The 57671-nt window shown below is 54.9% G+C and carries 52 protein-coding genes (2 of these 52 cut by a window edge); 19 read left to right on the top strand and 33 right to left on the bottom strand.

All coding sequences use genetic code 11. The annotated features are described in order from the left end of the window. From BN3277_RS06935 to BN3277_RS06860, 16 genes are all read right to left on the bottom strand, one after another. Positions 1-721: the 5' portion of an endo-1,4-beta-xylanase gene (locus tag BN3277_RS06935; RefSeq protein ID WP_059041538.1), read on the bottom strand. It extends 302 nt beyond the left edge of the window; the window shows 721 of its 1023 coding nt (coding positions 1-721); the start codon lies at positions 719-721; its stop codon lies beyond the left edge, outside the window. Between the two features lie 32 nt (positions 722-753). Beyond that, positions 754-2310 carry a glycoside hydrolase family 43 protein gene (locus tag BN3277_RS06930; protein WP_059041537.1) on the bottom strand — a complete coding sequence of 519 codons (1557 nt, stop codon included), beginning with the start codon at positions 2308-2310 and terminating at the stop codon, positions 754-756. After that, entirely contained in the window at positions 2310-3269 is a 960-nt protein-coding gene (locus tag BN3277_RS06925; RefSeq protein WP_082691353.1) for a carbohydrate ABC transporter permease, read from the bottom strand. Before BN3277_RS06925 ends, BN3277_RS06930 begins: the two co-directional genes overlap by 1 nt. 2 nt (positions 3270-3271) lie before the next feature. Beyond that, the gene (locus BN3277_RS06920; RefSeq protein WP_059041536.1) at positions 3272-4237 is read right to left on the bottom strand and encodes an ABC transporter permease; all 966 of its coding nucleotides are present in this window, start codon (positions 4235-4237) and stop codon (positions 3272-3274) included. A gap of 77 nt (positions 4238-4314) precedes the next feature. After that, on the bottom strand, positions 4315-6021 hold the full coding sequence (locus BN3277_RS06915; protein WP_059041535.1) for a type 2 periplasmic-binding domain-containing protein: 1707 nt from the start codon (positions 6019-6021) through the stop codon (positions 4315-4317). 130 nt (positions 6022-6151) lie between these two features. Then, positions 6152-7681 (bottom strand): response regulator, encoded by a 1530-nt coding sequence (locus tag BN3277_RS06910; protein ID WP_059041534.1) that lies wholly within the window; start codon positions 7679-7681, stop codon positions 6152-6154. A gap of 1 nt (position 7682) precedes the next feature. Next, complete coding sequence (locus BN3277_RS06905; protein ID WP_059041533.1) at positions 7683-9494, bottom strand: sensor histidine kinase; 1812 nt, start codon at positions 9492-9494, stop codon at positions 7683-7685. A gap of 45 nt (positions 9495-9539) precedes the next feature. Beyond that, the gene (locus BN3277_RS06900; protein WP_059041532.1) at positions 9540-11081 is read right to left on the bottom strand and encodes a response regulator transcription factor; all 1542 of its coding nucleotides are present in this window, start codon (positions 11079-11081) and stop codon (positions 9540-9542) included. A gap of 185 nt (positions 11082-11266) precedes the next feature. After that, entirely contained in the window at positions 11267-11896 is a 630-nt protein-coding gene (locus BN3277_RS06895) for an alpha/beta hydrolase (RefSeq protein WP_059041531.1), read from the bottom strand. Next, entirely contained in the window at positions 11893-12846 is a 954-nt protein-coding gene (locus tag BN3277_RS06890; protein WP_059041530.1) for a ring-cleaving dioxygenase, read from the bottom strand. Before BN3277_RS06890 ends, BN3277_RS06895 begins: the two co-directional genes overlap by 4 nt. 30 nt (positions 12847-12876) lie before the next feature. After that, entirely contained in the window at positions 12877-13515 is a 639-nt protein-coding gene (locus tag BN3277_RS06885; protein ID WP_059041529.1) for a nitroreductase family protein, read from the bottom strand. A gap of 53 nt (positions 13516-13568) precedes the next feature. Then, positions 13569-13967: a DoxX family protein gene (locus BN3277_RS06880; protein ID WP_059041528.1), complete on the bottom strand. Its 399-nt coding sequence runs from the start codon at positions 13965-13967 to the stop codon at positions 13569-13571. Positions 13968-14171: 204 nt separating this feature from the next. Beyond that, complete coding sequence (locus BN3277_RS06875; RefSeq protein WP_059041527.1) at positions 14172-14618, bottom strand: MarR family winged helix-turn-helix transcriptional regulator; 447 nt, start codon at positions 14616-14618, stop codon at positions 14172-14174. A gap of 193 nt (positions 14619-14811) precedes the next feature. Next, a complete protein-coding gene (locus tag BN3277_RS06870) occupies positions 14812-15201 on the bottom strand; it encodes a cytochrome-c oxidase (RefSeq protein ID WP_059041526.1) in 390 nt (129 codons plus the stop codon). An 85-nt stretch (positions 15202-15286) separates the two neighbouring features. Further along, positions 15287-17611 carry an ATP-dependent DNA helicase gene (locus BN3277_RS06865; protein WP_059041525.1) on the bottom strand — a complete coding sequence of 775 codons (2325 nt, stop codon included), beginning with the start codon at positions 17609-17611 and terminating at the stop codon, positions 15287-15289. Between the two features lie 108 nt (positions 17612-17719). After that, entirely contained in the window at positions 17720-18274 is a 555-nt protein-coding gene (locus BN3277_RS06860) for a GNAT family N-acetyltransferase (RefSeq protein WP_232436352.1), read from the bottom strand. Between the two features lie 164 nt (positions 18275-18438). Between BN3277_RS06860 and pdxR the strand changes: the two genes are divergently transcribed. After that, positions 18439-19914, top strand: coding sequence for a MocR-like pyridoxine biosynthesis transcription factor PdxR (pdxR, locus tag BN3277_RS06855; protein WP_059041523.1), 1476 nt, complete (start codon positions 18439-18441; stop codon positions 19912-19914). Between the two features lie 14 nt (positions 19915-19928). Here the strand turns inward: pdxR and BN3277_RS06850 are convergent, their stop codons facing one another. From BN3277_RS06850 to rlmN, 3 genes are all read right to left on the bottom strand, one after another. After that, on the bottom strand, positions 19929-21410 hold the full coding sequence (locus BN3277_RS06850; RefSeq protein ID WP_059041522.1) for an FAD-dependent oxidoreductase: 1482 nt from the start codon (positions 21408-21410) through the stop codon (positions 19929-19931). An 84-nt stretch (positions 21411-21494) separates the two neighbouring features. Next, positions 21495-22202: a copper homeostasis protein CutC gene (locus BN3277_RS06845; protein ID WP_059041521.1), complete on the bottom strand. Its 708-nt coding sequence runs from the start codon at positions 22200-22202 to the stop codon at positions 21495-21497. A gap of 456 nt (positions 22203-22658) precedes the next feature. Then, on the bottom strand, positions 22659-23714 hold the full coding sequence (gene rlmN, locus BN3277_RS06840) for a dual-specificity RNA methyltransferase RlmN (protein ID WP_059041520.1): 1056 nt from the start codon (positions 23712-23714) through the stop codon (positions 22659-22661). 371 nt (positions 23715-24085) lie between these two features. Here rlmN and BN3277_RS06835 point away from each other — a divergent pair, with 371 nt between their 5' ends. The 4 genes from BN3277_RS06835 to BN3277_RS06820 all read left to right on the top strand — a co-directional run bounded on the left by BN3277_RS06835 (position 24086) and on the right by BN3277_RS06820 (position 28038). Continuing rightward, positions 24086-25243 carry an MGDG synthase family glycosyltransferase gene (locus BN3277_RS06835; protein ID WP_059041519.1) on the top strand — a complete coding sequence of 386 codons (1158 nt, stop codon included), beginning with the start codon at positions 24086-24088 and terminating at the stop codon, positions 25241-25243. Between the two features lie 60 nt (positions 25244-25303). Continuing rightward, a complete protein-coding gene (locus tag BN3277_RS06830; protein ID WP_059041518.1) occupies positions 25304-26509 on the top strand; it encodes an MFS transporter in 1206 nt (401 codons plus the stop codon). 33 nt (positions 26510-26542) lie between these two features. Further along, entirely contained in the window at positions 26543-27079 is a 537-nt protein-coding gene (locus BN3277_RS06825) for a phosphatase PAP2 family protein (RefSeq protein ID WP_059041517.1), read from the top strand. A 365-nt stretch (positions 27080-27444) separates the two neighbouring features. Next, the gene (locus BN3277_RS06820) at positions 27445-28038 is read left to right on the top strand and encodes a YkoP family protein (RefSeq protein ID WP_059041516.1); all 594 of its coding nucleotides are present in this window, start codon (positions 27445-27447) and stop codon (positions 28036-28038) included. Positions 28039-28127: 89 nt separating this feature from the next. Here BN3277_RS06820 and BN3277_RS06815 read toward each other — a convergent pair whose 3' ends face one another. From BN3277_RS06815 to BN3277_RS06800, 4 genes are all read right to left on the bottom strand, one after another. Then, positions 28128-29816 (bottom strand): methyl-accepting chemotaxis protein, encoded by a 1689-nt coding sequence (locus BN3277_RS06815; RefSeq protein WP_059041515.1) that lies wholly within the window; start codon positions 29814-29816, stop codon positions 28128-28130. Between the two features lie 118 nt (positions 29817-29934). Next, complete coding sequence (locus BN3277_RS06810; protein ID WP_059041514.1) at positions 29935-30216, bottom strand: hypothetical protein; 282 nt, start codon at positions 30214-30216, stop codon at positions 29935-29937. 36 nt (positions 30217-30252) lie between these two features. Beyond that, a complete protein-coding gene (locus BN3277_RS06805) occupies positions 30253-30840 on the bottom strand; it encodes a class I SAM-dependent methyltransferase (RefSeq protein WP_059041513.1) in 588 nt (195 codons plus the stop codon). A 57-nt stretch (positions 30841-30897) separates the two neighbouring features. Next, positions 30898-32529, bottom strand: a complete 1632-nt coding sequence (locus BN3277_RS06800; protein WP_082691375.1) for a bifunctional metallophosphatase/5'-nucleotidase — start codon at positions 32527-32529, stop codon at positions 30898-30900. 180 nt (positions 32530-32709) lie between these two features. Between BN3277_RS06800 and BN3277_RS06795 the strand changes: the two genes are divergently transcribed. The 4 genes from BN3277_RS06795 (at position 32710) to phnE (BN3277_RS06780) (ending at position 36431) form a co-directional block, all read left to right on the top strand. Further along, positions 32710-33723, top strand: a complete 1014-nt coding sequence (locus BN3277_RS06795) for a phosphate/phosphite/phosphonate ABC transporter substrate-binding protein (protein ID WP_059041512.1) — start codon at positions 32710-32712, stop codon at positions 33721-33723. 112 nt (positions 33724-33835) lie between these two features. Next, positions 33836-34636, top strand: coding sequence for a phosphonate ABC transporter ATP-binding protein (gene phnC / locus BN3277_RS06790; RefSeq protein WP_059041511.1), 801 nt, complete (start codon positions 33836-33838; stop codon positions 34634-34636). After that, complete coding sequence (gene phnE / locus BN3277_RS06785) at positions 34636-35622, top strand: phosphonate ABC transporter, permease protein PhnE (RefSeq protein ID WP_232436351.1); 987 nt, start codon at positions 34636-34638, stop codon at positions 35620-35622. Before phnC ends, phnE (BN3277_RS06785) begins: the two co-directional genes overlap by 1 nt. Beyond that, a complete protein-coding gene (gene phnE / locus BN3277_RS06780; protein ID WP_059041510.1) occupies positions 35619-36431 on the top strand; it encodes a phosphonate ABC transporter, permease protein PhnE in 813 nt (270 codons plus the stop codon). Before phnE (BN3277_RS06785) ends, phnE (BN3277_RS06780) begins: the two co-directional genes overlap by 4 nt. Before the next feature lie 604 nt (positions 36432-37035). Here the strand turns inward: phnE (BN3277_RS06780) and BN3277_RS06770 are convergent. Together BN3277_RS06770 and BN3277_RS06765 are read right to left on the bottom strand one after the other, a co-directional pair. Further along, complete coding sequence (locus tag BN3277_RS06770) at positions 37036-37710, bottom strand: hypothetical protein (RefSeq protein WP_059041508.1); 675 nt, start codon at positions 37708-37710, stop codon at positions 37036-37038. 176 nt (positions 37711-37886) lie between these two features. Further along, the gene (locus tag BN3277_RS06765) at positions 37887-38375 is read right to left on the bottom strand and encodes a glutathione peroxidase (protein ID WP_059041507.1); all 489 of its coding nucleotides are present in this window, start codon (positions 38373-38375) and stop codon (positions 37887-37889) included. 189 nt (positions 38376-38564) lie between these two features. On the opposite strand from BN3277_RS06765, the gene BN3277_RS06760 reads away from it, so the two are divergent. Beyond that, the gene (locus tag BN3277_RS06760) at positions 38565-39026 is read left to right on the top strand and encodes a MarR family winged helix-turn-helix transcriptional regulator (protein WP_059041506.1); all 462 of its coding nucleotides are present in this window, start codon (positions 38565-38567) and stop codon (positions 39024-39026) included. 62 nt (positions 39027-39088) lie between these two features. Beyond that, positions 39089-39271 carry a hypothetical protein gene (locus tag BN3277_RS06755; protein ID WP_059041505.1) on the top strand — a complete coding sequence of 61 codons (183 nt, stop codon included), beginning with the start codon at positions 39089-39091 and terminating at the stop codon, positions 39269-39271. 63 nt (positions 39272-39334) lie between these two features. Here the strand turns inward: BN3277_RS06755 and BN3277_RS06750 are convergent, their stop codons facing one another. Beyond that, positions 39335-40039, bottom strand: a complete 705-nt coding sequence (locus BN3277_RS06750) for a hypothetical protein (protein ID WP_059041504.1) — start codon at positions 40037-40039, stop codon at positions 39335-39337. Positions 40040-40317: 278 nt separating this feature from the next. Between BN3277_RS06750 and BN3277_RS06745 the strand changes: the two genes are divergently transcribed. Continuing rightward, on the top strand, positions 40318-41517 hold the full coding sequence (locus tag BN3277_RS06745; protein ID WP_059041814.1) for an MFS transporter: 1200 nt from the start codon (positions 40318-40320) through the stop codon (positions 41515-41517). 171 nt (positions 41518-41688) lie between these two features. On the opposite strand, the gene BN3277_RS06740 is transcribed toward BN3277_RS06745, so the two are convergent. The 5 genes from BN3277_RS06740 to BN3277_RS06720 are packed head-to-tail and all read right to left on the bottom strand — an operon-like array spanning position 41689 to position 44914. Beyond that, complete coding sequence (locus BN3277_RS06740; protein ID WP_059041503.1) at positions 41689-42081, bottom strand: DUF350 domain-containing protein; 393 nt, start codon at positions 42079-42081, stop codon at positions 41689-41691. Next, positions 42078-42719 carry a hypothetical protein gene (locus BN3277_RS06735; protein WP_059041502.1) on the bottom strand — a complete coding sequence of 214 codons (642 nt, stop codon included), beginning with the start codon at positions 42717-42719 and terminating at the stop codon, positions 42078-42080. Before BN3277_RS06735 ends, BN3277_RS06740 begins: the two co-directional genes overlap by 4 nt. Then, positions 42720-43922 (bottom strand): glutathionylspermidine synthase family protein, encoded by a 1203-nt coding sequence (locus BN3277_RS06730; RefSeq protein WP_082691351.1) that lies wholly within the window; start codon positions 43920-43922, stop codon positions 42720-42722. After that, positions 43919-44680 (bottom strand): hypothetical protein, encoded by a 762-nt coding sequence (locus BN3277_RS06725; RefSeq protein WP_059041501.1) that lies wholly within the window; start codon positions 44678-44680, stop codon positions 43919-43921. The genes BN3277_RS06730 and BN3277_RS06725 overlap by 4 nt, the downstream gene beginning before the upstream one ends. A 30-nt stretch (positions 44681-44710) precedes the next feature. Then, positions 44711-44914, bottom strand: coding sequence for a hypothetical protein (locus BN3277_RS06720; RefSeq protein ID WP_059041812.1), 204 nt, complete (start codon positions 44912-44914; stop codon positions 44711-44713). A 330-nt stretch (positions 44915-45244) separates the two neighbouring features. Here BN3277_RS06720 and BN3277_RS06715 point away from each other — a divergent pair, with 330 nt between their 5' ends. Next, on the top strand, positions 45245-45919 hold the full coding sequence (locus BN3277_RS06715; protein WP_059041811.1) for a hypothetical protein: 675 nt from the start codon (positions 45245-45247) through the stop codon (positions 45917-45919). A 435-nt stretch (positions 45920-46354) separates the two neighbouring features. Here the strand turns inward: BN3277_RS06715 and BN3277_RS06710 are convergent, their stop codons facing one another. Beyond that, positions 46355-47773 carry a hypothetical protein gene (locus BN3277_RS06710; protein WP_059041810.1) on the bottom strand — a complete coding sequence of 473 codons (1419 nt, stop codon included), beginning with the start codon at positions 47771-47773 and terminating at the stop codon, positions 46355-46357. A 204-nt stretch (positions 47774-47977) separates the two neighbouring features. Here BN3277_RS06710 and BN3277_RS06705 point away from each other — a divergent pair, with 204 nt between their 5' ends. After that, positions 47978-48808, top strand: coding sequence for a hypothetical protein (locus BN3277_RS06705; RefSeq protein WP_148500992.1), 831 nt, complete (start codon positions 47978-47980; stop codon positions 48806-48808). A 454-nt stretch (positions 48809-49262) separates the two neighbouring features. Here BN3277_RS06705 and BN3277_RS06695 read toward each other — a convergent pair whose 3' ends face one another. Continuing rightward, the gene (locus BN3277_RS06695) at positions 49263-51110 is read right to left on the bottom strand and encodes a sigma-54 interaction domain-containing protein (RefSeq protein WP_059041498.1); all 1848 of its coding nucleotides are present in this window, start codon (positions 51108-51110) and stop codon (positions 49263-49265) included. Between the two features lie 229 nt (positions 51111-51339). Between BN3277_RS06695 and BN3277_RS06690 the strand changes: the two genes are divergently transcribed. From BN3277_RS06690 to BN3277_RS06670, 5 genes are all read left to right on the top strand, one after another. Continuing rightward, entirely contained in the window at positions 51340-52254 is a 915-nt protein-coding gene (locus tag BN3277_RS06690; protein WP_059041497.1) for a proline dehydrogenase family protein, read from the top strand. Between the two features lie 41 nt (positions 52255-52295). Then, entirely contained in the window at positions 52296-53864 is a 1569-nt protein-coding gene (gene pruA / locus BN3277_RS06685) for an L-glutamate gamma-semialdehyde dehydrogenase (RefSeq protein WP_059041496.1), read from the top strand. 765 nt (positions 53865-54629) lie between these two features. Then, positions 54630-55898, top strand: coding sequence for a Glu/Leu/Phe/Val family dehydrogenase (locus BN3277_RS06680; protein WP_082691350.1), 1269 nt, complete (start codon positions 54630-54632; stop codon positions 55896-55898). Between the two features lie 3 nt (positions 55899-55901). Further along, positions 55902-57305 (top strand): NAD-dependent malic enzyme, encoded by a 1404-nt coding sequence (locus BN3277_RS06675; protein WP_059041495.1) that lies wholly within the window; start codon positions 55902-55904, stop codon positions 57303-57305. Between the two features lie 202 nt (positions 57306-57507). After that, positions 57508-57671 carry the 5' portion of an S-layer homology domain-containing protein gene (locus BN3277_RS06670; RefSeq protein ID WP_059041494.1) on the top strand. It continues 1639 nt past the right edge of the window, so only the first 164 of its 1803 coding nucleotides appear in the window; it begins with the start codon at positions 57508-57510; the stop codon falls past the right edge of the window.

The raw sequence follows: 57671 nt of genomic DNA, 5'->3' as shown, positions 1-57671 counted from the left end.
GCAGTTGCAGCCCAAGCGACGCATACTTCTCGATCGCCGCCCGAATCTCGTCCAGCGACGGATCAAACAGGTTCCAGTGCGCCTGCAAGCCGATGCCATGAATCGGCACTCCTTGCTCCAGCAACGATTGGACAAGCGTATAAATCTTGTCGCGTTTCAGTGGATTTGACTCGTTGTAATCGTTATAAAACAAGAGCGCCTGCGGATCCGCCTCATGCGCGTATTCAAACGCTTTGGCGATGAAGTCGGGCCCTGCGATCTCCGTCCACTTGGAGGCCCGCAGCAGCGCGTCCCCTTCGTCCGCGATCACCTCGTTCACAACATCCCAGGCGTAGATGTCGTTCTTGTAGCGACCCACTACGGTATGGATGTGCTCCCGCATCCTTTCCAACAACAGCTCCTTGCTTACCCTCCCGCCTTGGCGGTCCTGGAACAGCCAATCTGATGTCTGGTTATGCCATACCAACGTATGTCCCCGCATAGCCATGCCGTGCTCTCGGGCGAAAGCGACCAAACGGTCCGCAGCCTCAAACGTATAGGCCTGTTCTTCCGGATGCACGCTGACGAACTTCATCTCGTTTTCGGCCGTAATACTGTTAAAGTGATAAGCCAGCAAAGACGCCTGCGAACGGATCGTCGCCGGATTCACCGCCGCCCCGATTTTGAAGTCCGCGGCAAATAGCTGCTTTAATGCCGGCACTGATCTGAACGTTGAATCCATGATGAATTTCCCCCTCACCGGTTCATACGGCTTTATAGAATTTCAAACCAATCGAAGCAAGCCGACGCCTCGCAGGCCGTCCCGTTGCCCGACGCATACAGTCCGACGACAACGCCGGTAAAGCACATCTTCCGGACGTAATCCTCCGGCGACAACGAACGTGCTGTTTCCGAAGCCAACTCGGTCCAGTGCCGGCCGTCCAAAGAGTAACACAGCGTATAGCGCTCTTCGTCCGAGCGGATTTTAAAATACACATGATCCGTATATACCGGCACGATCACCGCAATCCGCGTCTCCCCGCGAACCGTCAATCGGGCAACCACCTTGTTCTGGCCGTCCTCCCGTGTTAAAAACACTTCGTGATGCGCAGCCTCATCGCGGCGGGCACACAGACCGGCCTCTTCCCCGTCCCGGATGCCCTTAAACTGCAGCAACGTGCTCCATTCCGCCGTGGTCCGCTGCTGCCTTCTACCCACAAAAGCCACCGGAGCCACATCGTTTAACCCCGCCGCCTGCCCGCGCAAAGCCAACCAACCCGGACGTTCGCTCAGCGACCAGCTGTCCTCCGCCGGATTACGAAGGAACGTCCAAGCCAAGGAAAGCGTCCCCCCCTCAAACTCTTCCTTCTCAGCCAACGAAGGTTCTCCGGCGTGCTCCGCCGGACTCCCCACGGGACTCCCCGGCACCCGCGGCACGCTCATCTGCAGTTGCACAAGCCCTTCGTTATTGTCGATCATCGGCCAGCCGTCCTCGCTCCAGGCGACTGGCGCCAGGAACGTTTCCCGGCCCAGCACGCTATAGTCGGAACCCACCAGTCGCACGCCAAGAAATACAGCCCACCAATCCCCGTTTGGCGCTTCGATGAGGTCCGCATGGCCGAGATATTGAATCGGATGCTCCATGCTGCGGTGGGTTAGGATCGGCTCCGGATACAACTCAAATGGCCCGTACGGCGTGGGCCCGCGACCGATGATTTCCCGGTGCTCCTTAGCAGTGCCGCCCGAGGCGGTCATGATGTAATACATGCCGCGGATCTTGTACAAATGCGGCCCTTCCGTCCAAGGTCCGCCGTCCCCCCGCCAGATCACCGCCGGTTCGCTTAATGCCTGGCCGGTCGCGATGTCGATTTCGTATTGGATGGCGTGGGAATCGTAGTCGGCGCCCTGTTGTGCGGTCACGTAAACCTTGCCGTCGTCGTCGAAGAACAACGACGGATCGATGCCACCATACGGAATGCGGATCGGATCGGACCAAGGCCCCGCAGGATCGGTTGCCGTCACGTAAAAATTGCCGATGCCCCGCACATCAGTTGTGATCATATAGAACACGCCGTCATGATACCGGATCGTTGGCGCATAGATGCCGTCCGAGCTAAGTCGATCTCGAAGGTCCAGCTGGCTTGCACGGTCCAGGACATGTCCAATCTGTTCCCAATGGATCAAATCCCGGCTATGGAAGATCGGTACGCCCGGAAAATACTCAAACGAACTGTTCACCAAATAAAAATCATCCCCGGCCCGAGTGATGCTCGGGTCGGGGTAAAATCCGGGTAAAATCGGATTCGTGTAAGTGACTGGGGATTTTAACATTATTCTTTGACACTCCCTACGTTAAGACCTACAACGAAATACTTCTGCATAAACGGATACACCAGCAGGATCGGAACAGAGGCGACCACCGTTACCGCCGCCCGGATGGACAACGGAGTGACCATGGATGCGGCCGAATCCTGAGTCATGCCGGCGCCGTTCGCGACGGCCGGATTGCTGTTTGCGTTCATACTCGAGGACAGCAATTTCATGAGTTCATATTGCAAGGTACTGAGTTCCTGCCTCGAAGATGTATACAAGAACGCATCAAACCACGAGTTCCAAGCGCCTACGGCAACAAATAAAGCGATCGTCGCCAATACCGGCTTACATAGCGGAAAGATGATGGTCCAGAAAATTTTGAAGTCGCCTGCACCGTCAATTCTTGCCGATTCCACCAAGCTCTCGGGGATCGTGCCAATATACGTCCGGATGACGATCAGGTTAAATGCACTGATCATCGACGGAATGACGTAAACCCAAAAAGTGTTGATCAAATGCAAATCCTTCATCAAAAAATACCCTGGAATCAAACCGGCGTTAAAATACATCGTAAGCACAAAGATGAACGTAATCGACTTACGGAACACGTATTCCCGCCGGCTGAGCGTATAGGCGAGCATCGTCGTCAGGAAGAGGTTCAGGATCGTGGACAGTACCGTTCTCGCCACGGATACCAGGAAAGCATCGTAAATCGTGCCCGATACGAAGATCGCTTTGTAGTTCTGGAGCGTGAATTGTCTTGGCCATAGGTAGATCCCGCCTCGAATCGTATCGTTCCCCGCATTCAAGGACACCACAATCGTGTTTAGAAAAGGATACAACGTAACAACAACAAGAAATATCATGAACAGCGTATTCAGCGTATTGAAAATAACCGGCTCCAGCTTTCCTCTTCCGACCCGGCTTTGCAACGCAGCAGCAGATACTCGCTCCGGGGTGACCGATTGGTTTGCCATAGTTATAACAGCCTCTCTTCCCCTAGTCGTTTGGCTATCCAGTTCGCGAAGAGCAGCATGGTTACGCTAACGACCGTTTTGAATATACCGCCGGCAGTAGCTAGTGAATAGTTACCTTGGGCAATCCCATATTTCAACACGAAGATATCGATCGTTTCTGCCCAGTCCACAACCAACCCGTTACCAAGCAGGTATTGCACCTCGAAGCCAGCCTCCAGGATATGGCCGATGGACATGATCAGCAAAATGACAATCGTCGGCTTGATGCCGGGAAGCGTGACGTGGAACATCTTCCGATAGCGGCTGGCCCCATCGATATCCGCAGCTTCGTAAAGCGCCGGGTCTATGGCAGCCATGGCGGCCAAGTAGATGATCGTGTTCCAGCCAACCTCTTTCCACACATGCGAGGCCCCCACGACGCCCCAGAAGTACTTGCCTTCGCTGAGCCAAAGAATCGGCTCTTTGATGAAGTGCAGCCGCATCAGGATATCATTGACGATCCCATCTGAAGCGAGGGAAGTCGCAACGATCCCGGTTACAATGATCCAGGACAAAAAGTGCGGTAAATAGGAGATCGTTTGCACGGTTCTTTTCCAGAAAAGCTTCTTAATTTCATTCAGCAACAAAGCCAAAACGATAGCGGTTACAAATCCCAGTATCAGGTTGATGATACTCATGCCCAGCGTGTTGCGAAGCACACGCATAAAGCTGTCGTCCGTAAATAAAAACTTGAATTGCTTAAAACCAACCCATTCTTGTTGTCCAAAGCTTCTAGCAGGTTTATAGTTTTGGAACGCCATCGTCCAGCCCCACACCGGGACATAAGCGAATAAGATGATATATGCCAATAACGGGACCGACATGAAAATCAACTGTCTCTGATCTTTAATCATGGACCAGGTAATCCGCTGCCGTTTTTGCTTTTTTGCCTTTGGGACAATGGGTTCTTGCAATAAGGTCTCATCCATAATTGTTCTCCCCACAAATCCTATGATTTTTGAAGTGGAAGGCGGGACGCCTTCCACTTCGAGTGTTTTCGATTCTTTTATTTAACGGTCCAGCTATCAATACGCCATTTCAGCACTTCATTGATGCGGTCTTCATAGGCCTTGATATTGAGCTTGCCGATTTCTCCGACGTACTCATCCCAGACTTTGTTGAATTCGGACGGGCTAGCCAAAATCGCTTTTGGCAGATATTTTGTGGACAGGTCATTTTGCTTGGTGTTCACAATCTTCGCCTCAGAACCTTCTACCAAGTCAACGGACCATGCCGGGTAAGAAACTTCGTTTTCCGGTGCCGGCGTAAAGAAGTCAACGTAGCTGTTATAACCGTAGGCTGCCAGGAAGTTCTTATCGTACTCTTCCAACCCTGCTTGGTATTCTTCAGGTTGTGCTGCCGCATCGGTAGCATTGCCATCGCTGAAGTAACCTTCCATTTTCGGGCTGAATTTGTGCAGCGCATCCGCTTTATTCGCCAGCTTCCAAGTCGCATCCGTAAACGTGTCACGTTGCTCTTGAGTTTTCATGAAGCGGCCTTCTTCGTTAACGATGTAATCCTCGCCTTCAATCCCCCAGGACATGATCTTTTGCCAATCTTCCTGGATCAGGCGATCCCAGAACTTGAGAATCTTGATTGCTTTCTCCTCGCCTGCATTTACGCTGATCCCAAAGCCGTTATTCAGGTTCAATGCCGGACGGTCCAGATAGTGATCTGTAATGCTTGTATCGTAAACCAGTGGCAAGCCCACATAGGTTCTTTCATGCTTTTTCGCCGTGATCAGCACGTTCTCCGCATCTTGGAAGTTCCAGTGCTGGTCAAAAAACCCGAGTACGGTACCACTTGAAATTTTCGCAAGATATTGGTCATAGTTTTGCGTAAATGTCTCTTTGTCGATGAGACCTTGCGCATTCACTTCGTTCAACTTCTGATAATATTGCTTCGCAATATCCTTATCTGCAAAGATTTCGGCTTTGCCGTCTTTGACGATGACGCCGCCGTCGTTTGGATGTCCGATCAGATGCTGAGGAGCGTTAAACAATCCCCAGTTTCTCCAGTCATAGTTCAGAATTTCGAAACCGATCGTTGGACTGCCTTCGATGGTTGGGTTCTTTTCCTTGTACTTCGCGATCAGGTCAAAATACTCGTCAAGCGTCTTCACTTGCGGATAACCTGCATCCTCCAGAACAGCTTTTTGAATCCAGAAGGCCGGTCCCGAGTACCAGGTCGTGCTGACTTCCCCGTTATAAGCCCCGTAGTTCGGCAAGATATAGATATGGCCGTCGTTCGGGTCTTTCATCATGTTCCAGTACTTCTCATAGTGCTTCTTCAAATTCGGAGCATGTTCTTCGATGAGGTCTTCCAGAGGAATATAAGCACCCGCCGCCGTCAATTTCGTATTGCCTGTCATAATATCGGGATAATCAGAGCCCGCGATCATAACGCCTAGCTTTTGGTTGATGTCCCCAGCAAGGAATTCGAATTTGAAGGTTGCGCCAAGCTCATCCTTAATTTTCTTGTAAATCTTGTTGTCCGGTGTCGGCTGCTGACCGGCTTCGCCGATAAACGCCGTGATTTCGAACGGTTCAACCTTATCTCCGGCGTTGTTCTCAGTTGTTGCCGCCTGATTGCCGGTGTTGTTTTCGGCTTTGGTAGCGTTTTTGTTTCCGCCGCCGCATCCCGCCAGGATGACGCTAAGCGATAACAGCAGGATCACGCTGAGCCGGAGCATTGATTTTGTCTTGCCCCCCATGTAAAGCACCTCCGTCATGATTTGTTGATGCTCGGGTTAAATTGTAAGCCCTTTCATCAACTTATCTTTTATTCTAAAAGCGCTACCAAACCGCAACTAGTTCACAATTAAAGTTTTAACCTTCAAAATTTCAGTTCCTGTTTCTGTATTCGTTGGGCGACATTTGTAATCTTTTTTCGAATTGCTTAAGGAATTGGCCATAGTTTGCATAACCGACCCGTTCAGCTACCTCACCGTTGTTAAGGTCTCTGTCCCGAAGAAGCTTCACGGCTTCTTCAATACGAAAATTGTGGATCATCTCGTTAAAATGAATCCCGTTCTTCTTCTGCAGCAGCTGGCCTAAATAGACTGGATGGAGATAAAAGACCTCCGCCAACCTTTTAATCGTCAACGGCTCGCGGAAGTGCTCCCGGATATAAGTGTTAATGTTTTGGACAATGCCCTGGGAACGCAGTGTTTTATCTTCAAGGAGTAGATCGATGCACTCTGTACCGAAGGAACGGATGAGATCCATCAGCTCCCGCAAAGTACATACAGCTGTTGCATTCCCGGGGATATCGTATTTGCTCTGCAGCTCTGCGGCCTTGTCCGGGATCTCCTCCATATGCTCGACCATCAAGTACGACAAGTGGATCACAAATTTACGCACGATGTCCGGCGTCAGGTAATGCCCCCGGAAATTGTCCTCCGCCTTGGACAACCCCTCCTCTAAGCCGGCTTTATCCAGCAGCTGTAACGCTCCCACGATTTGATCCGCCAGCTCTGTTTGATCGTACTGGCAGTGAAACGCAAGCGCAGCCACATCCCGGTAAACCGTAATTCCGGCTGGGCCGTTCGTGTAAAAAAGATGCATCATCGCCGTTTGGGCCTGACGGTACACCTCCGCAATCCCTTGCAGACCCGCAGTTCCTTCTCCGACAGCTGCAAAGGCGCCGAGCTTGCGGCACCGGCTCTCCAAATCGCCGATCCGCGCAAGGCCGTCCGGTCCGTCTTGATCGGGGTCAAATCCGTACACCAGGGCAAGGTTTCCGAAATCCAGGTCGATAAGGTACATCGCTTCCCGCTCCTCAGCATAAGCGGAGGCCAGCTCCCGTACCTCTGCCGAACTGCTGCTCTTCGGATGAATGAGGCAGACGTTCCATGCTGCCTGGAGTCTCGACACCTCCGCGATCCGCTTCGCATCCTGGGGAAGACTCGGCGGTTGAATCAGCAATGCCTTGAGCAGACTGACCGCTTCTTCGTAAGTTGCGATCCGGTTGATGCGTTGACGCCCACGTTCCTCCAGCAACTCTTCGTAAATCGCCCCGATCTCTTCGGCGGCCATCTCCTCATCGATCGGCTTCAGCAAATAGCGGGTGATTCCGAAACGGAGCGCTTTTTGGGCATATTGAAACTCGCTGTAGCCGCTGACGATGGCAAAGCTGACCTGCCCGGCATTCTGCTTCTGCCAAGCCTCGATCATCTCCAGTCCGTCCATCACCGGCATCCGCACGTCCGTGACAACCAGATCGGGCTGCAGTTCACCGATTTTCGCCAGCGCCTCCGCACCGTTGCTGCTGGTCCCGCAAATATCGAAGCCAAGCTCCGGCCAGTTGATCCATAGCTGCATCCCTTCCAGCGCTGCCGGCTCGTCATCCACCAATAACACCTTGAATCTCATATTATTCCTCCCTGATCATTCCTTCCTGGTGTTCAAGCAGTTTAATCGGGATTTCGAAGGACACTTCCGTTCCTTCCCCTGGCTTGCTGTTGATGTTGAAGCGAACCTGATCGTTGTAGTACAACTCGAACCGACGATAGACGTTGCGGATGCCAATGCTGTGCTCGGAGGTGCTCTCACTTCGTACAGCTAGAAGGATTTCCCGCAGTTGCTCTGGTTCGATGCCTTTGCCGTTATCCGAAATGACGATGCGCAGCCGGCCATCTGCCACACGGGCTTTGACGGTAACAAGTCCGGTGCTCTGAACCGCCTGGATTCCGTGCTTGCAGGCGTTCTCGACCAGCGGTTGGATGCTCATTTTCGGGATTTTATAGTGCAGCGCCTCCGGTTCGAGGTCAAAGACATATTCAAATTTGTCTCGAAAGCGGAATTTTTCAATTTTCAAATACATGTCGATAAACAGAATCTCTTCCTCGAGCGTGACGAGATCCTCCTTCCAGCGGAGCAACCGGCGCAGCAGTCTCGATAGGTTCTTGATGATATCCGTCACGTCGGAATAGTTATTCTTCGTACAGACGACCAGAATGGCGTTCAGCGTATTAAACAGGAAATGCGGATTCATTTGGCTCTGCAAAAAATTCAATTCAGCCCGCATCCGCTCAGCCTCGAGGCTCTTCTGCTGAATTTCCAACTTATAAACGTTGTTAATCAGGGCGTTGATTCGGGCAGTCATCATGTTGAAGTTGCGAATTAAACCGCCGATCTCATCGCGACCCTCATCGATATTGATCAGGTCGAACTTCTCGTTTGTCACCTTCTGCATGTGGCGGGACAACCGTTTTACCCGGTAATGATACGATCTCAGCATGATGTAAATAAAAATCGAGGTAAACAAAGTGATAGCGGCCGCCATCATTCCGAAAAACAGCCTCATATCAAGCATCGCCTTTGACACTCTTGTCCCTTGTGGAATGCCAATCAGGCGCCAACCCTTTACATACCTTGCGTTGCCAATAGCGACGGACTCCACGCCTTTCTCCGTATCCTCTGCGGACAATTCCAATTTAGGGTAACCCATGCTAGCATCCTGCCGGTACCCGCTGTTGGCCGATACGATGATCTCGTCGTTTCCGTTGACCAGATATAAGTTGAGATAATCCTTCTCCCGAACAATGACGTCGTAGATTTTGCTAAGGTCGATGTCGATCCGCAGCACCTTGTCGAACGTGTTGTAGGAATCATAATAATCCATCTTCTCAATTACGCTGAAATATGGCTCGGTTATGGACGGGTTTATAGCTTGCGAAGCGCGATATGCAGCGACGACCACCGGGTCGCTCGAGTTCTGCCAAATCCGGTACCAATCGCTGTCTCTCACCTCATCATCTAGCATATGATAATTGCCGCCGGGGATGATCGTCGGATTGGTGGTGTAAATCCCGATCCGTAGAATCTGGTTGTTGACCGGAATGTAGCTGGTGACCCGGTTGCGTAGCTGTTCGTCAAACGTGGCGTAGAAATCAAGCGGGTCCGCATACATGCGATCCATATTCTCGTACAGTGTTTTATCCGTGTTGAGCGCATGGCTGACGGCTACCCCGCCGTCGATAAAATCGTGAATGTCCTTTCGGGCGCGTTCCATGGAAATCTCCAGGTTCTGCTCTTCACGTTCTTTGATGAAATCAGTCATTCTTCCCATGAACAGCAGGTTAATGACCAGAATCGGCAGCAGCACGCCAATAAGGTAGATCAGCAAAAATTTTGTGTTCAGCGGAATATCGTTAATCTTCCCCCGGAATCTCCATCTTCTCATGCTTGCACCACCTCGGGCTTATTCGGCCGGCTTGGGCCCTTCCTCTCACTTGGAAACGTCATTCAGAAACTCGGATTTAAAGACGGAAGGCAGGATCCCGGTCGCCTGTTTGAATTTGCTGATAAAATAGTCCGTATTCGGATAACCCACCTGCAGCGCGATATCGGAAATTTTCATCGGCGTGCGCTTCAGCAGACGTTTGGCCTCCTCGATTCGTTTCTCGTTTAGGTATTCGTTGAAGGCTTTGCCGGTTTCTTTTTTGAACACCTGTCCCAGATAGGTCGGATTCATATGGAACTTCTTGGCGAGGGTTTGCAGCTTCAGTTTGCTGCGGAATTCCTCGTCCACGTACTGAATGACCCGAAACATCGTATTGTTCTCGTTCTGCCGCCGCAAACCGGCCAGCACCAGCGAAGCCTCCCGGCACAGCTTATGCAGATAGCGCTTTAACGATGGGTAATCGTTCATGCCTCCAGAATCCCCTTCGTTCGACTGCACACGGACCATAAAGTCATCAGCGTCTCCGCCGGCTTTCTTGATTCTGCGGCATAACGTCAGCTCCATATTGGCGGCAAACGCCCGAATGGACTCGACGCCTGCCAGGCCGCAAGCGGAGGAGCCAAACACCTCCTCCACCGCCGCCTCCGCGGTCCCGGCATCCCCTTCCAGTACGGCGTCAAGCAGCTGCTCGAATTTCCCCTTGAGCACCTCTTCCGTTTTCATAGGCTGCGGATGATGGCAAGGCAGGAAGAAGCCGATCTTCCCCTGCTCGCGCTTTGCCTTAACGGTTTCCAACGTTTGCTGGTACAGCTCCCGGATCGAGCGAATGCCTTTTCCGGCGCTGCTCATCGCCACGATAACCGGTGATTCGGGACCCGATAACCCGCCGCTCATCGCCAACCCGATCTCCTCCAGCTGCGTCTGCGGCAATTCATCCGTCCGAACGATCACCCCAACTCGGCCCAGGCCATCCAGGAATGAACGATCCGCATTAAGCGGGAAATACCCCAGCACCCGCTGCTTCAGATCCGGTGGATAAGCACCAGCATCGATCAGCAAACAGCACAGCTCAGGATCCCCTTCGAGCTGAAGCGCCGCGGCGGCTTCCTGTTCCAACTGTGCCCCTTCTTCCCCCTGAATCAATCGATTCAGGATGTTATTTTTGAACAACGACTGCTTGCGGGAGGAGGAACGCTCCAATTCTCGCTCCTCCGCAATCGTCAACGCAAGACGATCGAGAATCGCCTCAAACCCCTCTTCGTCAATCGGTTTCAGCAAATATTCGGCTACTCGCTGCCGCATCGCCGTAAGCGCGTAGTTGAAATCATCGTATCCGCTTAGAATCACGAATTTGGGCGGCTTCACCAGCAGTCGTTTGCTCCGTTCGATCAGCTCTAAGCCGCTGATGACCGGCATATGGATATCCGTGACGACCAGATCCGGCTGAAGCTCCTGCATCTTCAATAGCGCTTCGGGGCCGTCCAGCGCTTCGCCGCAGACTTGGAAGCCGTATTTTTCCCAATTGACCATAGTTCGGAGCCCTTCAAGCACCCAAGGCTCGTCATCTACCAGCAGCACTTGCAGCATGACCGCGATTCCTCCTCTACAAGCTTTTTCCCTTTTATATATAGATGCTTAATCTGAACATGTAAGCGCACACATTTTATGCTAGCACATTTTACTTCAATCGTGGTAACTTAATTTAGCCAACAAACAAAGGCAGTCCGGAGCGGGTTGCTCCGAACTGCCTTTTTACTTTCTCTAGCCTGGTATTAATCCTTCAGCAGGTGGTTCTGAAACCACTCCGACGCGGCCAGAACTTCGGTTTCGGTCAATTGATGGCCATACGGCTCCCAATGTACGTGTACTTGGGCACCCGCTCCTCTAAACAAACCTTCCAGCTCCTCGGTTTCCTCCGGCTTGCACATCGCATCATTCCGTCCCGCTCCTATGAAGACGGGAAGCTCCGTCATCTCCGGCAGCGGTACCCCGCGCCGCGGCACCATCGGGTGGTGTAGAATAGCCCCGCTTAATGCGCCCGCATGGTGGAACAACAGGCTCGCCGCGATGTTCGCTCCATTCGAGTAACCCACGGCAACGACCTGCCTCCGGTCGAAGCCGTATTGCGAGGATGCCTCGTCCAGAAAATCGTGCAACTCCTTCGTGCGCAGCACCAAATCCGCTTCATCGAACACGCCCATCGCTAACCGCCGGAAGAACCGGGGCATCCCGTTCTCCAGCACATTGCCTCGAACGCTTAGCACCGCCGATGTTGGGGAGATTCTCTCCGCCAACGGCAGCAGATCGCGCTCCGTCCCGCCGGTGCCGTGGAGCAGAAGCAGCGTAGGTGCCGCCGCTTCGCCGCTGGCCCTTGCCGGAGTCGGCTTGAAGATATGCTTCATCCCTGCAGATCCTCCTTCAACACCCGGACTTCAAACGGGGTGAGATGGTGTTCGATCGCTTCGCGATGCGGTTCATACCATGCCGGAAGCATCAGCTTCTCGCCCAAATGCTCCGGCGACTCGTCATTGGCAAATCCCGGCGGGTTCGTGGCAATCTCAAACAGAATACCGCCTTCCTCCCGGAAATAGAGGGCGTGAAAATACTGCCGGTCGACGATCTGTGTCGGACGATAACCGTGTTCGGCAACCCGGCTTCGCCATTCCTCATGTTCCGCGAAGTCCCGGGCTCTCCAGGCGATATGATGCACCGTCCCCGCCCCGCCCGCGCCGTATTCCATCGGTTTGACGTTGACGTCAACGACATCGCCAAGGTCGCCTTCGGCTTTAAAGCGGGCATAGTCGCCTTCCGTGCCGAGCTTTTGCAAGCCCAGCACGGTTTCGAGCAGCGCAGCGGTTTTCTCCGGTGCTGCGCTGTAGAGCACTGCGCCGCCAAAACCTTTAATCGCCTTGTCAGCCGGGACGCCGCCAAACGACCAAGTGCTCTGCGGACCGGTGGCACGTTCCACCAGCTCGAGCTGCAGTCCATCCTTGTCGCGGAAATGCAGATAGGTTTCACCGAAGCGGCGAGTCTCCGTCGTGGAGATACCAAATTGGTGCAGCCGCTCCTGCCAGAAAGCCATAGCGCCGACCGGAATGGCGAAGGTGGTGATGCCCACCTGACCAGCTCCGACCTTGCCGCGCCGGGCCCCGGGGGTTGGGAAGAAGGTCAGGATGGTTCCCGGATTCCCGTCCTCATCGCCGAAGTACAGATGGTATACTTCCGGCGCGTCAAAGTTGATCGTTTTTTTGACCAATCTAAGTCCCAGCACCCCTGCGTAAAAGTCGACGTTCGCCTGCGGATCGGTCGCAAAAGCGGTGATATGATGAATCCCTGATGTTGGATGTACCATGAGTAACTCCTCCTTATTTTGCAGATAGGCTCAGAAACGGTTGTAGCTGACGAATTCGCCAACAGGTTTGCGGTAGCCGCGCGGACGGAAGCTCGAGGTGTCCTCCTTGCCGATTGCGATCAGCATCACTGGATCATAATTGTCCGGGACGTTCAGCAGCCGGCGCATCGCTTCCGGATCAAACCCAATCATCGGGCACGTATCCCAGCCGCGGTCCTTGGCAATCAGCATCATTTGCATAGCCGACAGGCTGGCGCTGCGAATCGCTTCCTCCCGCATAAAGGCCTTCCCCCGGCTCTCATAGAAGCCGATCGTGTCGGACACGAGCTGGTCGTACTCCTGCTTGCTGAGCACACCCAAATTCAACAGCCCCTCATTCATTGCCTCGGCATCCTTGTGGGCATCCCGTTTTCCCAGTACCAGGATTACCGCCGAAGCGGTCCGGACTTTGTATTGCTTGGCCGCAGCCTCATACACTTGCTCCTTCAACTCGGGATCCTTCACCACGACATAGTGGGTATGCTGCAAATTAAACGCTGACGGCGCGAATTTCGTAAGATTGAAGATTTCTTCCAGTTCCTTGTCTTGGATTTCCACACCGGGGACAAATTTATTCGCCGAACGGCGGGATTTAACGATCGTGGTAAAATCATGTTCATTCGAATGCATGGCTGGACTCCTTCCAGATTAGAAAAATAGTTAAGTTCGTGATCAAATGGATCTCAGAGCAGGGCATCCAGAGAATAAGCTCCCGCACCGGACAACATCAAACCCACCGAAACGGCGATCAACAGCAGATTGTATTCATATCCGCCTGCCGTCGACCAGTACCCGTTCTTGGCATGAACGGAAGCGATCGCTACAATCATGGTTAGAATCAGCAGCGCCGCGCCAATTGGTGTAAACAAACCTGCCGCCACCAGCAAGCCGCCGCCAAATTCAGCGAGACCGGCCAACACCGCCATCAACACCCCGGGCTTGATGCCCAGCGATTCCATCCAACCGCCGGTTCCTTTGGGGCCGTAGCCGCCAAACCAGCCAAACAGCTTTTGCGCGCCATGCGCCATCATCGTGAATCCCAGCACCAAACGTATGATTAATAAGGCCAAGGCCATCGTCATTTTTATTAACTCCTTTAGGGTTGATTTTGAACGTGTACTTGCACTTCGATGAAAGACTCCTTATGACTTCTTAATTTCATGAATCTCTATATTAAGATATCAGGGCTGAAAAGACGCCTTCTGACGCCCTTCCTCACCGCATATCGAATTCGTTAAGTCATTCTATTGGCGTGTGATGCTTCGCACTCTTGGGGTTGCCTGCCGCTACTTAAACCCTTCCTGCGCCGATTTTCCAAGCTTCTTCAACAGCATGGCCGCAATCTCCTTCTCCTCCGGAGAAAGACCGCTGACCGCTTCCTCGATGATGCGGGTATGCTGCGGGAACACCTCTTCGATGAATCGGCGTCCTTGCTCGGTGATTTCCGCGTAGACCAACCGCCGGTCTTCCCGACAGTCCTGACGAGTCACGTACCCTTTCTTCTCCAGCTTATCCACGATATACGTGATGTTGCCGCTGCTCATCAACACCTTGCTGCCGATTTGCTGAATCGGTTGTCTGCCTTTGTGATACAGCAGATCCAGTACGCCAAATTCGGTTCGGGTTAAGCCGTATTGCCGAATTCCCCTGTCGCTATGCGCGTGCACCCACTCGCTGGCCCGGGACAAGACGACAAACAGATGCAGCGCGTCGTTTTTCGTTTGATCCGCCATTGGAGCTCACCTCCCTGTCTTCTCCGAAAATGATAGCATAGCGTAACCTCAAACGTCATGGTTTATTCTTAATATGAGTTATCTTAATATTAAGATATATGATATCGAGATAGGTGTCAACCTGTCTCTGCAAAAAAAAGCCACCCGGATCACTCCCCCGGATAGCCCTATCAAATTACACCTCGATTTATAGCTACTTTCTGCCGCGAGCTGACGCACTGGTCCGCACATTCGTCAGCACATTAACCGCAAATACGATCACACTGATCACGACAAGCGTACCGCCGACTGCCACCAAGGGCTCCAGTTGCTCGGAGCCGTTCAACACCAGCGATAAACTGATCATCATGAGCGGAAGACCGATGGAGTACGTCCAGAACTGGATTTTGCTCAGCAGGCTCTCCCCGGCCCCCGGAAACAACACATAAATGACGCCGGCCAGCGCGAAGGACGCCCATCCGAGCAGATTCACATGGGCGTGCACGCCCGCTAAGGTGTAGTCATGTTGCATGGACATGTACATGCCAAGCAAAACACCGAAAACAAAATAAACAACCGATACCTTAATATACGTGATCCCCAAACCCGTCGCCCCCTCCAATAGGAACAAGTTATCCTTACATGTTCAAAATATGTCACAATCGAAGGGAATATTCGAAGAAGGGGTTCTACCGCCACTCCTCCGGCAACAGCCGTGCATAATGCGGTTGAAGGTAGCGGTCGTCGATCAAAGCCAAACGGCCGTGGTCGGTCTCCGAGCGGATCAGGCGCCCGCCGGCCTGCAGCACCTTGTTCATGCCGGGGAACACGTAGGCATAATCGAAGCCGCTCCGCCCAGATGTCTGGAAGTAGTCGCGGATCAAATTGCGCTCCGGTCCGATTTGCGGCAAGCCAACACCAACGATGGCTACGCCCGTCAACCGATCGCCAACCAGATCGATCCCCTCCGAGAACAAGCCGCCCATCACGGCAAAAGCGATGAAGGTCCGCCCCGGTTCAGGGTTCGGAACAAAAGCGGCCAGGAACTGTTCCCGATCCTCCTCGGTCATCCCCGATTGCTGAAGCAGCAGCTCCGTTCCTTTGTCCGCAGCAGCGGCAAAGTCCTCGTAAATCAGGTTCATATAAGCGTACGAAGGAAAGAAAAACAGATAATTCCCCGGCCGGCCGCGGGTCACTTCCTGCAAGGCACGTACGAGCGGGCCCCGCGTCTGCTCCCGGTCCTGATACCTGGTCGACAGCGGCACCACGATGACCTCCAACTGATCCCGGGAGAAGGGGGAAGGCAAGGATACCGTATAATCGTCCGGCCCCGCGCCCAGCATATCGCGGTAATATCCCATCGGCGACAACGTTGCCGAGAAATAAATGCGGGAACGAAACCCCTTACTCATTTCCTGCAGCAAATGGGAGGGATCCAGGCAAAACAGCTTGATCCGTACTTCCTCTCTAGTGACCTCAGCGTAGGTGACAAACCGTTCGTCGTACAGCTTGCCGATCCGGCCGAAATGCAGGGCATCGAAATATGTCTGGAGCAGCAGCTCCCGTCCCTCTGCCTCTGGACTGCCCGGAGCCCCCGCTTGTCCGGCGGCGGACGGATCGATCGCCAGCTCCCGTTCAGCAGCCTCGGCAAAGGCTTCCACCCGCTGCAGCAGCGACTCCGGCGCGGCTCGATCCACCCGAAACGACTCATCCGCCTGCTTCCGCAGCTCGATAAACTCGGCGTTCACCACCTTCGCCGCCTTTGAGACGGAAGGGCTTTTCTGTTTATAGGCCCGTTGCAGCGCCAGGAAACTGGACTTCCGCAGCTCAGCGGAATACATCTCACGCGCGCGGTCAACCAGATTATGCGCTTCGTCGATCAGCAGCGCGGTTTCTTTCTTCTGCTCGGCGAACATGCGTTGCAGAGACACTTTGGGATCAAACACGTAATTATAATCGCAGATCGTGACATCGGCGGCATAGGAAAGGTCCAGCGAGAATTCGAACGGGCACACCCGATGCTTTCGGGCGTATGCCTCAATGACCGGGCGGGCGAGCTGCGTCTCGTTGGTCAAGATATCCAAGACGGCCCCGTTGATCCGATCATAGTAACCGTCGGCATACATGCAGTCTTCCTTGGTACAGCGGACTTCCTCGCGGAAGCAGATTTTCTCCTTGGCGGTCAGCGTCACAACTCGGGCTTGCAGTCCTTGGGCTTCCATCAGCGCAAAGGCGTTCTCCGCCGCAGTCCGGGTAATCGTCTTGGCCGTAAGGTAATACAGCTGATTCAGCTTGCCTTCCCCCATCGCCTTGAGCGCCGGATACGTGGTGGAGATCGTCTTGCCGATCCCGGTCGGCGCTTGAGCAAACAAGCCCACGGCCTCTTCGATTGTCTTATACACCGCGCCCGCCAGTTTTCGTTGTCCGGTCCGGTACCCGGGAAACGGAAAAGCCAGCGCCGCGATGCTCCGATTCCGCTCACGCCGTTGGTTGCGAAGCAGTCGGGCATGCGGGGCGTATTGCTGAACGACATCATCCATAAAGGTCTCCAGCTCGTCCATCCCGGCGCGTGTCCGAAACTGCTTCCGCTCTCCCGTATCCAGCTGCACGTAAGTCAGTTGAATTCCCATCTCGCTAAGCCCGTTGGCTTTGGCGTACATATAGGCATAACATTTCGCCTGAGCCCAATGGACAGGGTAGGTGTCCTCGCGGATCGCTGCCAGATCGCCAGCCGTGGATTTAATCTCGTCCACGGTCAGGCTCCCGTCCTCGCCGGCCAACAGCCCATCGGCACGCCCATCCACGACAAAGAGGAGATCCCCGCAGGGAATCTCCGCCTTCAAATACACTTCTTTTTGATCGCCTTCACCGTACTGCTTCTGTACCTGCTGATGGGCCTTCGTGCCTTCCGTCAGCGAAACCGCCGCGCGAAAGCCGCCTTCCAAGCTGCCGCTGCGGAACACATACTCCACCAAAGGCCGCACCGCGATCGTAACCGTAGACTCGTTTGCCATATTCCTCTTTGTCACCCGCCGATACTCCTAGAGAACATTTGTTCCACTAGTATATCACGACACGACGGGGATCGCCATGGGAAGCAGCTGTAGCTCAACTCGATTAACTTAACCTCGAACGTGTAATGCCCGGAATTCATCCTCCAGCATGCTCATCAGAATCGAATCATGATACTTGTGATCGTAGAACAACGCTTGCCGCTGCACGCCCTCCCGCTTGAACCCCAGCTTCTCGTAAACGTGCATCGCCCGCTCATTATAGTCGAATACATTTAGTTCGATCCGGTGCAGTCCCAGCACGCCAAATCCGTAATCCAACATCAGCTTCATTGCCTCACTGCCGTAACCCTTTCCGGTATCCGCCGTCTGGTTCAACGCGATTCGAATATTGCAGCAGCGATTGGTCGGATCGATGTCCTGCAGCGCAATGTCGCCAATTGGCCGATCATCATCCCGCCGCACGATGGCCAGCAATACGCTGGAGTCGTCCTGCCCTTTCCGCTCCAGGTAGGCCGCGATAAATTCCTTGGTGAAGTGGCGTTTCGTGCCCGTCCATCTTCTCATTTCCGGCTCATGCAAGCTAGGAAAATACCAATCGACATCCTCCACGTTCATCGGGCGTAAATACACGTTGTCTCCCATTAAAAAACCTGCGTAACTCATCGTTATCTTCCCCTTTTTCATCTCTTGCTGTTCTGTCTTTTGCTGTGGAAATTTAGCCCTATTTGGTGCTCTTTTCGCATCTTAACACAATGCTGTATACTTAAAAATGTACAATTTAATCGAAAAATAAAGGACAGTACAAGCAAAAAAGAGGGGATATGCCGATGTATATTTTGCCGCCCCATAATGACGAGCGAGCACCACAAACCGGGCGTACCTACCGATATGTTGAAATCTACGAGTCGTTTAAGCAAGAGATCATTGCCGGCTCGTTCCAGGAGGAGCAGCGATTGCCTTCGATCCGCAAGCTGGCGGAGTTTCTGGGAATCAGCACAACGCCCGTCGAGCTGGCCTACCAGCAGCTGATCGCTGAAGGTTTTATCGAAAGCCGACCGAAACGGGGCTATTTCGTCGTTAAGCTGCCGGAGCCCTATCAGGCGCTCGAGTTGAGCGGCAAAAAACCAGGACGCGAGCTTCTGCCGGAACCCGCTTTGCAGAAGGCGCATCCGGCGCCCGATGCGGAGAGCACCGAAGTCCCTCTCTACGATTTTCATCTGTCCAAGAACGATTTCAGCCTTTTCCCCTTTACGACATGGAAAAAACTGCACAACCCGCTCTTCCGCCCGGAATCCGCCGACCTGCTGTTCTACGGGGACGCTCAGGGGGATCCGGGGTTGCGGCGGGAGATCGCCGGATATTTAAACCGGTTTCGCGGGGTTCATGCGTCCCCGGACCGGATCGTTATCGGCGCGGAGCAGCATTTATTGCTTCTGCTGCTGGGGCAAATGCTGAAGGGTGAGATTCATTCCGTTGCCGTTGAAGAACCTGGATACCGGATTGTCCCTGCCGCGCTGGCCGCGCTGGACTTCACGGTCCATCCGATCCCCCTCGATAAGCACGGACTTCGCCCGGATTTGCTGCGGACGAGCGGAGCGCGTATCGCCAGCGTCTCGCCTTCCCATCAATTTCCCACCGGCCTCGTCATGCCGTTGTCCCGCCGGCTGGAGCTGCTGGAATGGGCCCAGGCGGTGGACGGCTACCTGATCGAAGACGATTACGGCGGCGAGTTCCGCTATCAAGGCAAACCGGTTCCGGCGCTGCAAGGCCTGGTCCCAAACGACCGCGTCATCTATCTCGGCGGTTTCTCCCAAGTACTTTTACCGGATATTTGCATCCATTATCTCGTGTTGCCCGAGCATCTGGTGGCCCGCTTCCATGCCTTGCGGCGGCACACCCTGTTCGAAGCGTCCGCGTCGGGGATTCATCAGCGCACGTTGCAGCGGTTTATGCAGGAGGGGCATTTTGAGCGGCATATCCGGCGGATGAGGAATCTCTATCGCAAAAAAAATCGTCAGCTCGTCGCTTCCCTCGCGTTTCATTTCGGGGAGCGGGCTGCCGTGACGGGCGATAGCGCCGGTCTGCATGTGATCCTAAGCCTCCGATCCCGCCTGCCAGAGGCGCAGCTGCTGCAGATGGCCAGGCAGGCTGGCGTGCGGATCGCTTCCGCCGCTTTCTTCTGGAACGCGCCGCCGGAAACGGAGCAAAAGTCGTTTATGTTGGGGTTCGGCGGCATTGCGGCGGAGCAGATCGATGAAGGCGTGGCCCGGCTGCATCAGGCCTGGTCGCCTTACCTTCAATAACACCTGCGCGCAGATTATGGGGTGACTTGAATTCCGTAATCCTTTTTCAAGTATGCATCGATTCGCCGAAAATCCGCCGGGGTTAGCTCGCTTAACCGCTTATGCCCCTGCTTCCATTCGCGTGCGAGCAGGATGCCCATCGTTTCCCCAGCCAGTGCGGTAGTGGGAATGACGCGGGCGCTTCCGTAGGCTTTGATTTCCGCGCCGATATTCTTGCCGGCAACCAGCACGTTGTCATAGGACTTCAACTCAAAGGAACGGAGGGGAATTCCATAGCGGTCCGGCTTGCCGTAGCCGATCCCCTTCGCCACGGCGCGGGTGGCCTGCAAGTCGACGGGATAACCTCCAATCGTTACGTTGTCCCAGAACATCCGGCCTGACATCACGTCCTGATAGTTCAGCACGTACTCCGTTTCATAACGGTTATAGTCGCGGATGTACAGATAATCGGGATACCCGTTCAGCTCGGCTTTGCTAAAGCCAGGAATATGCTGGCGCAAAAATTTGGCGATGTCCGGCGCTTCGGCCTTGGCCTTCGCCACAGCGGAACGGACCGACTTCGGATCGGACGGATCCACATCGTAAATCAGCAAGCCATTGATGATCACTTCGCCGTCTTTCTGGTAGGTGGCATTCAGCCCTCTCAGCAGTAACTGGGAATCCCGCGGCTTGTACTGGTAGGTAATGTTGCTGAAGCCGGTAGCGAAATCCCAATCTACATAGGTATTGGAGCCGTATTTTTTGACGACATTCGTCAGCGGATAATCCTCCAGCACGGCTTGATGCAGCTTGCCCCAGTTGACGCCCTTGAACCGCAGCATATAAGTAGCCGCCATATAGTCCGGCTTCTTACCGTTGTACAAGCTCTCCATGCCCGGAATCCGTTTGTTGCCCAGATGGACGGTGAGTGCGCTAAAATCGGTATTTTCCACAAAATACCCCGCCTGCACCTGATAGAGCTTGCCGTCTTTGGCCAGATAAGTTACCGACTTCAGCGTCTTGCCGTTTCCTTCCCCGCCGGCGTTTTCGACCTCCACCCCGTCGAGGGTGATGCCGCTTCGCATAGGAATCCCGCGAATGAGCTTGCGGTAATAGTTCTCAAAGGCGGACCATTTGCGAATCGTCCCGGCATTGTAGCCGTCGTACAAGAATTTCATTTCGCCTTGTACCAAGCTGCGTTTGCGATTGTCGTTAGGCTCGTCCAATACGAGCATCTGCCCTTGGATCAGTTCCCCGCCCGGCTTCTCGCGCGGATCCAGGATCAGCACGCTTAACCCGGCCTCATGCGCCCGCTTCGCCAGGAGTACCCCTTCGATTTCGCTGCCGATCACAACAACGTCATACCGGGTACAGCCCGGCCCGCACGAGGCGGGGGAAGCGGGGGCAGCTGTTGCCGCAGCGGGAAAACGAGCGGATCCAAGCAACACCAAAAAACACAGGAAGGCAAGTAGACAACGATACACTAAAGCCCGTTTGATCTCGAAATAGATGGTCATGAGTTCCGAAGAAGTCTCCTCTACTGGGATATAATGACATCTTATCTCCAGTAAAGGTTTCGTATCCAGTAAATTGTTGGTAGATTATGGAGTTTCCTGTCGGCTTCCGTCGTGAAGCAGCTGGGATAAGCTCAACAGCTTAGTGGGGTCGAGGGGAGCCAACCCCTCCCCGCTTACGCGTACGGCAGAGCCGAAATGCACTTCGGTCACGCCGGTTTCGCTGACGAACTGCGAGACGGTTTCCAGGGTCAAGCCGTGTCCGGCTAAAATGCACAGCGAGCTGCCCTTAGCAAGCTCCACGAGCTCCCGAACGGCGGGAACCGCCTGCGGCGCCGGCCGCAGCCCGCCCGACGTCAGCACCCGGTTCACCTGCGGGTACCGCATAAGCGTGCGCAACCCGGACAGCAGGTCGGCCAACTCGTCAAAAGCCCGATGGAACGTAACGTTTAGCCTGCCGGTCAGCGCCAGAATCCGTTCCAGCGCAGCCTCATCGATCGTCCGTTCCGCGGTGAGCGCGCCAAACACGATCCCCGCCGCCCCCGCTTCGACAATCGCCCGGACTTCCGCTTCCATCGTAAGCATATCCGCTTCCCCGTACACAAATGACCGGCTATGCGGACGCACCATCACGTGGACGGGAATGGCCACGGCCTTTACTACTTGTTGCACCATGCCAATGCCGGGGGTGAGTCCACCTTCCGTTATCGCCGTAATCAGCTCCAGCCGATCCGCCCCGTTCGCCTCCGCGATGATGGCGTCCTCCACACAAGTTACTATGACTTCCAGGAGCATCAGGAATCCTCCTTCTTCTTGATAATTTGTACCTATAATATAAAATAACAAACAAACTGTATATCAAGGAAATCTCGTCCCTTACAGACCTGTGGGGATAGAGACCCTTTTTGCTTGTCGCACCACCACTACCACCATCACAACCACCATCATAACCACCAGTCCACCCACCAAATGTAAAAGTACACTCCATTCGCACCAAATCCGGGCTTATTCGGCGGCTCAAATGTAAAAGTGCAGCTCATTTTCCCCATATCGGGTGGATGACTCCAAATACCTCATTTTCAAATGTACTTTTACAGTTGATCGCCCCATTTCTCGAAAACAGCTCGTTTTTAAATGTACTTTTACAGTTGAACGGGCGAGCCCCAGCACCCTGCTTTCCCGCTTGCCCACAAAAGAAAGGACTTGGAGCCATCCTCCAAGTCCTTTTGTAATTGCCACTATCCCGTTCGCTCAGCTAGGCCGCTTCAACTGCTTGCTGCGCAGCTGTCCGCAGGCCGCGTCGATGTCGGCACCGTGTTCCAACCGAACGCTGACGCTGAGGTCGCGTTTTTTTAGCGCATCGTAGAAGGCCAGCACGGAATCCTGCTCGCTCCGCTGATACTGGCTGTGTTCGTCCACCGGATTATACGGGATCAGGTTAACGTTCACGAACCGGTCGCCCAGCAGGTCGGCTAACTCTTGCGCATGCTCCGTACCGTCGTTGACGCCCTTCAGCAAAATATATTCAATCGTAAGCCGCCGGTTCGTTTGCTCCAGGTAATAGTCAATTGCCGCCATCAGCTTCTCAAGCGGAATCGCTTTATTGATCTTCATGATCCGCGTGCGCAGCTCATTGTTAGGCGCATGCAGAGACACGGCCAAATTCACTTGCAGGTCGGAATCAGCAAACTCGATGATTTTGTCCGCCAGCCCGCTGGTTGATACGGTAATGTGACGTGGACCGATCGCAAGTCCTTTAGGGTCCTGGATCACCCGCAGGAAATCGGCCATATTCTCGTAATTATCAAAAGGCTCCCCGATCCCCATCACCACGATATGGGTCACGCGCTCTCCTTTACCCTGCCGATCCAGGTGCAGTTGCACCTTCATCACCTGTTCCACAATTTCCGCGCTCGTCAGGTCCCGGCTCTTCTTCAACAGCCCGCTGGCGCAGAAGCTGCAGCCGATATTGCAGCCCACCTGGGTCGTCACGCAAACCGACAAGCCGAATTTATGGCGCATGAGCACCGTTTCAATCAGGTTGCCGTCCTGCAGGCGGAACAGAAACTTGATCGTCCCGTCGATCGACTCCTGGCGGACGTGCTCCTCCAAGGTTTCAATGGCAAACTGCTCATTCAGCAGCGTCATGCATTCCGGGTGAACGCCTTCCATCGCTTCGAAATCAGTGACCCGTTTACGGTACAAGCCGTCCCACACCCGTTCGGCTCGGCCTCTTTTATGTCCACGATCCAGCAGCCATGCGGCCAACTGGTCCTTCGTCAAACCATAAATTGATTGTTTATTCATGCGTATCCTCTTTCTAAACGAACTCAAGTCATTTTCTAATTATACCTAATCCGCCATCCCCATTGCCACAGGTAAAAAAACGAATCGCACAACGTCCCCTCCCTAGGTTCGTTTACACAGATTGCCTTCCCCTTTAAACGAACGTTAACATTGGTGCCCTAAAGTGAAGGTACGTTAATGTTTCCATGATACGAGGATAAAGTCTGTCGGAACGAGCAAACGGTCCGGCTTACATACTGGACTAAGGTCGGAACGAAATCACGCCGCGCGGCCGGTTTGATTCTTCCAGGCTTCCTATATACTGGGACTCGGAATGATTCAACGGAACGAACCGTGCGTTTTCTATATCGGTGGAAAGGCGGCAGCTAACCATGAAGCAAAACATGCATATCGTCATCCTGACCGCCGGGTACGGCAACGGCCATATCCAGGTGGCGCGGACGCTGAAGCAATCCCTGATTCGTTCGGGCGTCCGTTCGGTCAGCGTGATTGACCTTTACCGCGAAGCCCATCCGGGAATGAATTCCGTCTCCCGGTCTCTCTATTTATACAGCCCGTGGTTCTCGGCCTACGGCCTGGATTATTACGGGTGGAGCTACTACGCAACCCGGGATCTCCAGAAGACGAGCGCTATAGCGAAATGGGGAAACCAGTTGGGCATGAAAAAGCTGATCACCCTACTCCAAAAGCAGCGGCCCGACGCCATCATCAGCACGTTCCCCTTCGGCGGCATTACGGACCAGCTGCAAAAACACGGCATTCGGGTGCCGGTATTTACGGTCGTCACCGACTTTAGCCTGCACAACCGCTGGTTATTCACGCGCCCGGACCGTTATTACGTAGCCACCGCGGATTTGAAGCGGGAAATGATCGAGCGCGGCGTACCCGCGGAGGCGATTGTCGTCAGCGGCATCCCGGTCCGGGAGCCGTTTTACGAGCCGGTGCGATCCGCGAACCCGCAGGCGCAGGCACAGGCACCGCGAGCCTCAGAGCGATCCCGCTCCGTTCTCGTGATGATGGGAGCGCATATTCCCTTGCCCGACGTCCAGCTCATCACCGCCAAGCTGTTGGCGCTGCCGGACGTACGGGTGGATCTCGTTTGCGGAGGCAACGATAAGCTGCGGCGGCGTCTGGAGCGGCGGTTTGCCGGTCACGAACGGCTGCAGCTATTCGGTTACGTCGAAGCGATCCACGACCGCATGCGCGAAGCTGCATGTATCGTGACGAAGGCCGGAGGCATCACGCTCTCGGAAGCGATCCAGATCCGCACCCCGATCGTGGTCTACAAGCCGTTCTCCGGCCAGGAGCGGGAAAACGCGAGGTACCTGGAGCGCAAAGGCGCGGCCGCAGTAGCCATCTCGCCGCGAGCTTTGGCAGAGCAGGTGCACGAGCTGATCGATTCCGAGGTCCGCAGGGCCCGGATGCTTCAACAGTACGACGAACTGGCCGCAGGATGCGCCACCGAGACGATCGTTCGGGACGTGCTGCGCCTGACCGGCCGTCTTCAAGCTATGGCGGACGGCCAATGATCCAGTTCGCCTACCAGGCTATTGCTGGCGCACAATTAAGAAGCAAGGAGTCTTGCAAATATGAAACGTACTAGTCAAGGGATAACAGGAAACCATCTTACTCCTGCATTTCTGCACGGTGCCGCTATTTTGTTTTTGACGGAGATCGCCCGCAGCGCTTTTCTCATCTCGTTCCTGCCCGCTTATGCCAAAGAGCACCAGATTACGCTGGCGGCGGTTGGTGTAGCCATCTCGGTTCACTATTTGGCCGACACGTTGATCAAAGTGCTCGCGGGTTATGTCCTGGACCGGTTCCCGGCCCGACTGATCTTGAATATCTTCCTGTTGCTCGGATTGCTGGGCCTGTTCGTCTCTTATGGGGTTAGCACTCCCTGGGCGATCGTCCTTGGAGCCGGCCTGATCGGGATTGGGGTCTCCCCCGTCTGGCTGCTTTGCTTATCCGAGATTCGGGAGGGCAGCCGCGGCTCGCAAATGGGGTCGATTTACACGATTTGGCTGGTTTCGCTGGGGCTAGGCCCGGTGGCCGTTAATTTTCTGATCGATCGCAGTTATGCTCTATCGTTCTGGCTGCTGGCCGGATGCTGGACCGCCGGATGGCTGCTGGCCGCCCTGAAGCGGATCGACTTCTCATCTCGGCACTTGATGGAGGACACGATTCCGTTTAAGCAGCAAATGCGCCAAATCGGGAGCAAGCTGGTCCAAATGAAGCCGCTTGTGCCCGGCATGATCGTGCAGACGCTGGCCGCCGGCCTGTTGGTGCCCGTCCTGCCGAGCTTTGCCTCCGAATACTTGGCGCTGGATTACTCGGGATACTCCATCGTGCTGATGGCCGGAGGCCTCATGACCGTGCTGCTGTTAATTCCGATGGGCCGGCTCGCCGACAAATGGGGCCACAAATGGCTGTTGGTTGCCGGTTTTGGCGCCTTGGCCGCCTGTCTTGGACTGCTGATTTACTCCAGGCAGATGTTCAGCACGATGCTGCTTGCCGTCTGCCTTGGCGCAGCGTATGCCGCCGTGCTTCCGGCATGGAACGCGATCCTGTCTCACTTCGTTCCCACCGAGCAAAAAGCGACCGGCTGGGGTGTTCTCTCCGGCATCGAAGGCATTGGCGTCATCCTCGGCCCCATCTTGGGCGGCTGGATGGCGGAAAGCTTCAACGAAACGGTAACCGTGGGAATTAGCGCGCTGCTGTTATTTGGTATCATGCTGTTTTACTGGATCCGTCCAGTGCGCCAGCAGCCAGAGCAATACGGACAGCGCGGGTAATACGCAATATTTTGGGGGAGTGGAGGGATTGGAATGAGACATCGCTATTATCTTCGGCTGCGCGAGTTCGACAACCGGCTGTTTCTGTGGTGCAATCATTCGCTGAGTCACCCGTGGTTGGATCGGATTCTGAAGGGACTAACCCATCTGGGAAGCGCGGCGTTTACCATCGCGTTGACCCTATCCGTGGTCGTCTTCGCTACGGGGACGTGGCAACGGGCGGGCTGGCTTAGCCTGATCGCGCTGACCCTCAGCCATCTGCTCGCGGTCGTGATCAAGAAGCGGTTTCAACGCACCCGCCCCTACGAAGCGCTGCAGGACGCGCGAATTTCGATCCATCCGCTCAAGGACTACTCGTTCCCGTCCGGGCATACGACGGCGGCCTTCTCCACGTTTGTCCCGTTCCTGTTCGCGGCCCCCGGGCTGGCGCAGTTGCTGCTGCCGCTGGCCTTCATTGTTGGCTTGTCGCGAATCTACCTCGGAGTGCATTATCCCTCCGACGTGTTGGCCGGCGGCCTGGTTGGAGGCGTAACCGCCCTCCTCGTTGTTTTGGGCGCCGGGATGGCGTAAGTAGCGGTTGAAGGTACAAACGGTTGATGTCCATGGGGCGTGCGCGAGCCTCCCACCGTCCGTGGGTCTCTCCGAGAAATGTTGCAGTTTATGCAGGATTTTACGCCACTTATCAAGTGGAGCCGCCAAAATGTTGTATTTCCTGCAACATTTCCGAGAAGATCACGCGCGAATCCTCAAAATTGTTGTATAAAATACAACATTTCTCCCACCCACAGCTTGTTCCGCCGCAAAATGTTGCAGTTTTTACAACATTTCTACTGCAGGGATGCAGGGAGGACTTAGGGGAGTGAGACACACAGCCGGAATTTCCGGTGTAAGCGCTTAACCAAACGATCGATCTAAGAAGAAAGCGGGGATAAACGATGCAAGTTGATTCAAAGATGAAACAAGCCGTTCAAGGTGTTTGGATGGGCTGGGAGCGGGTATTCGAGCTATTCAGCCGAATGCGCTCCAACTACGCCGGAGAGTTCGGCATCTGCAAAATGTTCGTTACCAAATATCGCGGAAAAAGCCTGCAATGCGATGACGGCACATGGCTTCAGGACGGCGATTGGATCGGGGAGCTGCATTTGGATAACCGCCAGATCCTCGACATGCTGCAATCCAACGAAGCGAACCGGGTCGCCTTACGAGTCGCCCGCTTAGCCAGAAGCGCCATGCGGCAAATCTGCGCTGAAATGCAAAGAAACCCGCAGCTCAGCCAAGTTAAAGCGCTGCAGGGGATTACGTTGCTGCACCGCGGCATCACACACGGACTAGGCTTCGAAACGCATCGCGTCGACCAAGGGCCCTTCCGTGCATTAACGACCTCCTATCTGCGGTTATTGCTTGCCGTCTTCCATCCAAGCAACCGCAAACGCATCACCGGCCATACGGAGAAGCTGGTCCCGATGAAGCTGGTCATGACCCGCGCGTCGTTGTTTCGGCAATTCGGGACGGAGACAGGGGTTGCCTAATAAAACGACGATGCCCGCGCAAAAGCCCCCCTCTGGAAGCTTCGACGCGGGCACCGGACATGCGGCCATACGGCCCTACAACCATTCACTTACACTCTAAACTTGCCCAACACCCGCTGCAGCTCGTCCGATACTGCCGAGAGCGAAGCGCAAGAGGCGTTGATGTCCGCGATCGATGACAGCTGGTTAGCCGAGGCGTTGCTCACTTCCTGGGCGGCGGCGCCCGAGCTTTGCGCGATGTCCGCAATGACGTGGACGGAAGCCGTCACTTCCTCGATGCCGGCGGACATCTGCTGGGCCGTTGCGGCGAGCTGCTCGATCTGGTCGGCGATCTCTCCGTTCGAGGCGGCGATGCCGGCGAAGCTGCGATCCGTTTCCTGCGTTAACGCGAGGCCCGACTCGACCTCCTCGATCACTCGATCCATCGCATCCAGCGATTGCTTGATATCGGTATCGATCTGCGTCATCACCTCGGCGATCCGCTCCGACGATGCCTCCGACTGCTCCGCCAGCTTGCGGACTTCGGAGGCGACAACGGCGAAGCCACGTCCTTCCTCACCGGCACGAGCGGCCTCGATCGATGCGTTTAGCGCCAGCAGATTCGTCTGCTGGGAGATACCCCGAATCGCCTCAACCATCATGGCGATCTCCTGCGATTTTTCGTTCAGCAACCGAACGAGCGCGCTGCTAGCTTGGACGGAGCGGTCGATCGATTCCATCTGCGCCACCGTTCTGCGAACTTGATCGCCGCCGTCAGCGGCCTGTTGCCGGGATTGCCCCGCCAGCTCGGCGGCTTCGGAGGCATGCTCGGCGATATGCTGCACGCCAATCGCGATCTCCTCCATCGCACGGGCATTCTCCGCTGTGCTCATCGTCTGGCTTTCCGCCCCGGCGGCGACCTGCTCGATCGAAGCCGCGATGCGAGCCGAATCCGCATTGGTTTGCTCCGCAACCGTGTGCAGTTGCCGCGCCGCCTCGGTCACCTTGTCCGAGGCAAATAGCCCTTGCTGCACCAGTTGCCGCAGGTTGGCGCCCATCTGATTATAGCCCGTGCTAAGCTGCCCAATCTCATCCCCCGACTTGTCGTGGACCGAGGCCGTAAAATCACCGGCACCCGCTTTTTCCATCGCTACGGCCAACCGGCTAAGCCGTTTTTTCATACCGCGCATATAGGTCAAAATCAACAGGATCGAAATCGCAAGTGCAGCAGCAAAAACGATGGCAAAGTGCTGAATAAACGTCCCGCGGATCGTATCGATTAAGTGCTGCGGTGCTCCCACGTACAAGATGCCGATGACCTCGCCGTTCTCGGTTTGGATTGGCTGATACGCAGCCTGGTACGTCTTGCCGACCACCACCGCTTCCCCGTAGTAGCTGTTCCCGCCTTTTAGGACAATGTCAGCCACCTTATCGGATACCTTCGTACCAACGGCCCGCTCCCCATCGGCCAATACGTTAGTCGAAACGCGCGTGTCCCCTTGAAAAATCGTCACCGTGTCCCCCGTCAATTCTCCGATCTCGTCCACGATTTCGAAGTTCCCGCTCAGGATCGTGTCGCCTTTAGTCAACTGCTCGCCTTCTATGCGCCAAGCACCAGGATACTTACTGTCCAAGTAATGGCTAACCAGCTCCAGATCGCTTTTCGCCTTGGCGGTGGCAAACGTCTTGATGCCGCTCTCCATTTGCTCAACGGCAACCAAAGCGATTGCCCCCGATACGACTACCAACATGCCAATAACGATGAAATTGATCTTTGTCCCGATGCTTCGAATGCGCATAGGTCTCGCCCCCTTACAAACTTTGAAATAATCATAAGGGGGATCGTTTACTTTTTGTAGAAAAGGAAAGCCCAGCGCCCCCAGAATTTAGGGGCCTGGGCTATAAATATTTTTCGGACTAATCGAGGTATCCGGCGAGCCCGTGCTCCGTCAAATAATCCATCTCCACGTCCAGGATGGTTTCCACGGTTAATTCGTCGAGCTTCACGTCGCTCCGGCTTAGAACATAATCCACCAACTCATCGCCGTCGATCTCTACCTCGTCGCCTTTGGCGTTTTGATGGGCCTGATTAATAAAATCGGCTTCGTGCTTCAGCACCAAACGAATGTTGTCCGCACTCGCCTTCGATCGTTCGGCGATAAACTGGACAAGCTCCTGTTCATTGATTTGATCGCTCACTAGGTTCACTCCTGCCATGTTAGGTTCCATTTGCCTCTAGTCTTTCTCGTAGATATAAATTTTAGTCCGGTACAAATCCCCGCAGGTGACGACCTCTCTCGGCTGCCAGCCCGGCAGGGCAAAGCAAATGCTAATCACCCGGGCACCCGGGGCGAGCTGCTTGCGAAGCAGGGGATCCAGCCGCCGCATCGCCGCAGGGTACAGGTAACAGATCACCGTCCCCGCCGTCTCGTAAGAAAACTCGTATAAATCTCCCCGTACAAATTGAACTTGAGGATAGACCCTCCTCGGCAAACCCAATCGGGAAAATAACCAAGGGATCAGCGAATTCTCAATCCCAACGATCCGCCAGTCCGGATTGACCTTCGCTAAGGCCAAGGCCAGCGTTCCCCAGCCGGCTCCCGCCTCCACGATGGGGGAGATAGGAACCCGCGGAGCCTTTCCCTCAAGAGGCGCGGCACGTGCCAACTCTAAGAGCTCCCGGACAACCGCCTGACGGACTGCAGCGGAAGCAGGCATGGGCGAAATGCCGTTTCGCCAGCTTTGATAAACGATCGCCACCGCCGCCATCAGCAGGAAGAGGAGCAAAACGGCGGTCAGGATGGAGGAGGCAGAAGCGGGCATAGAGACATCTCCTAGACGTTGGGTATCCATGCATGCATTGTACCAGAAAACGCCGTCTCAAGGCGATCCCTTGACCACTCTCCAGTTCCCATCGCAGGTGGCATGGATTGTCCCGTACCGCTGAATGTATTCCGCCACCAGCTCCGCCATGTCGGTCTGGATCTCCTTCACTACCGGCTTGCCTCGATACATTTCGTAATCGCCGCCCCCGCCGGCGCGGTAATTGTTCATCACGACATCGACATCAGCCTCGTCCTGCAGCGGCGCTCCGTTCCGGGTCAGCTTCACGACCCGTTGTCCAACAGGCCGGGTAATGTCTAACTCGTATTCGATACCTTCCCACATGTCGTAATTATAGTGCTGGGCCTTCGGCTGGATATACGCCGGATTCACCGCAATTTCACCGCCCGCGTCCAAAACGAAATAGTTCGCCGTCTGCTCTAACGCCTCCCGGATATCCTTCCCGATCAAGCGCAGGACGGTTAACGTATTGGGGTACATGAAGTTCGTCAGTACGTCCCGCAACGTGATGCTGTCGGCAAATCCTTTGGATGCCTCGCTCAGCAACGCGGCGTTCGAGACCTCTACCCCGGCGGCCTCCATCTGCACCCGGTTGACGAACTCCATAAACGGATGGTCCGCCAAACGGCAGGCGAACGGGTTCATGATCGTCATATCGCCCTCCACCCGGCCGATCGGCTGATCCAGCCAGGCTTGCGTGGCTGATTCCAGCGGCCGTGCGAGCTCCAGCACCTCGGCATCCGCCTCCAGGGCGGCATCCGGAACGAGCAGCTCCGCCGTTTTGTTGCGGACACTCCATTGTCCATCCGCCCCGCGCTTAAAGCGGACGGAGATTTGGCCTAACGCTTGTCCGCCTGTCCCCGGCTGGATCACCGTAACCCCGCCGACCTCGCCCGCAATCATCCGGTGCTGATGCCCCGTAATCAACACGTCGATGCCTGGTACCTCCAGGCATATCGCGTAGCCTTGATTTTCGCCGGTTAACCGTTCTGTCGGCTCCGCCGTCGCCAAATCCCGCTCGAACCCGCCATGATAGCTGACCACCATCAAATCCGGCTGTTCCGCTTCCCGGATGCGGGGAACCCAGGTTTTCACCGTCTCCAGCGCGTCCTGAAACGTCCAACCGGCGATATGCCGGGGGTGCTCCCAGTGCGGGATATAGTGCGTTGTGACGCCCAAGACCGCGATTCTCACGCCCTCTGGGGTGGTCTTCACCACGTACGGCTTGCCAAACGCTGTTTCCCCCGTCTCTTCCGTTAAAATCCCCGCCGACAGCCACGGAAAGCGGGCATCCTTTATCGCCTTCCCCAACAGCTCTTGCCCGTAATTAAACTCATGGTTCCCGGGCACCGCGGCGTCATACCCCAGCAGGTTCATGGCCGCGATGGACGGGTGGACGTCGTTGGGGTGATTTTTGACATGAAATGTGCAGAGCGGCGTCCCTTGAATGACATCCCCGTTATCGATCAGCAGTAAGCCAGGCGTATGCATGCGCTCGCGCCTTATGAGGGTGGCCAGCTTGGCCAGACCGAGCGGACGTTCTTCGTCCGTGCGATAATCCGTTGGATAAATGTAGCCGTGGATGTCGCTCGTGACAAGGATTTTGCAGAGGACTTCCTCCTGACTCAACGGGATAACCCCTGTTTTACGATCCGTATGTTGTTCCATCACCTTCACCTCGGATTTCAATTCATTGCACTTCTCATTCTAGCAACGAAGATCGCAAAGTTTGTAAACTCCTGAAAAAGGAGTTTTTACATACTTCCACCTTCCCTTTGACGGCGGGTTAATAAATCTCTTTTATAGTGATCTCGTAACCTAAAAATGAGAATAGTGGAGGTCATACGCTTGAACAAGATTGCTAAGTTTGCTTTGCCTTTATTTTTGACATTCTCCGTGATCCTGAGCGCTTGCGGGAGCAACGCTCCGGCGAACACCAGCGGGAACGCGTCGGCCGAATCCGGCCAAACGGACGCCGCATCTAACGCCGGAACGAACGCAGCCGCGAATGCAGCAGCTACACCTGCAGATACCGGCTATGTTCCTGAAACGCTAACCGTCCAATTCGTGCCTTCGCAAAACGCCGATACGCTCGAAGCCAAGGCCAAGCCGCTGGAGAAGCTGCTGTCCGACCGTCTGGGGATTCCAGTGAAAGTCAGCGTGTCGACGGACTACAATACGATTATCGAAGCGATGGCTTCCAAGCAAGTGGATGTCGGCTTCTTGCCTCCGACGGCTTACGTGCTGGCTAAGGATAAGGGCGCTGCCGAAGTGATTTTGCAGGCGCAACGCTACGGGGTGCAGGATGAGACCGGTGCACCTACGGATGAGCTGGTGGATTTCTACAAATCGATGATCATCGTCAAAAAAGATTCCGACATCCAATCCGTGGCCGACATGAAAGGCAAAAAAATCGCCTACCAAAACGTAACGTCTTCCGCTGGTTATGTATGGCCGGCTGCCAAGCTTCAAGAAGCGGGCTTAGATCCGTTGTCCGACGTGGAGCCGATCACCGTGAAAGGACATGACCAAGGCGTAATTGCGGTCTTGAACGGCGATGTGGATGCCGCGGCGATCTTCCAGGATGCCCGCAACACCGTTGTAAAGGATTATCCGAAAGTGTTTGAAGACACTCGCGTATTGGCCTTTACGGAGCCGATCCCGAACGATACGATCTCCGTCCGTTCCGACATGAACGCTGAATGGGTGCAAAAGCTGAAGGATGCCTTCATCGAAATCGGCAAAGATCCGGAAGGGCACCAAATCATCGCGGATATCTACACGCATGAAGGTTATGTCGAATCCAACGACAGCGTGTTCGACATCGTCCGCGAGTATAACGAAAAGATCAAAACGGAATAGGCGATTATACGAAATTTGTCGAATATCCCTTGCAAGCCAGTCGGAGCGCCGTGTGCTCCCGGCTGGCTGTGCGTTTTTCCAGATTATTTTTTGTGAAAAAAGGAGCCCAAACGTGATAGAACTACGCAATGTTTCCAAAACGTATCCGAACGGCACCAAAGGGCTGGATCAAATCAACTTGAAGATCGAGCCCGGCGAATTCGTGGCTATCGTGGGCTTGTCCGGTGCCGGCAAGTCGACGCTGCTGCGGTCTATGAACCGGCTGCACGATATCTCGGAAGGCGACATCCTCATCGACGGCAAGTCGATCACGCAAGCCGCCGGCAAGCCGCTGCGGCTGATTCGCCGCAACATCGGCATGATCTTCCAAAGCTTCAATCTCGTGAAGCGCTCCTCCGTGCTGCGCAACGTGTTGGCCGGCCGAGTTGGCTACCATTCCACGCTGCGTACGCTGTTTGGCCGTTTTCCGGAGGCCGATGTGGAGTTAGCTTTTCAGGCGCTGGAGCGCGTAAATATCGTGGAAAAAGCCTACGCCCGGGCCGACCAGCTCTCCGGCGGGCAGCAGCAGCGGGTGGCGATCGCCCGCGTATTGGCGCAGGAGGCCAAAATCATCCTCGCCGACGAGCCCGTGGCGTCCCTGGATCCTTTGACGACCAAGCAGGTTATGGATGATTTGAAACGCATCAACGTTGAGCTTGGCATTACGACGATCGTGAACCTGCATTTTATCGATCTAGCGCGCAGCTACGCCACACGCATCATCGGGCTCCGCGCGGGGCAGGTTGTCTTCGACGGGCCCGTGTCGGAGGCGACGGACGAGCGGTTCGCGGAAATTTACGGCCGTGCGATCGACCGGGAAGAGCTGCTGGCCAGCCGGCTCCCGGGGCCGCAGGTGCTGGAGGCGCAGGCTTGATGAACACGAATCCACGTGCAAATACCAAGACTACGAATACCGATGCTACGAATACCGATGCTACGAATTCCAAAGCCCATACTGGCACCAATATCTATACTAGAGCCGATGCCAGCGCTAGTACTAGCGCCAATCATAACGCCAGCATTAACACTAACGCCAACACTAACGCCAGACTAAGCACTAACCTGTCCGGCCAAGTCGGTTTAAACCGCAGTCGGCCGCCAGCTCCCGGTAAGCTGAAGCATTATTTAACCGCCGCGATCATCCTGCTCCTGCTGTGGGGGAGCGCTGTGGACACCGACGCCTCGCTGAGCAAGCTAATCCAGGGCTCGCCAAACATGCTGGACCTGCTGCGGGAGATGTTCCCGCCGAAGTGGAGCTACTTCGACAATATCGTGCCGGCGATGCTAGAGACGATCCGCATGGCGTTGATCGGAACAACCTTCGGCGCCATCCTTGCCGTACCGGTGGCGCTGCTCTGCGCCTCCAACCTCAGCCGCAGCGCCTGGATCTACCAGCCCGTCCGATTCCTGCTAAACCTCGTGCGGACGATTCCGGACCTGCTGCTGGCGGCGATCTTTGTCGCCATCTTTGGACTTGGCCCGCTGCCCGGCATGATGGCGCTGACCGTTTTCTCGTTTGGCTTGATCGCCAAACTGACGTACGAAGCGCTGGAGACGATCGACCGCGGGCCGCTGGAAGCGATGACGTCCGTCGGGGCCACGTCCGTGCAGCGGATCGCCTTTGGCGTTGTGCCGCAAATCCAGGCCCATTTTATTTCCTACGTGTTATACACGTTCGAAATTAACGTTCGCGCCGCGGCGGTGCTGGGTCTCGTTGGGGCCGGCGGGATCGGCCATTACTACGAAGTCACCTTAGGTTTCCTGGAGTATGACAAGACGTGTATGATCATCTTGTTCACGCTCGCGGTCGTCCTGTTGATTGATTATGTAAGCACCAAACTACGGGAGAAAATGTTATGACAACAAACGCAACAACTTGGCGACACAAAGTGCAGAAGCCAAAAAAGAACCGTTACCGCTGGCTAATTTATGTGCTGCTCCTTCTTCTCTATATCTGGGCGTTTGCCGGTATCCCGTTTGACGGAATCAAGGAAACCGCCGGCCAAATTACGAAGTCCATTCTCTCGGGCTTGTTCTCACCGGATTGGAACTACGTCTATTTGCCGGACGGGGAGGATCTGCTGCGGGGATTGCTCGAGACGTTGACCATCTCGATTCTGGGCACCTTTGTGTCCACGCTGGTCTGCCTGCCGTTCGCCTTCTGGGCGGCGGCCAATCGGGGCAAGTCCCGTTTCGTCTCCGGCTCCGGCAAAATGCTGCTCAGCTTTGTCCGCACCTTCCCGGAAATCGTGATGGCGCTGCTGTTCATTAAGGCGGTGGGGCCCAACGCTTTTGCCGGCGTGCTGGCGCTGGGGCTGCATTCGGTCGGCATGCTCGGCAAGCTATTCGCCGACGAGATCGAGAACATGGATCACGGTCCCACCGAAGCGTTGATCGCAGCCGGGGCGAACCGCCTGCAAATCCTGTGGTACGCCGTGCTGCCCCAAGTGCTGCCGGGTTTCCTGTCCTACACGCTGTATCGGTTCGAGATCAATCTGCGCTCCGCAACGATCCTTGGCGTCATCGGCGCCGGCGGCATCGGCACTCCGCTGATCTTCGCTCTCAGCTCGCGAGATTGGGATCGCGTTGGCATCATCCTGCTCGGCATTATCGTAATGATCACCCTCGTGGATTGGATATCCGGTTATCTCCGGAAGAAGCTGGTGTAATCCTAGATCTTCGACTTCGATACTCGGACACCCTTCGCCTTTTTAACGTCAGCCGCCGCGGACCCAATGTATATGATTTTTCGTATACATTCCCTTGGATCCCCGCCAAACAGGCGCATTCTATATGAAATTTCGAATACATTTCGCCATGTCACCCTCAATTCGGCCCAATATATATGATTTTTCATATATATTGGGCCTTTTTCGCCCGTCGCGGACCCAATGTATATGATTTTTCGAATACATTCCTCTGGATCCCCGCCAAATCGGCTCATTCTATATGAAATTTCGAATACATTGAGCCATGTCACCCTCAACTCGGCCCAATATATATGATTTTTCATATATATTGGGCCTTTTTCGCCCGCCGCGGACCCAATGTATATGATTTTTCGTATACATTCCCCCGGATCCCCGCCAAACAGGCGCATTCTATATGAAATTTCGAATACATTTTGCCATGTGACCCTCAATTCGGCCCATTGTATATGATTTTTCATATATATTGGGCCTTTTTCGCCCGCCGCGGACCCAATGTATATGAAATTTCGAATACATTTCGCCATGTCACCCTCAATTCGGCCCAATGGGCATGGGCTCGCCCTCAGACCAAATCCGGGCTCTGTAGAGAGCCCAGATACTCATAAGAAGTCACTCGCCCGGAGCTCCCTGTGGCGATTGGGCGGAACTTTCCTTTTTCCACTAGGATCCGGCAGTATTTAATGACCGTCATCGTGTGCAGCTCCAGTTCGCGCGCTACCTCCACCGGGCGAATCACCCGATGATGGCGAACAGCGGCACGCATCAGATCCCTCTCAATCTTGGTATAGGTCCGTAGAGCGTTCCCCTGAACGACGGACAAATAGGGTGACAATATACTCCGCAAAGAGGAAAGAATAAACGCAGGATTCTCCTTCAACTCGTCCAGTGCAATATAGTAGAGCAGACAGTCTTGGGACTGCAGAAACAGCCCCCGATTCAGATCCAACCGATATTTCGTCCGATCCGTGCCATGCGAGCCGTAATCCATAATTTCAAACACGATCCGTACAGCTCCAACCACCCACACCAAGTCAGCAAAATAGGATCGCCCCCGCCAATCCTTCACCTCGTACTCCGGATGCAACCCGTCAAAATGTCCCACCAACGGCCACCAAACCCGCTCGACGAACAACTGATTCCCATACCCATGCCCTCGCCGGAGTGCATCCAGCCGCTCACCTGTTCTGCATTTCATATGCTCCTGAAGCCAAATCTCATGTTCCGCTTGAAATCCCATGCCTATCGCCTCCACCACTCCATAGTAAAAACAAAAAGCCCCGCTCCTCTCCATCAAGGAAAGGAAACGGGGCAGGCTTTGCCTCACGTAAGTTCAATTATGCTACTCCTAGTGTGACACATGAGAAAAGGTTGCGCAATAGGATCTTGGCCGTCCCCGCGCTGCGCTACGTTGCTTTACACGCCAACGCCAAGCAGCTCGCGAATTTGCCCTTCGATGCTTTCCGGTTCGTCCGTCGGGCCGAAGCGCTTCACGACCTTGCCTTCCTGATCCACCAGGAACTTCGTAAAGTTCCATTTGATCAGCTTGGACCCTAACAAGCCCGGAGCTTCCTTTGTCAGGTGCTTGAAGAGTGGATGAGCGGTTTTTCCATTTACATCGATCTTCGAAAATAACGGGAACGACACGCCGAAATTCAGCTCGCAGGCCTGCGCCACCTCTTCGTCCGTCCCTAGCTCCTGGTTAGCAAATTGGCTTGAGGGGAATCCCAGCACGGTAAACCCTTGTTCCTTGTACGTGTCGTGCAGCTTCTGCAGCCCTTTAAATTGCGGAGCAAACCCGCATTTGGTCGCCGTATTCACAATCAGCATTACCTGACCGCGATAAGGCTCCAAGGTTTGCACCTGGCCTTGAATTGTTTTTACTTCAATATCGAATAAGGACATCCACGGCACCTCCAGCACCCATTTAAATTAAGCGTAATTTAATTGTATACAATCTTTACTACAGTGTCAAATGAGGACCTTCATTAACGATAGCCCCCACCCACGCCCCTTTACGCAAAAGAAGAAGCAATGCTATAATGGCTCAACAGCAAAATACATTGCATACAATTAAATGGCAGGTGGATATAAATGAATACCGACGAAATCATGAAATTGGATAATCAGCTTTGCTTTGCTTTTTATACCTGCTCCCGGGAGATCATGAAGCTGTACCGGCCCTTACTGGCGGAGTTCGGCTTGACCTATACGCAGTACATTACCCTGCTTGCCTTATGGGAACGGGACGGCGTCACCGTCAAAGAGCTTGGTGCGATGCTCTATCTCGACTCAGGCACATTAACGCCGCTGCTGAAAAAGCTGGAGCAGATGAACCTCGTCACCCGGACGCGTGACAAAGCCGACGAGCGCAGCGTCATCATCGAATTAACCGAAGAAGGCAAAGCCCTAAAGGACAAAGCCTGCACCGTCCCGATGCGGCTGTTTGAAGGTACCGATGCCGAGGTGGAGGACATCACCGCCATGCACCAGCAGATCCACGATTTTCTCCACAAAATCAGCGGCGGCTCCGCCCAACCGGAACAACCTGAATAAGCGCCCCCTAAACCCTCCATAATAGGGAAGGATCACCCAGTAACCGATGGAGGAGAATCAACATGCTGGAAAATCTCGAAAGCAACTATAACTGCGCCAACGCCGGCGAGGATCTACACAAGTTGAAGCAGGAGCTCGCCTCGATGCGGGGCATGGGCCAGGCCGACCCGGAGACGCAGGAGCAAATCAATCGGCTCGAAAACCAAATCGCGTTTATCATGAACAAATGCGACATTCATCATTAAGATGGAAAAACACCCGATTACGCAAGCTTAATCAGCGCGGTAAACGGGTGTTTTTTTGTCTGTTTAGTGCTTGATAATCCCTTCGGCCAGCACCTCCGCCAGCTGAATCAGTTGATCCTCCGCCTCTTCATAGAGACGGTTCTCGGTGACCCCATCCTCGCTTAGCCTTGCATTCAAGGCATCTTCCGTCAGTTCCAGGTAGCGATCCAGTCGCGATTTCAGTTCCTCGGTAGGCCAGTTCGGGTTCACCTGGTTCAGAAAAATCGCTAGATCCTCGGCATTCAGGTGCCCATCGGATCGATATTTGTAGGTATCCTCCCGATGTCCCTTTTGGACTGCTTCCGTCAGCTCTACGGCGATGCGGTGATGCTCCTGCAGCAGCTCGATCAACCGGTTGCCCGCGTCTGCCCCATAGTAGGGCTTCAGCGCCTCCCCGATCTCCTGCAGGTTTTGCAGCAGCCGGGCCTCTAGCACCTCGCTCCCCTCCAACCGGGCTAGACGGCTGAACTGGAATTCCCGCGTCCATTTCGCGTGATTACTCCATAACGAGCACAGATCCGTCCGCATCCGTTCCGCCTTCAGTTCTCCCGGGGATGACGGGTTGAGCTTTCCGATCCCAACGAATTGCGGCGGCTCCAGCTGTTGCCCTTGAAAAGGGTCCTCAACCACCGGCGCCCCGTCAGCCCATCCGACAGCAGACAATGTGCCCACCAAGATGAGCAAGCCCAAGCCGACGACACGGAAGGCATTACGAGATTTGCAACTCATTCGATCCGCTCCTTAGCATGCCTATATCTATAATCAACGTGTTTTATTATGGTTCAGGAAGTCCATATCATACCCCAAGTCCCCTTCCACAAACTAAAGGATAGAACGAAGCCCAAAAATGTGTTACGATTTGGCTGTTCGACTCTTTTTCATCCATGACTTTTCCATTTCGGACATCAGGAGGATCACCCTTGAAAGCGCAATCGCAATCCAACGCGGAGACGACGCCCACCAGCGCCGCCCGTTCCGCTTCCGTCAAACGGAATTATCTCTTTCAGCTGTTAACCGTTTTTATCGGTTTCTTTATTTTTGGCTTCTCAGAAAATATAAAAGGTCCCGCCATCCCGCGCATCCAAACGGACTTCGGCATCGACGAGATGCAGATCGGGACGCTGCTCTCCCTCAACTCCTTGGGGTATTTGCTGGCATGTTCGTTCACCGCCTACTTGACCCGCAAATGGGGGGCCAAAACGGTGACGATGCTCGCCTTTGGTTCCATGGCCGCGTCCGGGGTACTCATCTTCGCATCGCGCAGCTTCCCGGCGTTGTCGGGCTCCTATTTCCTGATGTACATCGGCAACGGGATGCTCGAAATCGCGCTGGCTATCCTAGCCGCTCGTATTTTCGTCGGCAACACCGGCACGATGATGAACCTCTCCCATTTTTTCTATGGGCTGAGCTCTACGGTAGCGCCGATGATCGCCTCGGGGCTGATGACCGTCTCGATCGGCGGACATGTCCTCGATTGGCGCGGGATGTATCTAATTATGCTGTCGCTCTCGGTCATTCCGATGATCCCGACGTTGCTGAGCCGATTCCCGGGCGAAGAAGAGCACGGCGGCCAGCGGGTTCCATTCACTCAACTCATGCGCGATCCGGCGATCTGGCTGATCGTGCTGGTGCTCTCGTTTGGCGTTGTTTCCGAAATGGCCGTTGGCGGCTGGCTGGTTAACTTTCTAGAGAAAGCCTACCAATGGAATACCACCAGCGCTTCAGGCATGTTGTCCGCCTTCTTCCTGTGCTTTACGTTCGCGCGGCTGGCGCTGGGACCCGTCACAGATAAAATCGGCTTTACGCTTTCTTTAATTCTGTTCTCCGCCTTCTCCGGAATATGCACCTTGATCGCGATTTGGGCCGGCGAGCCCGGAGCCTTCCTGTTCGCGGCAGCCGGGATCGGTATCGCCCCGATCTATCCGACCGTCATGGCGCTGATCGCCAAGAAGTACCGCTCGTCCAGCGACTCCGCCATCACCTTCATCGTAACGCTGATGGGGGTCGGCAGCGTGATCGGCAACTATCTGATCGGCGCGATCACCGACGGGATCAAGGAGCTCGTTGCCGGCGGTGCCAACAGCGGCTTAGGCCTGCTGCGCGGGCTACAAGCCGGATACGCCTTCATTGGGGTATGCGCCTTGTTATGCGCAGTGTGCAGCATCATCTTGTATAGCTATCTGCGCAAACGCAACGAGCTGATGTAACGCCCTAAGTACGGTCAGTTCCATCCGCCTTCCTACGCAAAGTCAAATACCCCCGCATTCCGCCAAGCGACAGCCATAGCCGCCAAGCAGAATACGGGGGTTTCTTTGTATCCCCATCATTAATTCCCCGGGGAATATTTTAGAAGTCTGTTAGGAGAAGGTCAGACGCGATTAAATAATAAGGCTGCTAACGGCAAACGCCATGCCGATAAACACCAAGCACAGCAAGGTACCTACCGCAACGTTCCCGTTCTTCAGCTGGTCGGAAATTTTAAATCCTGGAGTCACCAGTTCAAAAATCCAGTAGGACGCCACGAGGCACACATAACCTACAGCAAACCACAAGATCATATGCAAGATCGAGGTGTTCGTGAAGGCGGACACGCCCAAGATGATGGCCGTCCCCAGGAATTTGCCGCCCAGCGCCAGGGCTACAGCGACATTTCCTTTCTTGAGCTCCTCCATATCGCGGTACGGGGTCATCCAATTAAAGATCACCATCCCAAGCAATTGCAGCAAAATCATTACGGCCACACTAACTACGATATTCAAAACGATCGTCACTTCGCCCACCCCCGAAATTTCGCAAATGCCAAATCATAATCGGCAAAATCATGTACTTCCTCCAGCACGACCGACGTGGTCTTCGCTTTCTCCAACGCCGCGTACCGCGCATCATCGATCGGCTGCTTGATCCGGTTTCCGGTCGGCAGCTCCAATACGGCGAAGTTCCGCGTTTTGCCTTGGTATTCCGTTTTGTACACGCCAACCAGGTCCACATCGGTCGTAACTGACACCTTCAGCTCGGCCATATCCTTCTCGGCAGACGCCTGATCCGGATAAGACTTCAGCGTTGTCCAAGAGGACAAGCGTACCTCGTTCTTTTGGTTCTCGTCCGTGGTCAACTCGGCATCCATGAACTGAAGGATCCAAATTTTGTCCCCGGTGGCGTAATTGTTATCGTTGGGCAACAGATCGTTATCGGGCAAAATCGTCATATCGCTGCCCACTAGATCGCCAACCGTCGCTTCCACGATTTTATAATCCCAGGGTACGCGGGCGGTTGTTAGCTCCGACTCCGAACCGGTACCCGTGGAGAAGACGCTGGTCGTATTGCCGCAGGCTCCGAGTACGGCCACGGACAACACCAGCATCAGCGTAACGAGGAACCGCCGCGCCCACGGCTGCTTTAGATCTTGCATTTATTTCACTCCTAACGCGATAAAATGACTGGTATTGCCGGTGATCGGTCCGCCGGCACGACCCAGCAAGCCGCAAGGCGTCCCGTTCAGGACGAACATACCGATCAGCAAATGGCGCTCGCCCACAACCGTTTCGATCCGAGCCAGCTCGGCTCTTTTTTGATACACCGTTGGGAACAAGATGCTGCTGTCAAAGCCCTCCTGATCCTCGAGCTCCAGCCGGCCTTCCTCGTCGAACAGGCGGACCGAACCCCCTTCGCGGCCAAACATCGACTTGGACACGAAATCACCGGAGAAGACCGGTTTGTTGTAGGTCGGCAGCACGTATTTGGCGATCGCCTGGCGCTCCTCTTCATCAAACAGCAAACCCAGCTCGTAAAGTCCCCAGACAGCGGCAAGCAGACCTTTGGATTGCAGCAAAATGCTATGCGGCCCGTTAAAAATCGTAAGCCGTCCGGTTTCAATCGCGTAACTCAGCGCCTCCCCGGCATCGTCCACCGCCATCCATTCCTTCGGATACAACGCAAACAGGCGCTCAATGGTCCGACCGTCTTTATTCTTCAGCGTTCCTTCGTCCACCCAGAGCTCCAGGCAATCTTCGTAGTGCAAATCCAGCCCGCTATGTCGTCCCAAGGCTTCAATTGTCCCGGAATCCTCCAGATGCCAGCCGTAATCGACGCAAGCCGCCGTATCCGGCCGCTCGACAGCCCAGGCTTCCGCCACCAGGTCTTTCATCCGCGCGTTCGGCGAGGCGTATCCCGCCTGTTCCATCAGCCAAGGAGTAGCGATCGAAGCCTCGACGTAACCGGTTGGCGTATCCGCATTCAGCTCCAGCAACTTGATCGTGCCGTCGTTTGCCACGGCGAAATCGAACCGCGCGTAGCGGCTGATCAGGCCCGGCTCCGGCATCGGCAGCTCATCCAACATCGTCCACAAAATCGGCGGAATGCCGATCAGCTCATAGAGATCCGGTCGACGATGGACGTAGCGAACCGCCTTGTCGAGGATACGCCACAGTGCGGCGGCCGCCTGTTCCAGCTCCGCGTAGGTCGCCTTTGGCATCAACACCATTTGGTCGATCCAATACTCTTCTTCCTCGAGGTTCGCCCAGGTAAAGCCCAGCTCGGCCAGCTTCTCCACCCGCTCGCTCCGGTCGGGATGCGGCTGCCCTACGACTTCGAAAATCCCGCTCCCGTCCATCATCCGCCAAAGAACCCCTTACTGGTGCCGCTGGATCTTGAACCGGAAATCGAGCTCTTAGAGGAGCCGGACGACGAGCTCGACGACGAGCCTAGCGAGCTCGATTTCCCGCCGATACCGCCCGCCTTCGAGGAGGTGGAGCGTCGGACGATCGAGCCGGTGGAAGAGGTTGACGTTTTAGGTCGAACCACCGAACCGGACATTTGTTTATTTTGGAATGTCTCGCTGGAATATGATTTGGGTTTATACGGCGTTGACGAGCCAGCATAATACCCGCGATGGTTGTCGTACCAGCGGCTGGACGAATAACTGGAACCGCTGTTGAACAGCAGGTGGTACAGCAGCATATCGTCCCAGCCAAAACCGCCTCCGTAATGGTTGATAACAGTGGTGCCACCCGAACCGTTGGAGCTGTCCGAGTTGCCCGCTCCGCCGGTGCCGGATGCCTCCCCTGTGCCCTCTTCTTGGTCGAGCGGAAGCGGGATGTTCCAGTCCACGTTTTTGTCGAAATATTGCTTCACTTCCTCCGTCGACCAAGCGACCAGCTTCGGTTCATCCGCCGACGAAGCGCTCCCCGAAGCCGTAGCCCCGGCACCCGGGATCAGGAACGCGTTCGCCAACAGCGCGATCCCCAGCGAAGTCGACAAGACGCGGATTGGCTTCCCTTCTGGAGTAAAAAACTTGGATGCGAACGGCTCCTTTGGCGCCGTGTCTTGTGCGGCGGCCGTGTCCGTCCGTGTTGCTTCCTCTTCTTTTGCCAAAACCGATTCCCTCCTTACGAAAAAACGATCTTATTCGTGCACGATTGGAACGAGCAGAAGCTCCAGCGTGCCTTCGTCTACATTCAGCCGGCCTTCCACCGTTTCGAATTCTCGGTTGCCCACGACCAGGTAGTTCACATGCTCTAACGCCGCCACCATATTAGCGCTCCATACGCGCTCTTCCAGTTCCCGCAGCTCTCCGTCCGGCAGCTTTTCGTACAATTTAACGCTCATGCCGTTATCCAATGCAGTCACCCTTTCCATGTACACACTATCTAATGTTACGCACCGAGTCCCGCTTCGTTTCATCCTTTCCGCAGGGAGAAGGTGGGAATGAACCGATACCCTCTATTGGAAAACCCTTCCGTTAGCTTACGACCGTTGATGGCGAAATGCAATGGAAAATGGATCAAAACTCTAACGCCCTCCCTCGGTGGACGGAATCGAATGCCTGCACTATACTGAAGGTAAGACGAAGCACGTCCCGTATCGCTCTAGTTCTTCAAGGAGTGAATGCGGGGCGTTTTTATTTGGGTTAAGGAAGGGGCTGGTTTGATGAGTTCTATGGATTTTGATGAAAACTATGCAGCGTTTCTGGAGTTCCATTTGGCGCGGAGATCCGGGGAACGGCGAGGCCGATTGGAACGGGGACATGCCCATGCAGAGGTGCAGTTTCTGCGGAAGGTCTGGTGGCCGCTGCGCAGTGATTTCGAAGACCTCCATCCGGAGTACGAAGTCAGCGATTGGCGGGGGCGGTCGTATTTTGCCGATTTCGCCTGGCTACCGGGGAATGGCGAGTTGAAGCTGTTATTTGAGATTAAAGGCTACGCCTCACACGTCCGCGACATGGACCGGCAGAAGTACTGCCACGAACTCAACCGTGAAACGTTCCTGCACGCCATGGGCTTCCAGGTGATCTCCTTCGCGTACGATGATATTGAGCAACGGCCAGAGCTTTGTATCAACCTGCTGCGTATGGTGCTCAGCCGGTACCATCCAGAACGTGCCCCCGGCTCGCGGAGGTTGCTGGCGGAGAAGGAGGTCATCCGGCTCGCCGTACAGCTCGCGCGTCCACTGCGGCCGGTGGATGTCGAACGGCACTTTGAGCTGAACCATAAAACCGCGGTCCATATGCTGCAAAAAGTGACCGCCAAGGGGTGGATGAGGCCGGTTCCCCGCGGAAAAGGGGAACGGATCGTTAAGTATGAGTTGGTGCGTGGGGTGATGGACTATTTGTGAGGGTGACGTGGGGAAATGAAGCAGAGTGAGGAGGTAATTGCGCAGGATGAGGGGATGGTAGACGGAATGCAGTTAAATGGTGGGTGGCTTTCGCGACGCTGGGGAATGAGTTAACGGTAAAACCTCCTGTTAATTTAGGCGAATTGTGGGGCTTTTGCATGATTAGCGGTAAAACCTACTGTTAATTCGGCCAGAAACGGGGATTGGGCAGAAACAAGCAATATTAACGGTAGGATTTACATGTAAATGGTAATCTCGAACCAAACCTGCCAAACTAACTGTAGGTTTTGGAGCTAAATTAGTAAAAGTAGTCAAAGAGTATGTAAGTGGAGAGAGGAAACGATGAGGTTTGGTGCAAATGGGAGTACAAACAAAGGAGGCGGATGCCCGCCTCCTGCGTCAAGTACCAACCCGGTCCTGCTCTCCCTTCCCGAGCTACACCAGAAACATCGCCACCACGGTGGTTACGGCCAGGCCGATGAACACCGGCTTCAGGTTGCGGCGGGCGAGCTCGAACGGACTCACGCCGCAAATGGCGGCGGCCGGGATGAGCGCCCACGGGATCAGCGTGCCGCCGCCGACCCAGATGGCGGCGACCTGCCCCAGCGCCGTCAATACGGCCGTGCCGGAGCCGATGGCGGTGCCAAACAGCTGGGCGATCGAGCCGGCCAGCGAAATGCCCGAGAAGCCGGAGCCGTCCAGGCCGGTGATCGCTCCCGTGACGGCGAGGGTCACAGCGCCGACGATGCCGTTCAGCGGAACGACGTCGGCCAGCGCCACGCCGAGGTCGTTCACGATCCCATGCGACGTTTCGGGGAGCACCTGCCCGAACAGCTCCTGAAACGCCGCGTCGCCAAGATAGAAGAACGCGGCGATCGGGATCACGGGGCCAAACACCTTAAAGCCGAAGGTCAACCCTTCGATCAGATACGAGGTGACCTTCTCCAGGCCCCGGTTCCGGTGCGCCAGCAGCGTCACGCCAATCAGGATCAGCACCGCCGTGCCGCCGACCAACGCCGTTGCGTCGCCCCCCTGCAAGTTCAGCAGGAACATGGCGACAACGTCGGCAGCGAAGAGCAGCGGGATCAGGATGGCTAGCCCTTTTTTGGCCTGCGGGGAGATGGCTGCGCGATCCTCTTTGCTCGCGGGACGATCCTCGCCAAGCACGCCGCCCGTACCTTTCCCGGCCACCAGGCCATCCCGCCACGTCCCGTTCCGCAGATCACGGCGCATCAGCCAAAAGGCGGTCACCGTACTCACCAGGCCCATGACAAGAACGAGCGGCACGCTAGCCGACATGACGCTGCTGACAGGCAAGCCCGCCGCGTCCGCCGTCAACTTCGGCGCTCCCTGGATGATATAGTCGCCGGACAAGGCGATGCCATGCCCAAACAGGTTCATCGCCACCGCCGCCCCCAGCGCCGGAAGCCCTACGCGAATCGCTACGGGCAACAGGACGGCGCCGATCAGCGCCACCGCAGGCGAAGGCCAGAAGAACAGCGAGGTCACCATCATAATGACCCCGATCCCCCAATACGCCATCGTTGGCGTCCGGATAAACCGCGTCAACGGGGACACCATCGTCTCGTTGATACCCGTGCGGATCAGCACCCGGCTCATCGCCACGATGATTGAGATGATCATAATCGTCCCCATTAACTCTTTGGTCGCGTAAATAAACGAGTTAAAGATGCCCGAAACCGAACCGCTGAGCGTCTCCGTCGCCAGCAGCCCCAGCGTAAAAATCCCCACCACGCAGATCATCGTCGTATCGCGCCGCTTGATCAACAACGCCATAATCAAGACGATAAACGCGAGGTATACATAGTGAATCGCCGACAGCTCTATCCCTATCATGGAGTCGTGCCCCTTTTCCTGCAAATGTGCTATATGCTATGCAGGAGCCCAAGCAAGGGTTCGGCCCATGTCGAGGTAGGATGATGCCGCCGTCACAAATATGTTAAAATATTACATGAGAATTTATAGAAGTAAATGATTATTTTTGTATAATAAGAATGCCCGGCCGGTTTTATCAATAAAAAAGAACGTAGGTTTAAAATGAGTTTTATAAAGTCTTTAAAACTCTCTTTTCCATTACTAATATCCTGTGCCTTACTGCTTTCAACTGGAGGAAATGTTTCGGCAGAAGGTGATCAAAGTGAGAATATGGAATCGCCCCGTGAGATTTCTCCTCAATCAACCTCTGTCATAAAGATGTCCCTCGACCCAGTATTAAATAAAAAATTTGCTGCACAACAAGGATATGGCCTGATTCCGTTGTCGGAACATCCAGATTTCTTCAACAACTCTGAAACTTATGCCTCCTCTGAATATCAACTTATATTAACAACTACCGGAGGCGGGACAACTGAATATGCGGATTCCTATGCTGTCTATAAAATGTATAAATCCGTAACTAAAGGCGATGATATTGTTACTTTTGAGTTTCAATCTAATGCAAGACCAAAGTCTGGAATTAATTTCGTAGGTTTTAAAGAGTCTCATTGGATTGAAGAACCTGCCTATGAGGTGATAGATTGGTCCCCCAAAGGAACAACAAAAACAACAAGTGGTAGTACTGTTAAATGGGAGATTAATCCAAGTTATAAAGATGTGTTATATCCTTATTTAGAGCAACAACTTAGTGGGAAGTACCATTTTTATACTGATTTAGAGGGTTCATCAGGATACGTAGAAAGTACTGGCCAAGAGTTATTGAAAATAAATGAAAAAATTGAAAAAAATACTTTCAAGCTACAGACGAACATTCCAATGAAGACGGAGCTTTGGTACGATAAGGATACTGGTATTCTTCTAAAAAAAATTGAGTACTATAATAAAAGCTATGTGCTTCGTTATGAAATTAATATAGATTCATTGAGGGAGTGAGCTTGAATATATGAAAAAAAGTATAATTTATTTGCTAATATTTATTCTAGCTATAATTGTTCTTTACAGTATTTTCATATATCCTTCTTTTTATAAATATATGTATCTGGATACTGAAAATGGCAGGTTTCCAGTAAGAATTAATGTTATAACCCAAAACGCAGAAATTTTGACCCTAGATGGTTGGCTGGACATTGTAAATTAGAGCCTAAAAAGATGAAGCGCTGTACAGCAATGATAAAATAAGTTCAATTAATTCCCTTGAACTTTAGATACAACAGCCGCTAATTTTTACAGGCTATAAATATCAAGCATTTTACAAGTTTGCATTTTCATAGAAGGCAGCGTAAAACAAGGAAAGTTGATGTGATATGAGTATCGTGCGCCCCTATTTTGAATCGAAAAACGGGACCAATACATAATGGTAGCATGATTGTTACTGGTTGTTTTTTATCTACACTAAATTATACTCGCGGATTTTTTTATAGAGCGTGCCGCGGGAGATGCCCAGCAGCTTGGCTGCATTGCTCTTGTTCCCCGATGTGCGTTCCAGCGCTTCCTTCATGAGTTCCATTTCTTCCTCGGGGGTGATGCGCGGACGCAGCATTTTGTCCAGCCGATCTGTCTGTTCCGAAGACGACAGCTTCGGCCCGCTCCCCGAGTCGGAACCGGCAACGACACCGCCGCTAACCGGCATACCCGCAGGGTTCGCCGCCGCTGCGAATTCCAGCTGGGCCTGCCGACGCTGCAGCGCCTCTGGCAAATGCTCCAGCATGATTTGCTCGTTGTCGCTTAAAATCACGCAGCGCTCGATCACCGCCCGCAGCTCGCTTACGTTCCCCGGCCAGTTGTAATTCACAAATGCCAGCAAAACCTCCGGCGAAACAGTCGGCAACGGCTTCTGGTACTGCAGCGAAAAAACGCGCAAATACATTTGCACCAACGCGCCTAGGTCCTCCCGCCGCTCACGTAATGGCGGCACCTTCAGCGACACCACGTTCAGCGCATAGTACAAATCCGCCCGGAATTTGCCCTCCCGGACGAGCTGCCCCAGATCCTGGCTGGTGCCCGCGAAGATCCGCGCCGAGACCGGCACGGCTTCCGAAGCCCCGATCCGCGTTAACGTGCGGCGCTTGATGTAATTGGCCAGCTTCTCCTGCACGTCGGGCGGCAAACATTCGATTTCGTTCAAAAAAATCGCACCCCCGTCCGCCGCCTCCAACCGACCGGCCTGGCCCGACGGCTGTCCCGAGAAGGTGCCTCCCTGGTAGCCGAACAGTTCCGCCTCGGCCAATCCCGCCGGAACGGCCCCGCAGCTGAGCGACAGGAACGGGCCCTCCGGCCGCGCGCCGGCCCGATGGATCACCCTGGCTAGCTGCTCTTTGCCCGCCCCAGTCTCTCCGATCAACAGCACGGCGGAGTCGGTTTCGGCGAGCTTTTTGGCTAGCTTGATCACCTTCCCCATGCTTTCGCCGCGCCCGCTGATCAAGGCGAACGGATCCTCGTCGTTGATCCGCTGGGTCAACAGCCGGGACGTCGCCACCGTCAGCTCATCGTTCAGCTTCACGAGATGTGTAATATCCTGCTCGGTTGCCACGCCGCCGATGATCCCCCCGCCCGGCTCTACGATCGGCGACGCATTGATCAGCACATGTGTACCTTCCCGCGGACGATGGTAGGCCCCGCGCAGCCGCCGGCCTTCATCCAGAATGCCCAGCACGACCAGCGCATCAGGGTCGAAGTGCTCGCCGATCGTGCGGCCCACGATGTCTGCTTTGGCGATCCCGTACACTTCCTCCGCCACCGCGTTCCAGCCGATCACCGTCCCGTTCCGGTCCACGACGGTAACGGCGTCGCTGACCGTCTCCAGCAAGGCGTCGAAATACGCCTCCGCTCGCTGCTGCCGGTCCGCCGCCGCTTTCAGCAGGTCGACCAACGGGAGGTAGCCGACCGGCTCCTGCTCCAGGCTGTCCTCCAACACTAACGCCGACCGACCGCCGGCCCCTGCAGTAGACCAGCGCGAGGCCAGATCGCTAACCGGGAGCGCTAGCTCGGACTCCCGGAACACGATCGAAGCGGCGAACTTCGCTCCGTCAAGCCGCAGCCCTTCGCCGACGCTCCCCGCGCCCCCTAAGGCTTCAAACGGTCCGGCGTCGTCCGGCATCAAGAGATACCACGCCCCGCCCAACGTAACCGCCGCTGACCGGCCGCTTTGCAGCACGTCTAGCAGCTTGCTTTTCTCCTCTTCCGGCTTTAGTAAGGTCAGATCCCGCCGGTATGTTATCCGTTCATGATTGAACATAATTACCTCGCACGTAATGAAATTTTACTTGTAAATCTATCACGAAAGCTGGCGACGTTCAATCATTCTGCGGCAAAGTTAGGCGTCAACCTTTCGTTAAACTGTTCAATTATGAACACTTTTGCGTTAATTAAAATGTTTTTTGTTTATTTTTTGAATACATATTGTTCAGAAATCTAAAATATTGTATATTTTGTGTACAATGAGAATTGGAAAAGGATGGATGCCTATGGATGCGTTACTCCGAACCCTGTTTCAATCGTTCGCCAAAAGCCAATCCGTCGGCCGCATGGCCCGCCGTTATGGACTTCGCTTTGGCGCCGGCCGGTTTGTGGCCGGGGAAACCGTCGAAGGTGCGATCCAAGCCGTACGTGCCTTAAATGCGACCGGTCGGGAAGCGACCCTCGATCATCTCGGCGAGTTCGTCTCTACGGAGGCCGAAGCCGAGCTTTCCACGCGGATGTGCCTCAAGACGCTGGATGCCATCGCCGACGCCGGGGTGCAAGCCAATCTCTCGCTGAAGCTCACTTCACTGGGTCTCGGGATCAGCGAGGAAGTCTGTTTGCGGAATCTGACCGCAATCCTGAACCGGGCCCGGATGCACGGCTTGTTCGTACGCATCGACATGGAGGATTTTGCCCAGTGTGAAAAAACGATCTCGATCTACAAGCAACTCCGCGAACAAATCAACAACGTTGGCATCGTCATCCAAGCTTATCTTTACCGCTCCCTGGACGATATCGAGGCCCTCAAATCCCTCAAACCCAACCTCCGCCTCGTAAAAGGAGCTTACAAGGAATCGCCTAAAGTGGCTTACCCGGCCAAGCCGGACGTCGACGAAAACTTTAAACGCCTCATTTCCACCCACCTCAAGAACGGCGGCTATGCCGCCATTGCAACCCATGACGCTCAGATTATCGATTACGCCAAGCAAGCAATTCAAGAACTAAGGGTTCCGCCAGACCGCTACGAATTTCAAATGTTATTTGGCATTCGCGAGGATTTGCAGCATGCGCTCGTTCGCGAAGGTTACAAGGTACGTGTATATGTTCCTTTTGGCAGCGATTGGTTTGGTTACTTTATGCGCCGCCTCGCGGAGCGTCCCGCCAATGTCTGGTTTGTATTGAAGAACTTATTTAAATAATCCGAATCATCCGAAAATCCAACCGTAAAGGAGCACGCCCTATGAGCACAACGGCAAAACTGGATAATTTCCGCAACGAACCGTTTACCGACTTTCGCCAGGAGCCGGCCCGCCAGGCCATGGAAACCGCAATCGCCCAAGTGAAGTCGGAGCTGGGACGGGAGATTCCGCTGCTGATCGGCGGTGAGAAGATTTTTACGGAGGATCAGATCCGTTCGGTGAATCCCGGCAATCTGGAGGAAACGATAGGGGATGTCAGCAAAGCCGATCAGAAGCTGGCGGAGCAAGCTATGCAGGCTGCGCTCGAGGCGTTTGAATCGTGGAAAAAGGTCCCTCCCCGCGAACGCGCCCAATACCTGCTGAAGGCCGCCGAGGTCATGACTGAGCGGAAGCATGAATTCTCCGCCCTAATGGTGCTTGAAGCCGGCAAAAATTACGCAGAGGCCGATGCCGATACGGCGGAAGCGATCGACTTCCTGAATTTTTACGCGCGGGAAATGATTCGCTTGAGTGAGATTAACGAGACGATGCCGCTGACTCCGGTTCCCGGGGAGCGTAATCGGCTGACCTACATCCCACTTGGCGTAGGCATTATCATTCCGCCGTGGAATTTCCCGCTGGCGATCTGCGTTGGCATGACCTCGGCGGCGATGGTAGCCGGGAATACCGTGCTGCTCAAGCCTGCCTCCAACACGCCGGTGATCGCCTACAAATTCGCCGCGCTGATGGAGGAGGTTGGCTTGCCGGCCGGGGTGCTCAACTTCATCCCGGGCAGCGGTGCCGAGGTTGGCGATTACCTGACCACGCACCCGAAAACACGGTTCATCAGCTTCACCGGCTCGAAGGAAGTAGGGCTTCGCATCAGCAAGCTGGCGGCCGAAACGGCGCCGGGGCAAATCTGGATCAAACGCCTCGTGGCTGAGATGGGCGGCAAAGACGGCATCGTCGTGGATGAAACGGCAGATCTGGATGCGGCGGCGCAGGCGATCGTGGCTTCGGCTTTTGGCTACCAGGGGCAGAAATGCTCCGCCGGATCCCGCGCCTTGGTCGTAGAGTCCGTTTACGACGAGGTGGTGGAGAAAGTCGTGTCTTTGACGCAGCAGCTGGAGGTTGGATTACCCGAGCACAATAAGGCGGTTGGACCGGTGATCGATGAGGCTTCTTTCCGCAAAATCCTCGATTACATCGAGATCGGCAAACAGGAAGGTCAGCTCCTCACCGGCGGACGGCAAGCCGAAGGCAACGGCTATTATATCGAACCTACCGTGTTCGCCGGTGTTGACGGAAAGGCGCGGATCATGCAGGAGGAGATCTTCGGGCCGGTGCTGGCGATCGGCAAAGCGAAGGATTGGCGTAAAGCGATCGAGATGTACAACGACACCGAGTTTGGGCTGACGGGGGCGTTCTTTTCCCGGGATGAGGACCGGATCGGCGAAGCGCTGGAAACGATGCACTGCGGCAACCTGTACATCAACCGCAAATGCACCGGGGCATTGGTTGGCGCCCAACCGTTTGGCGGCTTTAATATGTCGGGGACCGACTCGAAAGCCGGCGGCTACGACTACCTGCTGCTGTTCACCCAAGCCAAGCTGACTTCCCGGAAGTTGTAACATAAGGAAGCATTGAACGACTGAGCTCTCTGAAGGATTCGCAGGCATGTAGGGTGCACGGTTGCTCCTTGCTGGTCGCTGGTTGACGTTCGCTTGATGTGCTCACTTTGGTCCCCTACCGGTGCTCGTTGCTGGTTGCTCTCGTGCTCGCTTGGTCGCCGCTGGTGCTCCTTGTTGCCCGCTATCGTGCTCGGTTGGTCGCTGCTGGTGCTCCTTGTTGCTCGCTATCGTGCTCGGTTTGTCGCCGCTGGTACTCCCATACTCTAACGCTGATGAGAAACGCTATTGTGGCAATTTCGGCGCTAAACAAATTCTAACGACGCTGAGACACGCTATTTGGGCAAAAACACCTTATTTCACCTCCAAAATGGCGCAATAAGCTCTGTGATCAGCGTTAGAATCGCAAAATGGCGATTTTAGCCGGTTTAAGGTTTGTGGCAAGCGTTAGAGCTACGGTGGCGGGCACAGCACACTTAAGGTTTGTGACAAGTGTTAGTGCTATGGACAGCGGGCACAGCACACTTAAGGTTTGTGACAAGCGTTAGAGCTACGGTGGCGGGCACGGCACACTTAAGGTTTGTGGCAAGCGTTAGTGCCACGGTGGCGGGCACAGCACACTTATGGTTTGTGACAAGCGTTAGTGCTATGGACAGCGGGCCCAGCAGACCTAAGGTTTGTGGCAATCGTTAGTGCTACGGGAAGCGGACCCAACAGACTTAAGGTTTGTGGCAAATGCCCCAATACGGAACGGAAGAAGGGTAACCCATGATTATGAACGGGAAACGAAAACTTTCGGAAAATACGGATGTGTTGACTGGCACCCAACAGGTGATCCGGTTGGCGCTGGAGACGATGAACGAGTCGCCGGCCATGTTCGACCTGCTTAAGGAGCCGCTGCGGATGTTGACCGTGCGGATTCCGGTGAAGATGGACGACGGCTCCGTCCAGGTCTTTACCGGATACCGTGCCCAGCACAACGATGCGATTGGGCCGACCAAGGGCGGCGTGCGATTCCACCCCGACGTCACGGCCGAGGAAGTGAAGGCCCTGTCGATGTGGATGAGCATCAAATGCGGCATCGTGTCGCTGCCCTACGGCGGCGGCAAAGGCGGGGTCGCTTGCGACCCGCGGACGATGTCGATGCGGGAGCTGGAAGCCTTAAGCCGCGGGTACGTGCGGGCAATCAGCCAAATGGTCGGGCCGGCCAAGGATATTCCCGCGCCTGACGTGTACACCAACTCGCAGGTGATGGCTTGGATGATGGACGAGTACAGCCGAATCCGCGAGTTCGACTCCCCCAGCTTCATCACTGGCAAACCGCTGGTGCTCGGCGGCTCCTACGGGCGGGAATCGTCGACGGCCCTCGGCGTCACGATCGTGCTGAAGGAGGCGGCCAAGATGGCCGGCATGGCGGTGGAAGGCGCGCGGGTCATCATCCAGGGCTTCGGCAATGCCGGCAGCTACCTGGCGAAGTTTCTGCACGACGCCGGGGCCGTCATCGTTGGCATCGCCGACGCTCGCGGCGCGCTGTACGATCCGAATGGACTCGATATCCTCGAGCTGCTGGATCGACGGGATTCTTTTGGCGCGGTGACCCATCTCTATCCCAACCGGATCACGAATCAGGAGCTGCTCGTGAAGGAATGTGATATCCTCGTGCCGGCGGCGATCGAAAATCAACTCACCGAGCAAAACGCCCCGAACATCCAAGCGAAGCTGATCGTCGAGGCGGCCAACGGTCCAACAACGTATGCGGCGACTGAAATTTTGTCCAAGCGCGGGGTCCTGATTGTGCCGGATGTCCTAGCGAGCGCGGGCGGCGTGGTCGTATCCTATTTTGAATGGGTGCAAAATAATCAGGGTTACTACTGGCCGCTGGAGGAAGTCAACGCGAAGCTGGAGCAACTGCTGGTGGACGCGTTTCACAAGGTCTATCAGACTTCGGCGACACGCCGGGTGAACATGCGTCTGGCTGCATATATCGTGGGGCTGAAGCGAATGACCGAGGCGGTTAAATGGCGGGGGTGGATTTAAGTTATGGCACGTACATTAATTATTATCCGATTGGAGCTTGACCATAAGCAGGCCAGCTTCGGCGATGTCGCCGCAGCGGTGAGCGGGGCCGGCGGCGATATTACGTCGATCGACGTCATCTCTTCGGCCAAAGGCTCCTCGATACGCGACATTACCGTAGATACGGGCGACCGGGATGAGACAGAGTTCGTCAAAGCGCTGCGCAAGCTGCACGGGGTCCGGCTGATCAACGTTTCCGATCGCACGTTCCTCATGCATCTCGGCGGCAAAATCGCCATCGAACCCACGATGCCGATTCGCAACCGTGATGATCTGTCGCAGGTGTATACCCCGGGGGTCGCGAAAATCTGCACGGCGATTCACGAGAGCCCGAACAAAGCGTTTTCGCTGACGATTAAACGCAACACGGTCGCGGTCATCACGGACGGAACCGCCGTGTTGGGGCTTGGCGATATCGGCCCTTACGCCGCGGCGCCGGTGATGGAAGGCAAAGCGATGCTGTTCAAACAGCTTGCCGGGGTTGATGCGTTCCCCCTCTGCCTCGATACGAGCGATACCGAAGAAATTATCCGAACCATCAAAGCGGTTAGCCCGATTTTTGGCGGGATTAATCTGGAGGACATCAGCTCGCCAAGGTGCTTCGAAATTGAACAGCGGCTGGCTGAAGAGCTGGACATCCCCGTGTTCCATGACGATCAGCACGGTACGGCAGTGGTCGTCATCGCCGGGCTGATCAACGCACTGAAAGTCGTCGGCAAATCGATGTCCGAAGTGCGGGTCGTGGTAAGCGGCGTGGGGGCAGCCGGGGTCTCCATCTGCAAAATGCTGCTCGCCGCCGGCGTGACGAAGCTCGCTCCGGTGGACAAGGAGGGGGCGATTGTCCACGGTGGAACGTACCGCTACCCGATGTGGCAGTGGCTGGCGGAGCAGCCCCAGGTGGAAAGTCAACCCGGCTCGCTGCAGGACGTCCTGCCCGGTGCCGATGTGTTTATCGGCGTCTCGGCTGGAAATCTGCTGACCGGCGAGCACCTGCAAACGATGAACGAGCAGCCGATCGTGTTTGCCCTTGCTAACCCGAACCCGGAGGTGGATCCGGAGGTAGGGCTGGCTCACGCAGGGGTCTTCGCGACCGGCCGGAGCGATTATCCGAACCAGATCAACAACGTGCTCGTGTTCCCCGGCGTCTTCCGTGGGGCGTTGGATTGCCGCGCCCGTGTGGTGAACGAAGCGATGAAGCTGGCCGCCGCGGAAGCCATCGCGGCCGCCGTCACCGACGAGGAGCGGAACGAGCAGTATATCATTCCAAGTATTTTTAATGATCAGGTCGTCCCGCTCGTGCGTAAAGCCGTCATCGAGGCGGCGATGGCCACCGGCGTCGCCCGGCGTATCCCGCCGGATTTCCGATGATACTCCTTTGATGGATGGACTTTTCCTCTTCCAATATTCTTCCCTTTTGCCCTTCTGCCCTTTGCAGCAAGGGCTTTTTTGTTGTTCCCAAATCCATGGTTCAAAATTAGATTGCAAGATTTAAAAATTAAGATATATTAATTTTAGACAAAATGCGAGACTTCGATGTAAATGATTGGAGAACATTGAAAGGAGACTATTAATGAAGAAAAATCTATACGCCAAGGTGATGACCAGCGCCGCGCTGCTCAGTGCAATCGCGCTGCCCGCCCAAGCAGCCACCGAATTGACCGATATCCAGGGTTCTTATGCCAAAGATGCCATTCAGGAATTGGTCGACGCGGGGATTCTGAACGGTACAGGGAA

The sequence above is a fragment of the Paenibacillus rubinfantis genome (assembly GCF_001486505.1).
Taxonomy (GTDB): domain Bacteria; phylum Bacillota; class Bacilli; order Paenibacillales; family Paenibacillaceae; genus Fontibacillus; species Fontibacillus rubinfantis.
This window is presented reverse-complemented; position numbering and strand designations above follow the sequence as displayed.

Excerpts from the sequence above, each read along its gene's own strand:
- BN3277_RS06900 (WP_059041532.1), bottom strand. The coding sequence starts at position 11,081 with ATGCTGCAAGTGCTGCTGGTAGATGACGAGCCTTGGGTGCTTGAAGGG.
- BN3277_RS06850 (WP_059041522.1), bottom strand. The coding sequence starts at position 21,410 with ATGACCATCTATTTCGAGATCAAACGGGCTTTAGTGTATCGTTGTCTA.
- BN3277_RS06690 (WP_059041497.1), top strand. The coding sequence starts at position 51,340 with ATGGATGCGTTACTCCGAACCCTGTTTCAATCGTTCGCCAAAAGCCAA.
- BN3277_RS06895 (WP_059041531.1), bottom strand. The coding sequence starts at position 11,896 with ATGAAGCATATCTTCAAGCCGACTCCGGCAAGGGCCAGCGGCGAAGCG.
- BN3277_RS06765 (WP_059041507.1), bottom strand. The coding sequence starts at position 38,375 with ATGTCCTTATTCGATATTGAAGTAAAAACAATTCAAGGCCAGGTGCAA.
- BN3277_RS06815 (WP_059041515.1), bottom strand. The coding sequence starts at position 29,816 with ATGCGCATTCGAAGCATCGGGACAAAGATCAATTTCATCGTTATTGGC.
- BN3277_RS06715 (WP_059041811.1), top strand. The coding sequence starts at position 45,245 with ATGGATTTTGATGAAAACTATGCAGCGTTTCTGGAGTTCCATTTGGCG.
- BN3277_RS06755 (WP_059041505.1), top strand. The coding sequence starts at position 39,089 with ATGCTGGAAAATCTCGAAAGCAACTATAACTGCGCCAACGCCGGCGAG.
- BN3277_RS06890 (WP_059041530.1), bottom strand. The coding sequence starts at position 12,846 with ATGGTACATCCAACATCAGGGATTCATCATATCACCGCTTTTGCGACC.
- BN3277_RS06720 (WP_059041812.1), bottom strand. The coding sequence starts at position 44,914 with ATGAGCGTTAAATTGTACGAAAAGCTGCCGGACGGAGAGCTGCGGGAA.
- BN3277_RS06680 (WP_082691350.1), top strand. The coding sequence starts at position 54,630 with ATGATTATGAACGGGAAACGAAAACTTTCGGAAAATACGGATGTGTTG.
- BN3277_RS06825 (WP_059041517.1), top strand. The coding sequence starts at position 26,543 with ATGAGACATCGCTATTATCTTCGGCTGCGCGAGTTCGACAACCGGCTG.
- BN3277_RS06730 (WP_082691351.1), bottom strand. The coding sequence starts at position 43,922 with ATGATGGACGGGAGCGGGATTTTCGAAGTCGTAGGGCAGCCGCATCCC.
- BN3277_RS06875 (WP_059041527.1), bottom strand. The coding sequence starts at position 14,618 with ATGGCGGATCAAACGAAAAACGACGCGCTGCATCTGTTTGTCGTCTTG.
- BN3277_RS06925 (WP_082691353.1), bottom strand. The coding sequence starts at position 3,269 with ATGGCAAACCAATCGGTCACCCCGGAGCGAGTATCTGCTGCTGCGTTG.
- BN3277_RS06930 (WP_059041537.1), bottom strand. The coding sequence starts at position 2,310 with ATGTTAAAATCCCCAGTCACTTACACGAATCCGATTTTACCCGGATTT.
- BN3277_RS06800 (WP_082691375.1), bottom strand. The coding sequence starts at position 32,529 with ATGGAACAACATACGGATCGTAAAACAGGGGTTATCCCGTTGAGTCAG.
- BN3277_RS06885 (WP_059041529.1), bottom strand. The coding sequence starts at position 13,515 with ATGCATTCGAATGAACATGATTTTACCACGATCGTTAAATCCCGCCGT.
- BN3277_RS06830 (WP_059041518.1), top strand. The coding sequence starts at position 25,304 with ATGAAACGTACTAGTCAAGGGATAACAGGAAACCATCTTACTCCTGCA.
- BN3277_RS06770 (WP_059041508.1), bottom strand. The coding sequence starts at position 37,710 with ATGGGATTTCAAGCGGAACATGAGATTTGGCTTCAGGAGCATATGAAA.
- BN3277_RS06845 (WP_059041521.1), bottom strand. The coding sequence starts at position 22,202 with ATGCTCCTGGAAGTCATAGTAACTTGTGTGGAGGACGCCATCATCGCG.
- phnE (WP_059041510.1), top strand. The coding sequence starts at position 35,619 with ATGACAACAAACGCAACAACTTGGCGACACAAAGTGCAGAAGCCAAAA.
- BN3277_RS06910 (WP_059041534.1), bottom strand. The coding sequence starts at position 7,681 with ATGAGATTCAAGGTGTTATTGGTGGATGACGAGCCGGCAGCGCTGGAA.
- BN3277_RS06880 (WP_059041528.1), bottom strand. The coding sequence starts at position 13,967 with ATGACGATGGCCTTGGCCTTATTAATCATACGTTTGGTGCTGGGATTC.
- BN3277_RS06695 (WP_059041498.1), bottom strand. The coding sequence starts at position 51,110 with ATGTTCAATCATGAACGGATAACATACCGGCGGGATCTGACCTTACTA.
- BN3277_RS06820 (WP_059041516.1), top strand. The coding sequence starts at position 27,445 with ATGCAAGTTGATTCAAAGATGAAACAAGCCGTTCAAGGTGTTTGGATG.
- BN3277_RS06805 (WP_059041513.1), bottom strand. The coding sequence starts at position 30,840 with ATGCCCGCTTCTGCCTCCTCCATCCTGACCGCCGTTTTGCTCCTCTTC.
- BN3277_RS06705 (WP_148500992.1), top strand. The coding sequence starts at position 47,978 with ATGAGTTTTATAAAGTCTTTAAAACTCTCTTTTCCATTACTAATATCC.
- BN3277_RS06735 (WP_059041502.1), bottom strand. The coding sequence starts at position 42,719 with ATGCAAGATCTAAAGCAGCCGTGGGCGCGGCGGTTCCTCGTTACGCTG.
- phnE (WP_232436351.1), top strand. The coding sequence starts at position 34,636 with ATGAACACGAATCCACGTGCAAATACCAAGACTACGAATACCGATGCT.
- BN3277_RS06760 (WP_059041506.1), top strand. The coding sequence starts at position 38,565 with ATGAATACCGACGAAATCATGAAATTGGATAATCAGCTTTGCTTTGCT.
- pruA (WP_059041496.1), top strand. The coding sequence starts at position 52,296 with ATGAGCACAACGGCAAAACTGGATAATTTCCGCAACGAACCGTTTACC.
- BN3277_RS06860 (WP_232436352.1), bottom strand. The coding sequence starts at position 18,274 with ATGAGTTACGCAGGTTTTTTAATGGGAGACAACGTGTATTTACGCCCG.
- BN3277_RS06920 (WP_059041536.1), bottom strand. The coding sequence starts at position 4,237 with ATGGATGAGACCTTATTGCAAGAACCCATTGTCCCAAAGGCAAAAAAG.
- BN3277_RS06675 (WP_059041495.1), top strand. The coding sequence starts at position 55,902 with ATGGCACGTACATTAATTATTATCCGATTGGAGCTTGACCATAAGCAG.
- BN3277_RS06905 (WP_059041533.1), bottom strand. The coding sequence starts at position 9,494 with ATGAGAAGATGGAGATTCCGGGGGAAGATTAACGATATTCCGCTGAAC.
- BN3277_RS06915 (WP_059041535.1), bottom strand. The coding sequence starts at position 6,021 with ATGGGGGGCAAGACAAAATCAATGCTCCGGCTCAGCGTGATCCTGCTG.
- pdxR (WP_059041523.1), top strand. The coding sequence starts at position 18,439 with ATGTATATTTTGCCGCCCCATAATGACGAGCGAGCACCACAAACCGGG.
- rlmN (WP_059041520.1), bottom strand. The coding sequence starts at position 23,714 with ATGAATAAACAATCAATTTATGGTTTGACGAAGGACCAGTTGGCCGCA.
- BN3277_RS06750 (WP_059041504.1), bottom strand. The coding sequence starts at position 40,039 with ATGAGTTGCAAATCTCGTAATGCCTTCCGTGTCGTCGGCTTGGGCTTG.
- BN3277_RS06835 (WP_059041519.1), top strand. The coding sequence starts at position 24,086 with ATGAAGCAAAACATGCATATCGTCATCCTGACCGCCGGGTACGGCAAC.
- BN3277_RS06865 (WP_059041525.1), bottom strand. The coding sequence starts at position 17,611 with ATGGCAAACGAGTCTACGGTTACGATCGCGGTGCGGCCTTTGGTGGAG.